This is a genomic window from Streptomyces sp. NPDC006923, from assembly GCF_040635655.1.
In the GTDB taxonomy this organism is placed as follows: Bacteria; Actinomycetota; Actinomycetes; order Streptomycetales; family Streptomycetaceae; genus Streptomyces.
The window spans coordinates 159,908-215,497 of the sequence record NZ_JBEYIF010000008.1; the positions used below are offsets into that span (position 1 = coordinate 159,908).

Here is a 55,590-nt window from a genome sequence, read left to right on the forward strand (position 1 = left end):
GAGCAGCCGTACCGTTCTGGCGGAGAAGTTCCGATGCGGCATCAAGGTATTTGCAGAAACTCGCGAGAGTTTTGCATGTTGGCAACGGCGCCTTAATTTGTCAAGGCCGTGTCAAAATTGCCGGGGCCCCTCTCCGGACTCGTGCATGAGGCAACGAGACGGGCGCATCGGGAGCCGGCGGTGACGGCTTCAGAAGTTATTGCGACCGCACACGGAGCAGACGGCTCCGCCCGCCGGAGGCGTGGTCGCGGCGAGGGCTCTCGCCCTGCCCGCACCGCCCGGCCTGGGGCTCCGAGGGTGACCCGCGAGCAGGGCGGAGCGCGGGGCCGACGGTCATGTCCGGCCGGAACCGGCCCAGGACGAGCCGGGACGGCGCCACGGCGGACCTGCCCGGCGGACCGGCCGCCCGCGCCCTGGCGCCCGCCTCCCGGTTGCAGACGCACAGGAGGCCGGTGCGTCCGCAAACGGCCTCTGTCCCGGTCCACGCTCTCCGGGCCGCCCCGGCGCCGAGGTCTCCGGGTCCCGGAGGCGGCTTCGACGAGCACCGGGCATACGGCCCCGCGCGCCACCGTCCGGTGTCCGGCGCGGCGGGCGGACCGGTCGGCGCGGCAGGGACCGGGACCCCTGAATGCCGTCTGCACGTATACGACTTCACGGCGCGGGCGCGGTGCCGGGCCGCCGCCGTGGGGCGGGCCTCAGTTCGGCCGGGGACCTGGCCGGGTCGCCAGCACACCGCCGTCCACGACCAGCGTCGTGCCGTGCACATAAGCCGCCTCGTCACTCGCCAGATAGGCCGCCGCGTGGGCGATGTCCTCGACCCTCCCGGCGTGCCCGGCCGGCGAGTTCTCCACCATCCGGTGCCGCCGGGCGGCTTCCGGCGCCTCGGGATCGGAGACGATGACCCCGGGCGCGATGGCGTTGACGCGGATCCCCCGGCTGCCGAACTCGGAGGCCCAGCCGCGAGTGAGCTGTTCGAGCGTCGCCTTGCTCGCCGAGTAGAGCGCTCCGCCTATGAACCCCACCTGGGCGACCCAGGAGCCCATATTGATGATGACGCCGTCGCCGCGGTCGAGCATCGAGGGCAGCAGGGCCTGGGTCAGGAAGACGGGACCCCGGACATTGACATCCATCACATGGGCGTATGTCGCCTCGTCGAGGCCCAGGGTCGACGTCGCGGGAAAGACGCCGGCGTTGTTCACCAGGATGTCCACGCGCCCGTCGGCGAGGCCGAGCGCGGCGTCCGCCAGCGCCCGCGCGTCGTGTGCCGTGGCCAGATCGGCCGCCGCGAAGTCGGCCCGGCCGCCCGCGTCACGGATCGTGCGGACCACGGCCTGTCCCCGGCCGGAGTCGCGGCCGCTCACGATGACATGTGCGCCCTCGGCCGCGAGCCGCACCGCGACGGCGCGCCCGATCCCGCTGGTGGAGCCGGTCACCAGCGCCGTCCTGCCGTCCAGTTTTCCCATGGTCACGGACCTTCTCTGATTTTATGGACTGACGGGTTCAATGTAAGCCTCCTGGACCCGCCAGTCCACTCGCTGGCCGCGCCCTGGACCTTACGGTCCAGTAGGCTTGCCCCATGGAGCAGAGAGCGGCCGAGCGGAAGCTGACGGAGAAGGGGCTCGCGACCCGTGGCCGGATCATCGAGGGCGCCGTCCGCGAGGTACGCGCCCGCGGGGTGGCGGCCACCACGCTCGACGACGTCCGGAACGCGACCAGGACGAGCAAGAGCCAGCTCTTCCACTACTTCCCGGAGGGCAAGGCCGGGCTGCTGCTCGCGGTCGCCCACTGGGAGGCCGACCGCGTCCTGGCCGACCAGCAGCCGTACCTCGACGAACTCACCTCGTGGGAGGCGTGGGAGGCGTGGCGCGATGTGGTGGTGCGGCGCTACCGGGAGCAGGGTCAGCAGTGTCCACTGAGCACGCTGCTGTCAGGGATCGGCCGGAGTGAGCCGGAGAGCCGCGACATCGTCGTCGGTCTGCTGTCGAGCTGGCAGAACCGGCTCGCGGCGGGCATCCGCAGTATGCGCGACCAGGGTGAGATCGGGGCCGGTGTCGACGTCGACCGGTCGGCGGCCGCGCTGCTGGCCGGACTTCAGGGCGGCGTGGTAGTCATGCTCGCGACGGGCAGCGTGACCCATCTCGAAATAGCACTCGATTCGGCGATCGAACAACTGCGCGCGAGCGCGGCGTAACCGGTCCACCGTCCCACCGCCCCACTGCGGAAATCGCCGGAATCCGTGGTGCGATCGGACATCACTGCCCGTGCCGCGCCTGCCTCCTCCTCCAAGGCGGTGCCCTGCGTGACCACCCGCATAGCGCAGCTTGCGCGAGCATACGATAATCCACTTTGGCGGTGTCGTGGGGCTTTGATTGGGTTTTCATCAGCACATTGCTCCAGCAGCACCTCGCTGCGGAGAGGGCGATGTCGCCGGTCGCTTCATGGCACCGCGCCTTGGCCCTAATGAAGTGTGCACTGCGCGGGAGAAAGGCTCAGACCATGTCCAAGACGCGTTCTCCGAAGAGCTTGGACGTCAACGTATTCAACTCACCTCGCAGGCGTGCCGTCGGCGAGCGGCCGTTCGAGATGGGGCCGCCGTTCGGCTGGGATCCGACCACAGCCACGCTGATCTACGGTGAACGTGACGCTGTGCTGGTCGATGCACTCACCACCGCAGCGGAGGGCGAGGCCCTGGCGAGCTGGATCGCTCTGCATGAGAAGAACCTCACGACGATCTACATCACTCACGGACACCCCGATCACTTTTTCGGGCTGTCGGCTGTGCTCGAACAGTTCCCGGACGCCAAAGCGATCGCCACGCCCGGCACGATGGAACTCATCGCCCAGACCCCACCGGAGCTGATCGAGTTCAGCCGGAAGATGTGGCCCGGCTTGCCCACGACCATGGCCCTGCCCGAGCTGTACGAGTCAGACACCTTCGCGCTCGAAGGCGAGGAAATCCGCATCATCGAGCAAGGGCGTACCGACGGGCTGCACAGTACCTCGCTGCACGTGCCCTCCATCGACCTGGTCGTCGCCGGCGACGTGCTGTACAACCAGTGCCACATGTTCGTCGGCGAGACGACACCGGCGAGCCGGGAGAACTGGATCGCCGCGCTTGACCGGCTGGCGGCGCTCAACCCGAAGATCGCGGTCGCCGGTCACAAGAAGACCGGCGCCCCCGACACCCCCGAGTGCATCGAAGCCTCCAAGCGCTACTTGCGTGACTTCGGCCGACTCAAGGAGTCCACCACCTCTGAGCAGGAGCTGTTCGAGGAGATGGACAAGCTCTATCCGGACTGGGACAGTCACCAGTCCTGGCTGATGTTCGGGCTGCCCCTCAAGACGATCCCCGAAGGAGCGGAGTGATGCTCGCGGACCAGGTCGTCGGAACGTGGCAGCTAACATCGTTCACGGCCGAATACACCGAACGCCCAGGAATCACCTATCCCCTCGGCCAAGATGCCACCGGCATCATCATGTACACCTCGGACGGCTACATGTCGGCTCAGATCATGCGGCCGGGCCGCCCCGACTACCACCTGCTCGACAGCGACGGCGGTGACCTCGAACCAGCAGCGGCCGCCGCAACCGGGTACCTGGCCTACAGCGGCAAGTACACCGTGGACGAGTCGAACCACACGCTCCACCACGATGTCGAGGTGTCTCTGCTGCCGGCCTGGCTGGGCACCACCCTGATCCGCGAGGCCACGTTCGACGGCAATCAACTGACGCTGGTAGCGAACGACGCCTTCCCGCGCGGCACGGTGCACTCCGTCCTGGTCTGGAAGCGGGCGGCGCCCCACCCCCAGTGAGCCGGCCGCCAGAAGCGCTACTCGTGCGGTCGGCCCCAGACACCGGCCCTGGACCAGATCACGAACCGCCGGGGGGGCCGTCGGCTTCGAGATCCTGAAGCACAGCGGCAGCGCACGCCAGGCGCACCCGCTCACCAGCACGTGGATCATCGCGGCGAACAGCGTCTCATCAGGCGTGTCCTGCGTACCGCCACCCTGCGGCCAGACTCTCCACGCGGGGATCAGCGGCTCCGCGATCTCCCACAGCCCGTCCGGGACAATCCCACTCCACGTACCCCGCCCCAGGCAGGACCCAGCGAGCCATCCCCACACAGGACACGGTCTAAGCCTTTTGAGAGGAAGACCTGGGCCTTTGGGAGGAAGACCTGGGTGTCTTCACACCGCCTTTCCCGAGCTCACGCGTGGCTGCGCTTGGATGAAGTCAATGGACCACATGACCTTTCTTGTGGGAGTGGTGATCGTAACCGCTCTGGCATTCGACTTCACCAACGGATTCCATGACACCGCGAATGCGATGGCGACATCGATCGCCACCGGGGCGCTCCGCCCCAGGATCGCCGTACTCATCAGCGGCGTACTCAATGTGGCGGGCGCTTTCCTGTCCACCGCGGTCGCGAAGACCATTTCCGGCGGGATCGTGGACGACAAACTGGTCACGCCGGGCATGATCTTCGCCGGTCTCGTCGGTGCCATCCTCTGGAATCTGACGACATGGCTGCTGGGTCTGCCGTCCAGCTCTTCACACGCCCTGTTCGGCGGGCTGATCGGGGCCGTATGGGTGGGCGCGGGACAGCACGGGGTGGATTTCGCCAAGGTGGTCGAGAAGGTCATCATCCCGGCGTTCGCTTCCCCGGCGGTGGCGGGGATCGCCGCGCTGGCCGCGACGTATCTCGCCTACCGGCTGACCGCGGGCGGCCGGAAGTCCTCGGTCGACCGGAGTTTCCGGCTGGGACAGATCGCCTCCGCCTCGCTGGTCTCCCTGGCGCACGGCACCAATGACGCCCAGAAGACCATGGGCGTCATCACCCTCACCCTGGTGTCCGTGGGCGCGCTCGGACAGGACACGGGACCGCCGCTGTGGGTCATCGGATCCTCCGGCCTCGCCATCGGTCTCGGCACCTATCTGGGCGGCTGGCGGATCATCAGGACCATGGGCAGGGGCCTCACCGACATCCGTCCGCCGCAGGGTTTCGCCGCGGAATCCGCTGCCGCGACCGTCATCCTGACCTCCGCGCATCTCGGCTTCGCGCTCTCCACCACGCAGGTCTGCTCCGGCAGCATCATCGGCGCGGGCCTCGGCCGGAAGCCGGCCCGAGTGCGCTGGCGCACCGCGGGGCGGATGACCGTCGCCTGGTGCGTCACCCTTCCCGCCGCCGGGTGCGTCGGCGCTCTCGCCTCGGTCGTGGTCGTGTACGGGGGAACGATCGGCACCGCCGCCATCGCCGTGGCGGCCGCCGCCACCGCTGGCTTCATCATCTTTCTCTCCCGCCGGAATCCGGTCACCTCCCGCAATGTCAACAACGACCGATCCGTGACGATCCGCACCACCACGGTCAAGGCGAACGTCTGAAGGGAGCGGGCGGGATGGGGCTGAACTGGAGCTCCCTGGGCGAGGTGATCGTCGTCAGTATCGGCGCCACCCTGGGCATCGTGATCGTCTTCGCGCTGGGCGTGCGCGCCCTGGCGGCGACCAGGGCGACGAGATACCACGCGCTCGGCGGCGCCGCCTGGCGGGCCGCGCTCACCGGGACCTTCGCCGGACTGTGTTTTCTCGCGTGCTCGGCCGCCGTCGGCTATGGGCTGTATCTGATCGTCTCGCAGGTCCGCTGAGCGCCGTACAGCTCTGAACCGCCGGCCCGGGCCGCGCCGGCGCCTCCGGAACACGGTTCATAGGACCACCCCGCACTTACCGCACGCGTCCGGGTCGGATATCCAGGTAGAGAAGCTCCTCATACGTGTGCGTACTCCTCCCAGGAGGGCTCGCCGCAATCCTCGACGAGGAGGGGACGATGGACACCGCTGCACCAGTCTCCGAAGGAAGCCCGGCTCCCGGCGGACAGAGCGAGGACGACACCCCCACGGTCCATATCCTCTGGATCAACGCGGGCCTGAGCTGTGACGGCGATTCGGTCTCACTCACCGCCGCCACCCAGCCGAGCATCGAGGAGATCGCCCTGGGCGCTCTGCCTGGGCTCCCCAAAGTGGCCGTTCACTGGCCTCTGATCGACTTCGAATGCGGTCCCGTGCAGGGCGCCGACAATTTCATCGAATGGTTCTTCAAGGCCGACCGCGGGGAGATCGAGCCCTTCGTTCTGGTCATCGAGGGATCCATCCCGAACGAGTCGATCAAGAACGAGGGCTACTGGTCGGGATTCGGGGACAATCCCGAGACCGGTCAGCCGATCACCACCAGCGAGTGGATCGACCGCCTCGCGCCCAAGGCACTGGCCGTCGTGGCGATCGGCACCTGCGCGGCGTACGGCGGAATCCACGCCATGGCGGGCAATCCCACCGGAGCGATGGGCGTGCCCGACTATCTGGGCTGGGACTGGAAGTCCGGGGCAGGCATCCCGATCGTCTGCATCCCCGGCTGCCCGGTCCATCCGGACAACGCGTCGGAGACCCTGCTGTATCTGCTCTACCAGGCCGCCGGATCGGCGCCGATGATCCCGCTCGACGAACAGCTCCGTCCCACCTGGCTGTTCGGCGCGACCGTGCACGAGGGCTGCGACCGGGCCGGCTACTACGAGCAGGGCCAGTTCGCGACCGAGTACGACTCACCGCAGTGTCTGGTGAAGCTGGGCTGCTGGGGCCCCGTGGTCAAGTGCAATGTCCCCAAACGGGGCTGGCTCAACGGCGTCGGCGGCTGCCCCAACGTCGGCGGCATCTGCATCGCCTGCACGATGCCGGGCTTCCCGGACAAGTTCATGCCGTTCATGGACGAGCCGCCGGGCGGCCATGTCTCGGCCGCGGCCAGCGGCGCGTACGGCAAGGTCATCCGGGGACTGCGCGCCGTCACGGCCAGGACCGTCGACAAGGAGCCGAAGTGGCGGCGCAAGGGCGACAAGGTCCTGACCGGCTACCACCCTCCGTGGTGAGCCACGGTGCACCGCGGCCGGCGCGGTGATGATCCGCCGCGGAACCTCCGGCCGGCGCGGCGCGGGACACGACGGCAGAGCACGACGGCAGAGCAGGCCCCCCATACCGTTGAGGAAGGTGCGCACGCCATGGCGCCGACGACGAGGCAAACCGAGGACGGCAGCGGTCTGATGGAGATGTCCTGGGATCCGATCACCCGGATCGTGGGCAGTCTCGGCATCCACACGAAGATCGACTTCAAGCAGAAGCGGGTGGCCGAGTGCTACAGCACATCGTCCGTCTTCCGCGGCTACAGCGTCTTCATGCGCGGCAAGGACCCGCGCGACGCGCACTTCATCACCAGCCGCATCTGCGGTATCTGCGGTGACAACCACGCGACGTGCTCGGTGTACGCGCAGAACATGGCGTACGGCGTGAAGCCGCCGCACCTCGGCGAGTGGATCATCAACCTCGGCGAGGCCGCGGAGTTCATGTTCGACCACAACATCTTCCAGGAGAACCTGGTCGGAGTGGACTACTGCGAGAAGATGGTCCGCGAGACCAACCCCGGCGTGCTGGAGCTGGCCGAACGCACCGCGGCGCCGCACGCGGGCGACCACGGCTACCGCACCATCGCCGACATCATGCGCTCGCTCAACCCGCTGGAGGGCGAGTTCTACCGGGAGGCGCTCCAGGTCAGCCGCAGCACCCGGGAGATGTTCTGCCTGATGGAGGGGCGCCACGTGCACCCCTCCACGCTCTACCCGGGCGGGGTCGGGACCGTGGCCAGCGTCCAGCTCTTCACGGACTATCTGACGCGGCTCATGCGCTACGTCGAGTTCATGAAGCGCGTCGTGCCGCTCCACGACGACCTGTTCGACTTCTTCTACGAGGCGCAGCCCGGGTACGAGGAGGTCGGCAGGCGCCGCATCCTGCTCGGCTGCTGGGGCGCGCTCAACGACCCGGAGTACTGCGACTTCACGTACCGGAACATGTCGGAGTGGGGCCGGCGGATGTTCGTCACGCCCGGCATCGTCGTCGACGGCAAACTGATCACCAACGATCTCGTCGACATCAACCTCGGCATCCGGATCCTGCTCGGCAGCTCGTACTACGACGACTGGGCGGGCCAGGAGATGTTCGTCGAGCGTGACCCGCTGGGCAATCCGATCGACCCGCGCCACCCGTGGAACCAGCACACCATCCCCGCCCCGCAGAAGCGCGACTTCGCGGACAAGTACAGCTGGGTGATGTCCCCGCGCTGGTTCGACGGTACGGACCACCTGGCGCTGGACACCGGCGGCGGCCCGCTCGCCCGGCTGTGGTCCACCGCCCTGTCCGGGCTGGTCGACATCGGCTATGTGCAGGCCACCGGGCACAGCGTCAAGATCAATCTCCCGCGCACCATGACCAAGCCGGAGGCCACCTTCGAGTGGCGGATCCCGCGGTGGAGCAACACCCTGGAGCGCAATCGCGCACGCACCTACTTCCAGGCGTATGTGGCCGCCGCCGCCCTGCACTTCGCGGAGCGCGCGATGGAGGAGATCCGCTCCGGGAACACCAGGACCTGGGAGAGCTTCGAGGTGCCCGACGAGGGTCTCGGGGTCGGCTTCACCGAGGCGGTGCGGGGCGTGCTGTCCCACCACATGGTGATCAGGGACGGCAAGATCGCCAACTACCATCCGTACCCGCCCACTCCGTGGAACGCGAGCGTGCGCGACTCCTACGGCACGCCGGGGCCGTACGAGGACGCGGTGCAGAACACGCCGATCTTCGAGGAGAACTCCCCGGACGACTTCAAGGGCATCGACATCATGCGCACGGTGCGCAGCTTCGACCCGTGTCTGCCCTGCGGCGTCCACATGTACGTCGGCGGCGGCCGGACCGTCCAGGAGACCCATCTGCCCACCGGGCTCAGCGGACTGGCGGGCTGAGCCGCGGCGACGTCCGCGAAGGTCCCACCGAGGAGAGGGACGGCCGGCGTGCCCGGGCCGTCCCCACGGAGGAAGGGCATCCCGACATGGCGGCAACGGCCACGGAGCGACAGACCGGTGAGCACATCGCCGCGCTCCTCGACGAACTCGGCAGATCGATGGGACCGGCGGGACGCGATCTCGCGGACGAACTCGTGCGCGGCATCGTCGAGTTCTACGGGGCCGGGCTGGCCCGTGTTGTCGAGCTGCTGGACGGCGCGCCGGAGGGCAGCGACCCGCTGGAGCTGCTCGGCGCCGATGAACTCGTCGGCGGGCTGCTGGTGCTGCACGATCTCCATCCCGAGGACACCATGACCCGGGTGGGCCGGGCACTGGACGAGGTCCGGCCCTATCTGGGGTCGCACGCGGGCGATGTGGAGGCCGCCGGAGTCGAGCCCGACGGCGCCGACGGGTGGATCCTGCGGCTGCGGCTGCGCGGTAGCTGCGACGGCTGTCCTTCCTCCGCGCAGACCGTGCGGTGGACGATCGAAGAGGCGGTGGCGCGACGCGCTCCCGAGATCTCGCGTGTGGAGGTCGAGGGCGTGGCGGAGGAGAAACCGCAGCCGAAGCTGCTGCAGATCATGTCCCGGCCGCCGGACGACGCCCCGGGTCCGCGGGCCCCGGCACCGGCCGCCGTCCCGTCCGGGGACGCTCCGGCCGAGTGGCATCCGCTGCCGGCGCTCCCCTCCCTGGCCGACGGCGAGAGCACGGTGTACGAGGTGGCGGGCGCGCCCCTGGTGCTGGTCCGCCTGCCCGGCAATCTCTACGCGTACCACGACCACTGCCCGGCCTGCGCGGGGCGGATGGGCGCGGCGGCGGTGGACGGCGGCCGGCTGCGCTGCCCGTCCTGTGCGGCGGAGTACGACATCCGAGGGGCCGGGCGGGGTGACCGGGGGCGTCTGACGCCCGTACCTCTGCTGGAGGAGAACGGCTCCGTACGGGTGGCGCTGCCGGGCGTCCTGCTGGCGGCGCGGCCGTGAACGCCGGCCCCGCCCGGGTCCCGGGCGCCTCCGCCCCGCTGCCGGGGCTGCGCGGATTCACCCGCCGTCCGCCGCCCGCGCGGGAACGGTGTGAGCTGTGCGCCGAGCCGCTGGCCGGAGAACACCGGCATCTCGTGGACACCGGGAAGCGGTCGCTGATGTGCGCGTGCACCGGCTGCTATCTGCTCTTCACCCGTCCCGGCGCGGACTCCGGCCGCTTCCGCGCGGTGCCCGACCGGTATCTGGCGGATCCCGGCTTCACGCTGGGCGAGGAGAGCTGGAACCGGCTCCAGATCCCCGTCGGGCTCGCGTTCTTCTTCCGCAACTCCGAACTGGACCGGCTGGCCGCGTTCTACCCCAGCCCGGCGGGGGCCACCGAGAGCGAGCTCGATCCGGAGACCTGGCGCGACGTACTCGGCCCCAGCCGGCTGGCCGGTCTGCTGCGCCCCGACACCGAGGCGCTGCTGGTGCGGCGGGAACGCGGCGAAGGATCCGGCGGCGGGACCGGCCCCGGTGAGTGCTATCTGGTGCCGGTGGACGCCTGTTACGAACTGGTGGGCCGGATGCGGCTGCACTGGCAGGGATTCGACGGCGGCGCGGAGGCCCGCGCCGATCTGACGGAGTTCTTCGCGCGGGTCCGGGCGGCGGCCCGGCCGCCGGCGGACGAGGACCTCGCGGAGGCCGCCGACGCCCGGGGCGCGGATCGGGGCACGGACCGGGACTCCGGGCGGTCCGGGAACAGCGGCGGAACGGAGGGGTCATGACCGATCTGACGTTCTCCTGCGCCGCCGTACGGCCGGAGCCGTACGGCGCGGGCCCGACGCTGCTGTTCCGGCTGCGGATCGAGGCGGCCGACGGCGCCCGGATCCACGCGGTCGCGCTGCGCTGCCAGATCCGGATCGAGCCTGTCCAGCGCCGCTACGCACCGGCCGAGGTGGAGATGCTCGGTGACCTCTTCGGCGAGCCCGACCGCTGGAGCACCACCCTCAAGCCCCTGCAGTTCGCCCATGCTTCGGTGACCCTGCCCGGTTTCACCGGGTCGACGGAGATCGAGCTGCCGGTGACCTGCACGTACGACACGGAGGTGGCCTCGGCCACGTACTTCCGCGCGCTCGCCGACGGCGAGGTCCCACTGCTCATGCTGTTCTCCGGCACCGTCTTCTCCGGCGACCGCGGCTTTGTGGCGGAGCCGGTCCCCTGGCACAAGGAGACCGCCTTCCGGATGCCGGTCAAGATCTGGCAGGACATGATCGATCAGTACTTTCCCGGCACCGGCTGGCTCCGGATCAGTGACGACTGCCTGGACTCCCTGCGCCGTTACCGCTCGGAGCGGGCCCTGCCGTCCTGGGAACGGACCTTCGAGGAACTGCTGCGTACCGCCGGGCCCGCTCAGGACGGCGCCCGCCGTCCCGCCGCCCCGGCCGGCGGCCGGGACCCGGGCGGACACCCCGGCCGGGGAGGGCAGCGATGAACGAGGACTCCATGGACCGCGTGACCGCGGGCTTCAACGAGGCCCGCCGGGTCGCCGACGCCCTGCTGTTCGAGGGCTATGTGCTGTATCCCTACCGTGCCTCCGCGCGGAAGAACCAACTGCGCTGGCAGTTCGGGGTGTTGGTGCCACCCGCCTGGCAGGAGGCGCACGGCGAGCACGCCGGGCAGCGTACGGAGTGTCTGCTGGAACCTCGCCGCGCCGACCTGATCATGGCCGAACTGCGTTTTCTTCAGGTGCGCCGCCGGACGGTCGAGTGCCCCTCCCCGGACGGTGAGGGCTGGACGCAGGTGCCGGAACTCGACCTCGCGGACCGGGTGCTGGTCCCCTGGGACGAGGGCGAGGAGGAGCGGATCGAGTTCCAGGTGCCGCTCCGCCGGCTCGCCGGCGAAGGGCACACCCTGCGGTTCGACCGTCCGGGCGGAGTCGGGCGCGAGCCGGTGCACGACGACGCGGGCCGCCTGGTGGGGCGTCTGGTGCGGCGCAGCCGGCCGCTGGCGGGTGAGATCCTGCTGGCCACCGAGCCGCTGCCCGGCCCGTTCGGGGCACTGCGGCTGACCGCGACGGTGCGGAATGTGTCGGGCTGGGCGCCGGACCGGCGGGAGAGCGGCGACCGTGAAGCCGCCCTGCCGCACAGCCTGATCGGGGCGCATCTGCTGCTCGGGCTGCCCGGTGGCCGGTTCCTGTCGATGACGGACCCGCCGGAGTGGGCGAAACCCGCCGCGCGCCTCTGCCGCAACGAGCACACCTGGCCGGTGCTGGCCTGTGGCGAGGGCCGCGAGGACGTACTGCTGTCGTCGCCGATCATTCTCGACGACCATCCGGCGGTCGCCGCCGAGAGCCCCGGCCCGCTCTACGACGCCACCGAGATCGACGAGATCCTGTCGCTGCGGACGGCCGCGCTCACCGAGCGGGAGAAACGTGAGGCGCGTGGTACGGACGCCCGCGCCGCCGAGGTGATCGATCTGGTGGACGGGATGCCGGCCGAGGTCATGGAGCGCCTGCACGGAGCCATTCGCGGTCTGCGCGAGGTGACGGGCGAGAGCACCCGGCGGCCGGGCCCTGACCCGGCGGCCGTGACACCGTCCGCCGGTCTCACGCTGCCGACCGGCCCCGGGCTGCCGTGGTGGGACCCGGCCCAGGACGGCGTCGACGGTCCCGGCGAGGACACCGTGACCGTCGACGGGCAGCGGCTCGGGGTGGGCAGCAGGGTTGTACTGCGGCCGGGACCGCGCAGGTCCGACGCCCAGGACATCTTTCTGGCGGGGTGTGGGGCCACGGTCGAGGCGGTGCTCCAGGACTTCGACGGCGAGACCCATATCGCGGTGACCGTCGACGGTGACCCCGGCATCGATGTGCGGCGCCAGCAGGGCCGGTTCCTCTACTTCCGTCCCGACGAGGTCGAACCCGCGGAGATCTCCGCGCACGATCCGGGGGCGCGCGATCCGGGGGCGCGCGATCCGGAAGGAAGGAGCTGACATGGCCGCCGTACCCCTGCCCGGGACCGCGCCCGGCCGGACCCTGATCGCGGGCATCGGCAATATCTTCCTCGGCGACGACGGATTCGGGGTGGAGGCCGTGCGGCTGCTGACCGGACGGCCACTGCCGTCCGGCGTGGACCTGATGGACGCGGGCATCCGGGGGGTCCATCTCGCCTACCGGCTCCTCGACGGCTACCGCAGGCTCGTCCTGGTCGACACCGTCGACCGCGGCGTTCCGCCGGGCACGATCTGCCTGATCGACGTCGATCCCGTCCAGCGGGGACCGGCGTCGACCGCCCGGCTGGACGGGCACGGCATGGATCCGGCGGCGATGCTGTGCCTCGTCCGGGAGTTGCACGCCCAGGCCGGCGGCACGCTCCCGGAACAGGTCCTGGTCGTCGGCTGCCAGCCGCTCACCGCGGAGGAGGGCATCGGGCTGAGCGAGCCGGTGGCCGCCGCCGTCGGACCGGCGGTGGACCTGGTCCTCGATCTGGTACGGCGTCCGCCGGGCACGCTCCCCACGGACGGGGGCGCGCCCGCGCGGGCCGGAGACGAAGGAGATGAGCTGAATGAACTGGATGAAGACGGCACATCCCGCCAAGGAGCCGGACCTGACGTGGCTGTGGGTCTGCGCCGGAGTGGCCGCGGCCGGGATGGCGTACGGAACGGCGAAATCCGTCCCGGATCTGCGCCGCTATCTGCGGATGCGCCGGATGTGACGGTGGAGCCCGGTGACGGGGCCCGGCGGACCGGCCGATGACCTCGGCCCTCCGGCGTACGCGGGTGGCGCCGGCCGGCCCCTGGACCGGACGGCTCGCCGAGCGCGCCCTGTCAGCCCGTGGCCGGCGGATGCCCGGACAGGGGCCGCGGTACCTCACGGGAGTGCGTCCCGGTGAGCTGGATATAGCGCTCCAGGAAGAGATGGAGGGTGCTGTGCAGCTCACCCAGCCGGACGAACGACAGCGCGAGGCTCATGGAGCCGGCCGGGGTGATCCGGTACTCGCGGCGAGCCGGCCCGGAGGCCGAGGCGCGCCACTGGGAGGCGATCTGACCGCATTTCTCCATGCCGCGCAGCAGCCGGTACACATGCGCGGACTCCGCCTCGGCCCAGCCGAAGGCCCCCAGGCGCTGGGTCAGTTCGTAGCCGTGGCCGGGGCGCTCGGCGAGCAGCAGCAGGATGACGGGGGTCAGCAGCGCGCGTCGTTCGCTGTCGTGCGTCGTCATGGCTGCGCTCTCCTGACGTGGCCGTGCGACCGGGCCGTTCATCCGTCCCACGCTCCACGCTAACCACCCCCGACCGGGCGGGCCAGCCGTCGGGCGCCGTCCGCGCCGGACACGGCCGGCGCCGCGTACCCACCGCAGCGAGGTGAGATCCATGCACGAACTGTCCATCGCCACGGCCGTGGTGACCCAGGTGGAGGAGGCCGTCCGGGCCCAGGGCGGCGGTCGGGTCGTGTCCGTGCGGCTGAGGATCGGCGAACTCGCCGGTGTGGTGCCGGAGGCGCTGCGCTTCTCCTTCGGTCTGGCGAGCGAGGGCACCGTCCTCGCCGGTGCCCGCCTGGACATCGACACCGTCCCCGGGCGGGCCCGCTGCACCGGCTGCGGCCGGGAGAGTGATGTCGGCATGCCGCCACTCCTGTGGTGCGACGGCTGCGCACGGCCGCTGGAGGAACTGCTGTCGGGGCGGGAACTGGAGATCGCCGGGGTCGTCCTGCACGGTCCCTCGGATGCGCCTCACGCGGTCAACGGAGACGATCGGGATACGCCCGAGGAGGCAACTCATGTGCCGAGTCGTTGATCTGCACCAGGCGGTACTGGCCAAGAACGACGCGAGTGCCCTGGAACTGCGCGAGTCTCTCGCCGCCCAGGGCACAGCGGAGGTGAATCTGCTGTCCAGTCCGGGCAGCGGCAAGACGGCCCTGCTGGAGCTGCTGCTCGCCGCGGCGGTCACGGCCGGTGTCCCGGTGGCGGCGGTGACCGCCGACCTGGCCACCGAGAACGACGCGCGGCGCCTGGCGCGCGCCGGAGCGCCCGTCAAGCAGGTGCTCACCGACGGGCTCTGCCATCTGGAGGCCGGGATGCTCAGCGGCCATCTGGAGGGCTGGCTCCCGGCGGACACCCAGGTGCTCTTCGTGGAGAACGTCGGCAATCTGGTCTGTCCCGCCTCCTACGACCTCGGGGAGAGCCTGCGGATCGTGCTGTGCTCGGTGACCGAGGGCGAGGACAAGCCGCTGAAGTACCCGACGGCGTTCGGTTCCGCCCAGCTCGTGGTGGTCACCAAGACCGATATCGCCGAGGCGGTCGACTTCGACGGAGCGGCGTTCCGCCGCCATGTGCGTCAGGTGAATCCGGGGGTCCCGGTGGTGGAGACCTCCGCGCGCACCGGTGCCGGCGTCGGTGAACTGCTGGCCCTCGTCCTCGGATGCGCCGACGGTGTTCCCGTCCACCAGCCGGTGCTGGCCGCTCAGCACGGGTGGTCCGCGCACCACCGGCACGGTGACGACGACGGCCAGGGGTCCGAAGGTCCCGGCGGTCACGAGCACCCCGCCGCCGCCGAGCGGGGAGCGCCCGAGGCACGATGAGCCGACCTGTCGCGGCGCCCGCGTCCCGCCCCGCTCCCGCCGCCCGCCCCGCTTCGTCCGGGGCCGGGTGCGAACGCCGTCGCGTCGAGGTGCGCGGCGTGGTCCAGGGCGTCGGCTTCCGTCCGTTCGTGTACGCGCTCGCCGGCGAACTCGGCCTGACGGGCTGGGTCACCAACAATGCCGACGGTGTGGAGACGGAGGTGGAGGGACCCGGGCGGCAGGTGGCGGCGTTCTGCGCACGGGTGGCCACCGACGCGCCGCCGCTCGCCGTGGTGGAATCCGTACGGCACCGGACCGTCCCGGCCACCGGGGGCAGCGGATTCACCATCCGGCCGTCCGCCGGGGGCCCCGGGCGGACCCTGGTCGCTGCCGACACGGCGACCTGCGACGCCTGTCTGAGCGAGCTGGCCGACCCCGCGGACCGGCGCCACCGGCATCCCTTCATCACCTGCACCCACTGCGGCCCCCGGTTCACCGTGGTCACGGGACTGCCGTACGACCGGGCGCTGACCACCATGGCCGGGTTCCCGCTCTGCGCCGACTGCGCCCGGGAGTACGGGGATCCGGCCGACCGGCGCTTCCACGCCCAGCCGATCGCCTGCCATGCCTGTGGTCCCCGGCTGAGCCTGGTCACGGGCCCGCCGGGACCCGCTCGCGCCCGGCGGACGGGCGAGGACGCGCTGGCCGAGGCCCGCCGGCTGCTCGCCGCCGGCGCGGTGGTCGCCGTCAAGGGACTGGGCGGCTACCACCTCGCCTGCGACGCCTCCGATCCCACCGCCGTGCGGACCCTGCGCGCGCGCAAGAACCGGGGCGCGAAACCGTTCGCCGTGATGGCGGGCTCGCCGGAGACGGTGGAACGCCTCGTCCACACGGACGCCGAGGAGCGCGATCTGCTGCTCGGCCGGCGCCGGCCGGTCGTCCTGCTCCGGCGCCGCGACGGCGGTGAGCGGTTTGTCTCGGACGGCGTGGCGCCCGGCAGTCCCGACCTCGGCGTCGTGCTGCCGTACACCCCGCTGCATCACCTGCTGCTGGGTCTGCCCGGCGATCCGGCCGGTCCGCCCGTCCTCGTGATGACCAGTGGCAATCGCGCGGGAGAGCCCATCGTCACCGACGACGAGGAGGCTCTGAGCAGGCTCGCGGGTCTCGCGGACGCGTGGCTGGCGCACGACCGGCCGGTGCGGGTGCCGTGCGACGACTCCGTGGTCCGGATCTGCGCCGGTCTGGAGCTTCCCGTGCGCCGCTCGCGCGGTTACGCCCCGCTGCCGGTCGCGCTGCCGCTGCCGGTGGAGCCGGCGCTCGCCGTCGGCGGGGATCTGAAGAACACCTTCTGCCTCGCAGAGGGCCGCTACGCGTGGCTGTCCGCGCATATCGGTGACATGGACGACCTGGCGACGCTCACCGCCTTCGAGGCGGCCGTCGGCCACCTCTCGGAGCTGACCTCCGTCACTCCCCGGCTGCTGGTCGCGGACCGGCATCCCGGCTACCGCTCCGGCCAGTGGGCCGAACGCCACGCGGAGGGCCGGCCGGTGCGCCGCGTACAGCACCATCACGCGCATGTCGCTGCCGCGATGGCCGAGCACGGTCTGGACGGCTCGGCGCCGGTGATCGGTGTGGCCTTCGACGGCACGGGCTACGGGGACGACGGCGCGGTGTGGGGCGGCGAGGTGCTGCTCGCGGACTATGACGGCTTCCGCAGGTTCGCCCACCTCGCTTACGTGCCGCTGCCCGGTGGTGACGCCGCCGTGCGCAATCCGTGTCGGATGGCGCTGTCGCATCTGCGGGCGGCCGGTCTGCCCTGGTCCCGGGACCTGCCGTGCGTCGCCGCGTGCGAGCCCGGCGAACTGCGGCTGCTGGAGCGGCAGCTCGACCGGGGCGTGAACTGTGTGCCCACATCCAGCATGGGACGGCTGTTCGACGCCGTCGCGTCGCTCGCCGGGGTGTGTCATCGCGTCGATTACGAGGCGCGGGCGGCGTCCGAGCTGGAGAACGCGGCGACGGCGGCGGGGAGGAAACGGCCCGGCGAGCTTTGGGAGGGGTACCGCTTCGCCCTGGTGCCCGCCGGATCCGCCGGAGACGCCTCGGGCAACGACGGCGCTCCGGACCGCCCCGCCGCGGACGGTGGCCCAGGGGTCGCTCTGGTGGCCGACCCGGCCCCGGTACTGGCGGCCGTCGTCGACGACCTGCGGGCCGGCGTAGACGCCTCGACGGTGGCCGCCCGCTTCCACGGCGCGGTCGTCGGGCTGGTGCACGACATGTGCCGGGCGGCCCGCGACCGTACGGGGCTCGGCACGGTCGCTCTGACCGGCGGGGTGTTCTGCAACGCGCTGCTGACCACCGGTTGTGCGGCGCGGCTCGCGGACGACGGATTCACCGTGCTGCGGCATCACAGGGTGCCGCCCAACGACGGCGGGCTGGCCCTGGGGCAGTTGATGATCGGGGCCCGGGCGGTGCCCGGAGCCGGGCCGGCGGCCGGCCGATGACACGCGGGACGACCAGCTCGATCGAGGAGGAGCCATGTGCCTTGCTGTGCCCGGCAGAGTGCTGGACATCGAGGAGCGCGACGGGACCCGGATGGCACACGTCGACTTCGGCGGCGTCGTCAAGGACGTCTGTCTGGAGTACGTGCCTGAGATGGAGGTCGGGGACTACGCGATCGTGCATGTCGGCTTCGCGCTGCAGCGCCTGGACGAGGAGTCCGCGAAGCAGACGCTGGAACTGTTCGAGAATCTGGGCGTCCTGGAGGAGGAGTTCGGGGACGCCTGGGGCCGGGCCGCGAAGGAGGCGGGCGCCGACCGTCCCGACGGCACCGGTCCCGGTGCCGAGCCGGTGGCCGGTCCCCCGCCGGCCGCGTCGCCCGGCGCCGAAGCCACAAAGACCGGCACCGGGAAGAAGCCCGGCACTCCGAAGGAGGCCCAACGATGAAGTATCTCGACGAATTCAGCGATCCCGCCCTGGCCGCCCGGCTGCTCGACGACATCCGGACGACGGTCACCCGTCCCTGGGCGCTGATGGAGGTCTGCGGCGGGCAGACCCACTCGATCATCCGCCATGGCATCGACCAACTGCTCCCGGAGGCCGTCGAACTCATCCACGGCCCCGGCTGCCCGGTCTGTGTGACGCCGCTGGAGACCATCGACAAGGCGCTGGAGATCGCGTCCCGCCCGGACGTGATCTTCTGTTCGTTCGGTGACATGCTCCGGGTGCCGGGCAGCGGCCGGGATCTGTTCAAGGTCAAGAGCGACGGCGCGGATGTACGGGTGGTCTACTCGCCGCTCGACGCGCTCAAGATCGCGCGGGAGAATCCGGACCGTCATGTGGTGTTCTTCGGCATCGGATTCGAGACGACGGCTCCGCCGAACGCCATGACCGTGTACCAGGCCAGGAAGCTCGGCATCGAGAACTTCAGCCTGCTGGTGTCGCACGTACGCGTACCACCGGCGATCGACGCCATCATGAACTCGCCCGACTGCCGGGTCCAGGCGTTCCTCGCGGCCGGCCATGTCTGCACCGTGATGGGCATCAGCGAGTATCCCGAACTCGCCGAACGCCACCGGGTCCCCATCGTGGTCACCGGCTTCGAACCCCTGGACATCCTGGAGGGGATCCGCCGCGCCGTGCGTCAACTGGAGGCCGGTGAGTACATCGTGGAGAACGCCTACCCGAGGGCGGTCCAGGCGGAGGGCAGCCCGGCCGCGATGGCCATGCTGGACGACGTCTTCGAGGTCACCGACCGCGCCTGGCGCGGAATCGGCATGATCCCGGCGAGCGGCTGGCGGCTCTCCCCCGCGTACCGGCAGTACGACGCCGAGTACCGCTTCTCGGTGACCGGCATCCGTACGGAGGAGTCCACGGTCTGCCGCAGCGGCGAGGTGCTGCAGGGGCTGATCAAGCCGCACGAGTGCGAGGCGTTCGGTACGGCCTGCACACCGCGCAATCCGCTCGGCGCCACCATGGTGTCGAGCGAGGGTGCCTGCGCCGCGTACTACCTGTACCGCAGGCTGGCCGCACCGGAGCCGGCCGGCCCCGCCGGCGGCCGGGAGGAGGTGACCTCCGTTGGCTGAGCCGACCGGCATCCGGGTCGCGGACGGCGACCCGCGGGATCCGGGGCCCGCCGCGCCGGACTTCTCCGGGTGGACCTGCCCCGCCCCGCTCCGTGACCATCTGAAGGTCGTCATGGGCCACGGCGGCGGCGGTCAGCTCTCCGCCGAACTCGTCGAGCATCTCTTCGCCCCGGCCTTCGGCGGCGAGATCCTCGCGGAACTCGGCGACTCCGCGACGGTCACCCTCGGCGGGACGAGGCTGGCCTTCTCCACCGACTCGTACGTCGTGCGTCCGCTGTTCTTTCCCGGCGGCAGCATCGGCGATCTCGCGGTCAACGGAACGGTCAACGACCTGGCGATGGCGGGTGCCCGCCCCGCCTATCTGTCCTGCGGTTTCATTCTGGAGGAGGGCGTCGAGATCGCCACGGTCGGACGGGTGGCACAAGCCCTCGGCGCCGCCGCGAGAGCGGCGGACGTGATCGTCGCGACCGGCGACACCAAGGTCGTGGACGCCGGCCACGGCGACGGCATCTTCATCAACACGGCCGGCATCGGGCTGATCCCCAAGGGTGTCGACATCCGGCCGCGCCGCGCCGTGCCGGGCGACGTGGTCATCGTGAGCGGTCCGATCGGCGAGCACGGCGTGGCCATCATGAGTGTCCGCGAGGGCCTGGAGTTCGGCGTCGAGATCGTCAGCGACACCGCGCCGCTGGCCTCGCTCGTCCAGACGATGCTGGCCGCCTGCGCCGACCTGCATGTGCTGCGGGATCCGACCCGCGGCGGCCTGGCGACCTCGCTCAACGAGATCGCGTCGGCGGCCCGGGTCGGCATCGCCCTGCGGGAGCGGGCGCTGCCGGTGCCGGAAGCGGTCGCCAACGCGTGCGCCTTCCTCGGTCTCGATCCGCTGTATGTGGCCAACGAGGGCAAGCTGGTGGCGTTCGTGCCTCCGGCGCACGCCGACGCGGTGCTGGCGGCGATGCGCGCGCACCCACGCGGCGCCGGGGCGGTGGCGATCGGCACCTGTACGGCGGACCATCCGGGCATGGTGGTGGCGAGTACGGCGCTGGGCGGCACCCGCGTGGTGGACGTCCCGCTGGGTGAGCAACTGCCGCGTATCTGCTGATCGGGGCGCCGGGGGTTGTTGGTGCGGCCGGCCGTCGTGCTCCACCACCGTCTCGGCCTCTCTCCTTGACGAAGATCGCCAAAACCGCCGGCCGCGACATCGGCAACCCCCGTTACCCACTGAATTCCTGGTCCAGCGCCTAACAGGCCGTCAACAACACACATCAGCCGCGAGAGGGCGTGATGTCAGTGGTCCCACGTACGGTCTGCCCATGGATGATCAGTGGTCGCCTCTTTCTCCGATGACCGACACGACCTGGAAGCCCGTTCCGCGGTTCCTGGGAGCCGGCAACGCGGGTGTACGTGTCTCGTTCGTCGGAGATCGGGCATGAGCGAAATGCCAACGCACGAGGCAGAGGAAGTAAGACAGGCGTGGGGCCGGGTCACCAGATGGCTCGAACAGCATGACCCCAGCGTTTTCGCCGGTCTTGGCGGCCCGGGCCGCCCGGCAGCCATCAGTGATGCTGAAGAGCGCATGGGCCTGAAACTGCCGAGGGAGATGTGGCAGTGGCTTCTGGCAAACGACATCGGTGGTGGGCGGCGACCTGCCGTCGGCTCGTGCCTGGTGGCGCTGGGGTGCGGGGGAGTCATATCCAGCGGCGGTCTCCTTCTGGGGCTGCTGGACATCGAGCGTGTCTACCTCCACAAGATGGGGATGGAGGAGATGGAACCGTCCGGTGACCCTGACTATCCGTCCTGGCGCCGAGAGTGGGTACCGATCGCCGCGGAGAGCGATGGCTTCTACGGCAGGTTCCTGAACACGCGCACCGGCAGCATCGGATCTTGGGGCGAGGGCTCTGCCCCTGAAGAAGGAACGTTCGCCTCGCTGTCCGCCTTCTTCCAGAATGCGGCGAATCACCTGGAAGGTGTTTCCTCGGGCAACGCGAGGGAGAATGCTGTGGGCCCTCTGCGCGATCGCGGCCCGGAGGGCGAGGCGATACGCCTCTGGGCCCGCGCGAACGGCTACCTCGTCAATGACAGGGGCCGCGTTCCCGCCTCCATCCGCGAGGCGTACAAGGCATCGCTGTGAGCGTCGTGTGACCGGCTCCCTGCTGGTCGGCTGCCGGCGCTGTCAGTCCGCGCCGTTCTCGTCATCAAGCACGGTGGCGTCCGGGTCGCGCAGAGGGCGTAGGGCGTCGGCGGCAGGGGGAGGCTCTGAAGCCGTCGCGTCCGAGCACATTGAGATTGCGGTGCTTGAGCGGGGAGAGTCGGGCGATGCCCTCGTCGCGGCTCTCGTGGCCCTCAGCCCTGAGCTGTGCGACGGCCGCGTCGATGTACTTTGCCGTCCAGGGCACGATGGCGTTGAGGATCAGGCCGCGCCGGTCGCCAAGGTCGTCGGGGCGATCTTCGCGTCATGCTGGGTGGTCTCTGGCGAGCCGTGGCCAAGCCAGGCTTGCAGCTCACACCGGCCAGTCCGCGAGCATGGGCCCGACGGACTCCGGCGGCCTGCCCTTCCCGCGCGACGTCCCGACCGGTGACCCCGCCGCCGTCCGGCTGAGTGAGGGCCGGGCGGCAGCGGGGCGGTTCTCCTCCGACGGTGGCAGGCGGGAACGCATCGCGCAGTGCGGGAGGGTTACGGCCCGTCAGATCCAGGGGCCGGTGCGCAGCGTCTCGTACCAGCGGTCCGCCATCTTGGCGTAGCCGCCGGCGTTGGGGTGGACGCCGTCGGCGAGGTCACCGGCGCCGAGCGCGCTGTGCATGTCGATGAAGTGGACCTTGCGTCCCTGATCCGCCCACTGGTCGACGACTCCGGGTACGGCCGCGTTGTACGGCCGGGCCCGCGCCTCCAGGGTGGCGTCGCCGAACGGGATGATGTTCGTGACGAAGACATCGGCGTTGGGCGCGGCGGCGGTGATGTGGCCGATCAGTGTGGACAGGCGCCCTGGCGCGCCGGCCACGTCGTAGTTCTGCGAGATGTCGTTGGTGCCGATGTGCAGCAGCACGGTGCGCGGGTCGGTGGCCCGGACCCAGCCGGTGACCTGCGCGTCGATCTGCTCGATGCGCCAGCCGGAGTGTCCTTCGTGGTCGTGGTCGCCCAGTTCGGCCGGTCCGTTGGACTGCGAGCCCACGAAGTCGTCCACTCTCTGGTCGGCCACGGCCCGCTGCCACAGCCGGACACGGTAGCCGCCGGGAACGTTGAAGCCGTCGGTGATCGAGTCGCCGAGCGGCATGATCCGCAGGCCGCCGTTGGAATCGGCCGACGCGGAGGGGGGTGACAGCAGCGTCAGAAGAAAGGCCGCGACGGCCATGGCGCACACGAGGGCGGGCCTGAACCGGCGCGCCGCCGGTCCGGCCGGGTGGGAGATTCGCATCCGGGCTCCTCTTGCTCAAGGGGAGGTGGGGGGACGGAACGCGGAATTAACCACGCGGAAATGCTTGGCATGCGCAGAACAGCACAGCGCCGGTGCGCTGTCCACCCCCTCCGCAACCGCTTTCTGTCGTCGGGCGCCCTCGTGAGGCATAGGGGGGGATCACGAGTCTCCCGGGTCTCACGGGCCTCCCGCGTCTCACGTGGCGTAAAAACGCGCCCCGGGCACGCCACGGCCCCCGAGGCACGCTCGGGGGCCGTGGCCACTGCCAGGGCGTGTCGTGAAAGTCCCGCCTGGCCTGCGACGCCTGGCACGCACGCTCGCCGCGTTGTCGGAGTCGTCGCAGTACATCCCGTATGTCCAGTACGCGAACGATCCTCCGCCTTGCGATCGCACGCACCAGACGCCGCGAGCCCCGCCCCAGGGGGCGGACGGCGCTCCTTTCACAACGCGCCCCCGTCCCGTCGGTCAGTCCGCCGCGGGCAACCCTCCCTCGCGGATCAGCCGTGCGTACCACTTGGCGCTGGACTTGGGGATCCGGCGCTGGGTGGCGTAGTCCACGTACACCATGCCGAAGCGCCTGCCATAGCCGTAGGACCACTCGAAGTTGTCGAGCAGCGACCACAGGAAGTAGCCCCGGACGTCCACGCCCGACTCGATGGCCCGGTGCACGGCCGCGAGGTGGCCGCGCAGATAGGCGATCCGCTCGGGGTCGCGGACCTCGCCGTCGGGTGCGGCGTAGTCGTCGAAGGCCGCGCCGTTCTCGGTGATCATCAGGGGCAGGTCCGGGTGGTCCCGCCGTACGCGGGTCAGCAGCTCGTACAGACCGCTCGGGTCGATGGTCCAGCCCATGGCCGTCCGGTCACCGGGCGTCTGGTGGAAGGCCACGTTGTCCGCCCCCGGCCAGGGGCTGTGGTCGCTGGCGCCATGGCCGTCCGAGCCGTGGACGGCGGGACCCGAGTGGTGGGAGACGAGGGTCGGCGAGTAGTAGTTGACACCGAGGAAGTCGAGCGGCTGGTGGATCAGCGCGGTGTCACCGTCCTGGACGAACGACCAGTCCGTGACCCCCGAGGTGTCCTCGATGACGTCGGCCGGGTAGGCGCCGTCCAGCATCGGCCCGGTGAAGACCCGGTTCGCGACGCCGTCGATCCGGCGGACCGCGTCGATGTCCGCCGGGTCCTCGGTCAGCGGCCGCACATGGTGCAGATTGAGGGTGACGGACACCTTCGCGTCGGCGGGCAGGCGGTCGCGCAGCTCCCGCACGGCGAGGCCGTGACCGAGGTTGAGGTGGTGCGCCGCCCGCAGGGAGTCCGCCGGGTCGGTACGGCCGGGAGCGTGCACACCGGAGCCGTAGCCGAGAAACGCGCTGCACCACGGCTCGTTGAGGGTGGTCCAGGTCTTCACCCGGTCACCCAGGGCGTCGGCGACGATGCCCGCGTACTCGGCGAAGCGGTAGCTGGTGTCGCGCTCGGGCCAGCCGCCGGCGTCCTCCAGTTCCTGGGGCAGGTCCCAGTGGTACAGGGTGACGACCGGCTGGATCCCCTTCTCCAGCAGTCCGTCCGTCAGCCGCCGGTAGAAGTCCAGCCCCTTCTCCGACACGGGGCCGCTGCCGGTGGGCTGGACGCGGGGCCAGGACACCGAGAAGCGGTACGCCCCGACGCCCAGGTCGGACATGATCGCGATGTCCTCGGGCCAGCGGTGGAAGTGGTCCGTGGCGATGTCACCGGTGTCGCCGTTGCGTACCCTGCCCGGGGTGTGGGAGTAGACGTCCCAGATGGACGGCGTGCGCCCGTCCTCCCTGGCGGCGCCTTCGATCTGGTACGCGGCGGTCGCCGTGCCCCAGAGGAAGCCGGGCGGGAAGCTCAGGGCCGCCGCGGGCGCCGGGTCCTGACCGGTGTTGGGTGCTGAGGTGGCCACAAGGGTCCTTCCGCGAGTGTCGAACTGTGTGCGTGGAGAGAGGAAGCCGGCGTGCGCCGTGAAGGGCCGTCAGCCCTTGACGGCGCCCTGCATGATGCCGCCGACTATCTGCCGGCCGAAGACGATGAACATCGCCAGCAGCGGCAGCGTGCCGAGCAGCGCCCCGGCCATGATCACCGACTGGTCCCTGACATAGCCCGCGCTGAGCTGGGTGAGGGCCACCGGCACCGTGGGATTCGTCATGTCCAGGGCGATGAAGGGCCAGAAGAAGTCGTTCCAGGCGTGCACAAAGGTGATCATGAAGAGCACGGCCATCGGCGGCCGGGCGATCGGCAGGACGATGCTCCAGAAGATCCGCAGGGAGTGCGCCCCGTCCAGCCGGCCCGCCTCGATGAGTTCGTCGGGGAGAGCCTCCGCCAGGTACTGGCGCATGAAGAACACGCCGACCGCGCTGACGAGCGTCGGGAAGATGACGGAGGGCAGCGACTGACCCCAGCCGAGGTCGGCCATCATCATGAACAACGGGACGACTCCGAGCTGCGGCGGCACCAGCATCGTGCCGATGACCAGCAGCAGCAGGATGTTACGGCCCTTGAAGCGGAGTTTGGCGAAGGCGAAGCCGGCCAGGGTCGCGAAGAAGACCGTGGAGAGCGCGATCACCCCCGCGACGATCAGGCTGTTGACCATCGCCTGGCCCATCGCGGCGTCCTGCCACGCCTTGGCGAGGTTCTTGAACAGGTTGGGACCCGGCAGGAACGGCGGCGGGGTCTGGGACACCCGGGTGTTGTCCGTCGAGGCCGCCACCATCGTCCAGTACAGCGGGAAGAGGGACACCAGCGCGGCGAGGCCGAGCAGGATGTAGGCAAGGGGTCCCGCGTGGTGCTGACGGCCCGCGCCCGGACGCAGTACGCGGCCGAACCGGCGCTGAACGGGCGGCGTGGCGCGGGGAGTCCGGTCGACCGCGTCCGCCCGGACCTGTGCGATATCGGTGGTCATGGGGCTGCTGCTCCCTGTCAGGACTTACGGGACGTGAGGCGCGCGACGAGGCGCTGGAGGACGAAGACGAGGATGAGGATGAGGAACATGGCCCAGGCGATCGCCGAGGCCCGGCCCATCTGGTAGTTCTTCCAGCCCTCCTCGTAGAGCAGCAGCCCCAGCGTCTGGTACTGGTTGTCGGCGCCGCCGCTGATGCCGTTGGGCCCCTGGCCGAAGATCAGCGGCTCACCGAAGAGCTGGGTCGCGCCGATCGTGGAGAGCACGATGGTGAAGACGATCGTCGCGCTGATGCCCGGGACGGTGACGGTGCGGAACTGCTGCCAGCGGGAGGCGCCGTCGATGGCCGCGGCCTCGTAGAGATCCCTGGGAATGGCCTGCATGGCGGCCAGGTAGAGCAGGGCGTTGTAGCCGGTCCAGCGCCAGATCACGATGGTGGAGATGGCGAACTGGGCCGGCCACTTCTGGCTCTCCCAGTCGAGGTTGTCGACGCCGAAGAAGCCGAGCACCCAGTTGATCATGCCGAAGTCACGCTCGAAGAGCATGGTGAAGACCAGGGCGGCGGCCGCGATGGAGGTCGCGTACGGAGTCAGGACGGCGACCCGGAAGAAGACCGAGCCGCGGAGCCGGTAGTTCAGCAGATGCGCCAGCCCCAGTGCCATCAGGAGCTGCGGGACGGTGGAGATGACACCGATGGTGAAGGTGTTGCTGAGCGCGTTCCAGAACCGGTCGTCCTCGACGAGTTCCGTGAAGTTGGCGAGCCCCCGCCACTCCATCATGTCCATCGAGGAGAGCTCGACGCGGTGCAGCGAGATCCAGAAGGTGTAGAGCAGCGGATAGAAACCGAAGGCGCCGAAGATCAGGAAGAACGGGGCGATGAAGGCGTACGGCACCGCTCCCAGGTCCAGGCGGTGGAGGATGTTGCGCCGCGACTGCCGGGGGTCTCCGCCGCGGCCGGCGCCGCCCTTCCCGGGGAGTCCGGCTGAAGCAGGGTGCGGCTGCCCGCCCGTGGGGGCTGCCGGGGTGGAGGTGGCCACGCGGGCTTCCTTCCGTGGAGTGGTCGTGAGGCGGTGAAGGTGGGCTGGTCGCAGGACCGCCCGGGCGGCCGGGCCGGGTCGGGGCGCCGGCCGCCGGTGCGGCCGCGGCCGACCGGCCCGGCGGGGCCGGCCGGTCCTGCGAGCCGGGCCGTGATCGGAGAAGCGAGCCGGTCGGATCAGCGAGCGAGCTTCTGGATGCGCTCGTCCGTCGTCTTCCACGCCTCCTCCGGGCTCTTGCCCTGCGTCTCGATGAGCTGCAGGCCGGCCGAGAAGGTGTCCTTGATGGTGCCGTCCTTGCGCCCCAGGACCTGCTCGTCCGGGATCTCCTTCGCCGCGTCGCCGAAGATCTGGCCGATCGGCGCGTCACTGAAGTACGCGGACGTGCCGTTGGCGACCTCCGGCATGTCGAGCGCCGTCTTCGAGGAGGGGAAGTTGCCGAGCTTCTCGAAGATGTACGCCTGCTGTTCGGGCGCGCTCAGCCAGGCGATGAGCTTCTCGGCCTCCTTCTTGACCGGGCTGTTGTCCATCACACCGAGGAACGAGCCGCCCCAGTTGGCGCCCTTCGGAGCCTTGGCGACGTCCCACTTGCCCTTGTTCGCCGGGCCGGCCTTCTCGCTGATGTGCGCGAGCATCCAGGCCGGACAGACGGTGGTGGCGAAGGTGCTGTTGGACAGTCCCGGGTCCCAGCCCGGCTGGAACTGGCGGAGCTTGGCGGTCAGTCCGGACTTCGCGGCGTCCGACGCCAGGGCCCAGGCGTCCTTGACGACCGGGTTGTCCTGGTAGATGAGCTTGCCGTCCTTGTCGTAGAACTGCTTCTCGTCGCCGTAGATCATGGCGTTGAACAGCCCGCTGGAGCTGTCCATGTAGGACACCTTGCTGTCCTTGGACTGCTGCTTGAAGGTCCGGCCGACCTCGACGTACTTCGACCAGTCGCCCTCCCACAGCTTCGCCACCTCGGCGCGGTCGGTGGGCAGGCCGGCCTGCTCGAAGAGGTCCTTGCGATAGCAGACCGCCATCGGGCCGATGTCCGTGCCCAGGCCGATGAGCTTGCCGTCCTTGGTGGTGACCTGATTCGACTTCCAGGGCAGGAAGTGGTCGAGGTTCGCGGTCTTGGACAGGTCCGCGAACTTGTCGGCCTGGGTGTCGACGAGTTCCTTGGCCCGGCCGATCTCTATGCCCTGGATGTCCTTCAGACCGCTGCCGGCGGCGAGATGCGTCTGCAGCGCGGTGTAGTAGGTCTGTTCGTCACCGGCCACGTCGGCCTCGATCAGGATGTCCGGGTTCTCCTTCATGTAACGGTCCAGGAGGTCCGTCTCCTTGAAGCCCATGACCCCGAACAGGCCCATGCTGATGACGGTCTTGCCGTCCTTGGTACGCGCCTTGCCCGCGTCGTCGCCGCTTCCGCAGCCGGCGACGAGAACGAGGGACACTGCAGCCGCGGTAACGGATGCGAGGGTGGAACCGAAGCGATTACGGGCAGTGCCCATGTGCTTCCTCCTAGCAGCGGCGCTCAGGCGCGCGCCTGCTGCGGCTCACGATCGACTGGATGAGACCCGTTCAAACCAAACTGGGAGCGCTCCCAACGGGTTGTGGAAGACTCTCCGGGGACACAGGGTCGTGTCAAGAGCCGAAGTCGGTTCCGTTGCGTGAATGTGTCCGGCCGCCGGTCCCCGCACAGCCACGCACACCGGCCACCCAGCAGAATCTGCCTGGTGGGCACTTGGGGTCAGCACCGGGGACCGGAAGTCAGGAGAAACAATGAGCAGCCGCAGACGGCCGGGGCAGAGGCCAACTCTTGAAGCCGTGGCGCGACTCGCGGGCGTCGGAAGGGGTACGGTCTCCCGGGTCGTCAATGGCGCCCCCGGGGTGAGCGCGAAGGCCCGGGCCGCCGTCGAGGCGGCCGTCGCCGAGCTCAACTACGTGCCCAATCCGGCCGCCCGCAGTCTGGTCACCAGCCGGACCGACAGCATCGCGCTGGTGATTCCGGAGTCGGAGAGCCGGCTCGCCGCGGAGCCGTACTTCTCCGCCGTCATCCGCGGCGTGAGTACGGAACTCGCCGGGACCGACATGCAGTTGCTGCTCATCCTGGTACGGAATCAGCGCGAACTGGACCGGCTGACCCGGTTCGTGGAGGCGCAGCGCGTCGACGGCGTCCTGCTGGTCTCGGTCCACCGCGAGGACCCGCTGCCCGCGTTCCTGGAGAAGGCGCAGATACCGACCGTCCTCGCGGGACGGCGCTCGGCCGACGAGCCGCTCAGCCATGTCCACTCCGACAACCTCGGCGGGGCGGCGCTGGCCGTACGGCATCTCCTGGAGCAGGGTCGTACGACGGTCGCCACCATCACGGGACCGCTGGACATGGATGTCGGCCACAGCCGTCTTCAGGGGTGGCGCGACGCGCACAGGAAGCACGGCGGCGAGCCGCCCGAATCACTGGTCGCGCCGGCCGACTTCACCGAGGAGGGCGGCCGCGCGGCCATGCGCGAACTCCTCGTCCGGCACCCGGACATCGACGCCGTCTTCGCCGCGTCGGACGTCATGGCGGCGGGCGCGATGACCGAGTTGCGCGAACGCGGACGGCGTGTCCCCGAGGACGTGGCGGTGATCGGATTCGACGACTCGATCATCGCGCGCCATACTGTGCCTCCTCTGACCAGCGTCAGCCAGCCCTCCGAGGACATCGGGCGCACCATCACGCGTCTGCTGCTCGACGAGATCAACGACCCCGGCCGGGCCCGCCGTCGTCTTATGCTTCCCACGACCCTGACTCACCGTCAGACCACCTGACCCGCTGCCCGCGCTCCGCCACGACGGGCGGGCGCCGCCGCACCGGCGGGGCGGTGCGGCGGCGGCGTCGCACACCCGCCGGGGAGTTACGGGACAGCCCGCCGATGCCGTCCAGCGCCTCCTCGGCGGTCCGCGCGCCGCCGGGCGCGCACCACGAATGGGAGCCCGCGCGACGTCAGGCGCACCCGATCACCCCTTCGCATGTTCACTCCGCCGAGGGGTTTGTCCAGTGAACGGCGGGTGAGGGCGCTGAGGGCGGCCCTACGGTGCGGGGCATGGTGACTGCCGATGACATGGCCCGACAAGTCGGTGACCAACTGGCCGGGGAGTTTCGGACGAGAATGCGGACCGTACTCCTCCAGCAACCGAAGGAGTGGCTGGCCGAGCAGTTGCTCGCCCGGCTCCCCAGTCCGTACGCGCCGCCCGGCGAGGCGGCGCCCGGCCGCGCCGCCGACGCGGTCACGGAGAACGGACGGGCGGCGGACACCGAGAGCGACGCCGACCGAGCGCGGCGCCGGGAGCGCGTCAGGGCCTGGAAGCTCTGCCAGGACGGTCTCCATGAGCGGGTCCCGCGCCTGGGCTCCTGGACCAGGGGGCGGCTGGAGGCCGAGGGCCTGCTGCTGGACCCGCCGCCCAAGGGCGGTGCGCTGATCGGGCCGGGGCACCGCTCCCCCGCCGGCGAGGCGCTGCTCACCGAGGCGAAGGACCTGCTGTACGCGCTGCTCTTCGGGGACGCCGACGACGCGGTGGATCTGCTCCGCGTGGAGCGTGAACTCCTCACGCTGACGTTGCCCCGCGCCAAGTCCCACGCGGTCGGCTTCATCCTGCGGGCGGCCACGGAGATCGGTGCGGTCGGGACCTGGCAGGACCCCGCGGGCCGCGCGCATGACGAACGCGCGGCGAATCTGCTGGTGCAGGTGGAGTACGGCGAGACGGGCGAAGAACTCGTGGGCGGCGGCATCGCGGCCTCGCTCAAGCTGATCAATGACCTCGAAGTCAATGAGCAGGTGCTCTACGCCCGGATGGAGAACATCGAGGAGAGCACCCTCGACTGAGCGACGGGTGACGGGGCGGACGGCGAAGGAGCCTCGCACCTCGCAGAGGGGGACGGCCGGCGCGGCACGGCGTGAAGGGGACCCGCCGGTTCGGCCGCGCCGTCCCGCGGTGACGGGAATCCGCCGTCCCGTTGAGCGACTGTCGAATCCACCAGCGGATCGCGGGCCGCGAACCGCCCACGATCGGGTAAGCGATGCCGGGCCGCGCCGCGCGGGCTGCTAGGCAGGGACGTTGCTGTCCGTTCCAGAGCCTGGAGTCATCCATGTCCCTCGACACCGTCCTCGCCCAGGACCAGGGACCGCCCGGCGCGGGCCCGGCGATCCCCGGCCAGACGACCGACAACAGCGAGAGCGGTGGGGCCCGCCGGGTCGAGGAACGGGACCTCACGTTCGACGGTTTCCGCTACACCTGCCGCGTCGTCCACCACGGCGCTCCGCTGACCGAGCCGATTCTGGTGCTGGGCGGCTCCTCGCAGGACCGCAACTCCTGGGTCCGGCACGAGAAATGGCTGAGCCCGCTGGGGCAGGTGATCACGGTGGACCTGCCGGGCTACGGCACCGCGGACTTCCTGCCCGCGGCCCATGGAGTGGACTTCCTCGCCGCCGCCGTCCGGCACCTGCTCACCGAACTCGCGGTGCAGCGGATCAATCTGGTCGCCGCCTGCTACGGCGGCGCCGTCGGCCTCCGCTTCGCCCAGCACTACCCGGGGATGATCGCGCGGCTGATGCTGGTCGGCATGACCCCCCGGATCCCGGCGGACTACGCAGCGGCGATGCGGCGCTGGTCGGGCATGATCGACCGGGGCGAGACGGAGCCCATCGCCCGGGAACTGGCCGACCGTTTCATGTCACCGCCCGGCACGGGACATGTCCGGAAGCACGCCGCCGTGTCCCGGCTGGTCTATCAGCAGATCGCCGGTCAGGACCCGGAGCAGTTGAGGAAGTCGGCGGAGCACAACACCCGGCTGATGCGCCACGAGTGGTACCGGCCCGAGCCGGTCCCGGCCGTGCCGAGTCTGGTGGTCACCGGCGAGCACGACACCCTGTGCACTCCGGAGATGGGACGCGAGGTGGCCGCGCTCCTGCCCGAGGCGCGGTTTCTGACCATCGACGAGACCGACCATCTCGCGCCGGTGGAGCGGATCGCCGATTTCTCGGACCTGGTCGCGCGCTTCTGCACGGACCGCCCGCTGTCCGGGCTGTCGTACTGCGGCAGCCCGGAGACCCTGGGATTCGCCGTCGCGCCCCCGGCACCGTGACGCGTCGGCCTCCGGGCCCCGGTGCGATTCCGCCCGGGTGAGCCGCTCCCGGTCCCCGGGCGGGGCGGGGGGATGTCCGGCCCGGGACCGGGAGCGGCGCTTCGGCGCGGCCACCGCGGGGCTCGGCGGTGAGCGCCTGCGGGGGCCTCTCTCAGCCGCCCAGCCGCCGCAGTTCTTCGAGCTGACGGCCACGCCGTTTCTCCAGCTCCGCGGCGAGACCCGTCGCGGTCGGCTCGGCGCCCGAGTTCTCCTCGCCGCGTGACACCACGATGGTCTGTTCCAGGTGTTCGCGGAGATATGTCATGGATATGTCGTCGAAGGCGGCGCCCCGGGTCGCTGCGACGGTCCGCAGCTCCGCGTCGGTGACCATTCCCTTCATGTCGTGACCCTCGTGAGGGTTGGTCCCCTCCGCTCCCGACTTCTTCAGGACCGCGCGCAGCCGGGTCAGTTCGTCCCGGTGGGTCACCGTCGTACGCCGGGCGAGATCGGACAGCCCGGAGTCGCTCGCGCGCTCGGAGATCAGGTCGAGCAGCAGCAGGGTCCGTTCGTTCATGGGCACCATGAGCTGGGCCCATCCCCGGTCGGTGGCGTTGAAGCCGCCCGTCGTGGTGGCCGGTGCCGACGGCACCGGACCGGCTGCCGGGTCTTCCGTCGGTGCCGCGGCGGCCGTCCTCGCCGGCGCGTCACCCGTGGTCGCCGAGGAGCCGGCGCAGCCTCCTGCGCCGAGGACGGCCAGCGCCATCAGCAGCGCGGGCAGTGCCGTCCTGCCGCGCCCGTCCCGCCGGAAGCGGGAACGGGGCGACGGCCCACCGTTGTGCGGCCGACCGCCGCCCCACGCCATCACGGACGCCCGTTGGCGCCGCATTTGATGATCGGGTTGATGCAGTCGCGGACGCGCCGCTCCATCTCACCGACCGGCCAGGCGTTGAAGAAGTCACCGTGCATGGTGTATCCGGGTCCCGAGGCGAGCCTGAATCCGGCCGGGTTCCCGTTGACCGGGTACCGCAGGACCTGGCGCAGCTTGGGCACCGGAACCGGGTGGGACGCCGGGCAGGCGTTGTTCACCGGGTAGGACATGTGGCTCTTGTGGTCCGCCGAGTCGAGGTCCCTGCCGTTCCAGCACTGCGGGAAGTCGAGGTACGACTCCAGCATCGTGCCGGCCGGACAGTTGACGAAGTCCTTCGACGGGTTGACCTGGCCGGCGTGCAGGCACGACCAGCGCGCCCGGGTGTCGCCGTCGTTCGGCCCGGTCGCCTTGGCGTTGCCCGCGACGATCTTCAGACCCTCGGGTATCGGCTGGGTACGGGCGATGACATCGTCCGACACACCCTCACCCAGGTAGTAGAACGTCGTCCCGGTGGGCTCGACCGGCTGGTCGTTCACGAAGAGGGTGGGCACCCAGTACGAGGAAAGGTCGACCACCGGGTCGCAGGTGGTTTCGGCTCCCTTCAGGTCTCCGAGGTTGGTGTACGCGTTGGTCGCGTGGCTGCCGAAGAAGCTGTGCATGTGCGAGGCACCGGGCATACCGGGCAGGACGATCGGGTCGTCCGGCAGTCGGTGGCTGAACTTGCACTCGGCCAGGAACTCGGCCACACGTACCACATCGGCTGCCGCGCCCGCCTTCGCCGGCGCGGCCTGCTTGGTGGTCGCGCTGTCCGGCTGGGCGACGGCTCCCGTGGAGCCTAGGACGAGCTGGGCGGCGACGGCACACACCGCCACCAGCCCGGCGAGAAATGCCCGCCTGCGTCCCTTGTGGACGCGGCGGCCGTTCTCGGACCGCGATGATCTCATGGGCGCTCCATGGGGATCGAGGATCCGCGCACGGCTCGTCCCTGCCAGGGGCAGGGGCGCGGACGGTACGAAGGATCCGTTGGTGGGGGGTCAGGGAGTTCCGTCTGGGGCTCCCCTGAGTGCCGGACGTTAGAGGGGGGTCAAGAGGTCGTCAAGGTGTCGCGTCAAGTTCCGGAACTGACGCCCCGTCAGATCACCTTCGGAAACAGGGCGTTAACCGACCTGGTGAGGTGTATGGGAGCCGCGCGCGACGGCCGGAAAACCTCGGCCGGAAATCGCCGTACGGGCTTCACAGCAGGTGAGCGCCGTGGCACGGGGCCGTCGCGGTCCGGTGGAGCGGCCGCCGGCCGTCGCCGGGCGGTCCTCGCGGCGCGACGGAACGCGCCGAACGGTCCCACCTCAGCCTTCAGTTGATGAACGTTTCCCGCCATCACCGCGTACAGGTTCTTCGACAAGCGAATCGCACCGGCCCGCCAGTGCCCACGGACGGGGTCATTCCGTTTTCGACCGGGCGATTCCGGTTTCCTGCGGAGAGGGGTGTTCCCGTGTCACGAGGCGGGTGGGACGCGGACGGCGATCAGGGTGATGTCGTCACGCGTGTCGCCGAGTGTCCCGGCCAGGTCGACGCAGAGCCGGTCCAGCGGATCGGTGTGGTGGGCGGCGGCGTACCGGCGCAATCTGGTCAGGCCGGTGTCGATGTCCTGGGTGCGGGACTCGATCAGCCCGTCCGTGTAGAGCAGGAGGGTCGCCCCCGGCGGCAGTTCGGTGGTGGCCGTGGGCCGGGAGACGCGCGGGCGCAGCCCTATCAGCATCGCGTGCGCCTCGGTGAGATAGCGTGCCCTGCCGTCGGCGGTGATCAGCAGCGGCGGCGGATGGCCGGCCGTGGACCAGGTCAGCCGCCGGACACCGTTCTCCGACGTGTGCAGCCGCGCCAGTACGGCGGTCGCCGAATCGGCGAGCTCAAGATGCGCCTGGGCGCGGTCCAGCCGTTCCAGGATGCCGCCCGGATCCTCTTCGGGACGGTCGACGGCCAACGCCCGCAGCATATTGCGCAATTCGCTCATCCGGGCCGCGGCCTGAATGTCGTGACCGGTGACATCGCCGACCACCAGGGCCAGGTCGCCGCCGGGCAGCCGGAACGCGTCGTACCAGTCGCCGCCCACTTCGGCGGCGCGCTCCGCCGGCCGGTAGTGGGCCGCCAGCTCCACCGCCGGGACCAGCGGCAGATCGGTGAGCAGGGCACGTTGCAGGGTGGCCGCGATGTCCGACTGCTGGGCGTGCAGCCTCGCGTTGTCGAGTCCGAGCGCGGTGCGGCGGGCGACCTCTTCCGCCAGGACCCGGTCGGCGTCGCTGAACGGCGGGCCTGCCGCGCCTCGGGTCAGGGTGAGCGCCCCGAGGGTGCTGCTCCGCAGCCGGAGCGGCACGATCAGCGCCCGCACGGCGTCCAGGCCGGTCAGCATCGCCGTCGTGGCGAGCCCGAGCGCGTCGGCCGTCTCCGGCCGGGCCCCGGGCGCGTGCCGGGCCTGTACCCCGCCGAACGGCGCGGAGAGCTGCTGGGTGGGGCCGCCCCGCAGCACCTGCGCCAGGGCGGCGGCCGAGGTGTCGCCGTACACCGGCGGGTCGGCCTCCAGCACCCCGGCGGGGACACGGTCCGGGTCGCGGTGGGTCCAGGCGGTGCGCCGGACGCGGCCGCGGTCGACGATCAGATCGATCACCGCGGCGTCGGCGAGCCGGGGCACCAGGAGCCGCACCAGGCGTGCCAGCCCTTCCTCCGCCTCCAGCGTGCTCACCAGGGCGAGCGTCAACTCGCTGAGCCAGGTGGCCTCGGCAAGGCCGAATTCGGCCTGTTCGCGGGCGATCTCGCTGTGCGCGTAGCGGTCGGAACGCCGCTCGTCGCGTGCCCGCTCCGCACCGGTGTCGTGGAAGACCACCACCACCCCCGGGGCCCGGTGCTCGCCCCGGGGCAGTGGCGCCGCCGCCCACCAGACGGACAGCGGAACGCCGTCGGCGCGCAGCAGCACATCCTGGTCGCCGTCCGCCCCGCGTCCCGGCACCACACCGTGCTGGAGCGATTGCCGGGCCGACCGGTCGTGGCCCCCGGCGGGGTGCAGTACGACGCGTGCGTCCAGCCCCGTCAGGCCGCCGGGCTGATAACCGAGCACGCGCTCCGCCCAGGGGTTGCAGGCGATCACCAGTCCCGCGCCGTCGACGGCGTACATGCCCGCGGCGGCATGGCCGAAAAGCGCCGACAGCAGGTCACCGTCCGCTTCCCCCGTCAGTGCCGCTCCCTCTTCAGACATGTCTCCACCCGCCCGGTGCCGGTATGCGTCACGCCACCGCGTCCGGCCGCCCCACGGGCCCGCCGGCGTCCCGCTCCCGTCTCGCCCGCCGGGGACGGCGGTGGCTGCCTCACCGTACGCGATCACGCGCGCGCCACGCCCGTGACCGCCGGCCCGCGAAGGACCGTGACAACCGGGCGGCCCGGGGCCGGTGGGTCAGCGGGCCGGGCGCCCGCCGTACCGGGCCGGGCGCCCGAAGCGGACCGGCACACCCGGCGAGTACAGCACGCTCACCGGATCTCCGGCCCGCGCCGGCAGTCCCGCCGCGGCGACCAGATCCTCGGTGCAGTCGATCAGTTCGGCACGCCGCAGCGGCCAGCGCGGGTGGGTGTTCGGCAGATACACGCCGCGTCCGAGAATCGTGTGGTGCATACCCCAGCGCGCGGTCACGAAATGTTCCAGCGCGCTGGGCTCCGCGATCCGCTCCCCGACCCGCACCCTGATCCGGCTGTGCGCGCCCCGGGGCCCCGGCAGCCGTCGCCGGCCGGAGTAGGTGAGGATCTCGCCGTCGCGTTCGACGGTCATCCGGGACCAGGCGTACGGCAGCCGGAAGGCCGCCCGGCCGACCGCCACCGGGATCAGGCGCGAGGCGTCCAGTGACCGGAAGACGACCCCTCGGCGTCCCTGCCCGTCGACCGAGTAGAGGCGGACATTGGTCTCGGGGAAGGTACCGAGGAAAGGAAGGCCGGGGAGTCGGAACCAGCCGATCCGGTGCATACGGAAGGCGACCAGTCCCACGTGGGCCGTGCCGTCGAGGGTGTCGGGGACGGTGCCCGGCGGCAGCAGCGGCGCCACCGCCGCCGGATCGACCCGCCAGTGCAGAAAGGTCACATCCAGCCATGACTGGGTGAGCAACGGCTTCGGCTCGTCCCGGGGCGGGCCGGGCGTGACCGGCTCCGGGAACGCGGCGGTGGGCGGCACCCCGCCAGCATCGCAGAGTGCCGCCCGGCCGTTGCCTCTCCCGGTCACTCTCCCGTGTGCGGAGGGAGGCGTACGGGCGTGGCGAACGCGCCGTCGTGATGGACCAGCGCGTCGCCCGCACCGTGGCCACCCCCGGACTCGACCTCGCCGACCACCAGGACATGGTCACCGACGCGCTGACGCAGGGTCACCCGGGCGGTGAGCCACGCCGGTACGCCGTCCAGCACGGGCAGACCGTCCTGGCTCTCCGTCCACGGGATCCCGGCGAAGCGGTCGATGCCGCTGCGCGCGAACTGCCGGGCGAGCGTGGTGTGCCCCGCGCCCAGCACATGGACGGCGAAGCGGTCGGTGCTCCGCACGGCCGTGAGCGTCGAAGCCGTCAGGCCGAGGCAGAAGGAGACCAGGGCGGGTTCCAGCGAGACCGAGGTGAACGAGGTCGCGGTGAAACCGGCCGGGCCCGGGACCGTGATCACGGTGACCCCGGCCGCGTGCCGCCGCAAGGTGCGGCGGAGTATCTCGGCGCTGCCGGCGGGGGTGTCGCCGGAAGTGGTGACAGCGGTGCGTTCGGTGGACACGGTCATGCCGCTTCCCTTCGTCTGGAGTGATGGGTCTCGTCCGGGGGCGTGCCGGACGTTTCTCAGGGCCGCGGGACGGGCGCGGGGTGTCTCACAGGGCCGCGCCCCGCTCGACCGTGAGCAGCGGGCTCAGTCCCGGGTCGGCGCGCAGCCGTTCCAGCCACAGCACGATCACCGCGGCCGTGGTGCGGTGCGAGGCGTCGTTGAGCACGTCGTGCAGTCCGTCGTGCACAACCGCGAGAGTGGCGCGCGGCAGCCGTGCGGCCAGGTCCCGGGCCTGGTCCACGGGGGTGACGGGGTCGGCCTCGCCGTGCAGGATCAGGGCGGGGCAGCCGGGGCGCGCGTCGTGGAGGAGCCCGGCGGGCACGGGTCCGGTGAGCCGGCCCCGCTCGAAGTCCGCGTCCTCGGAGAGCCGTCTGCGGTGCGCCGGGCACGCGGTACGGGCCGCCAGTTCGTCGTCCCAGGCGCTGGTTCCGCTTTCCGTTGGCGCGCCGGCGGCGTCGCCGGTCGGTGCGGCCCCCGCGACGATGATCCCCTCCACGGGCAGCCGGAGGTCGGCGGACGCGGCGGTGCCCAGGGCCTGGAGGGCTCCCGTGTCGCTGCCGACCAGGACGACGGGCACGGCGGGGTCGGGGCCCGCCGCGTCGGCCGCCCGTGCCAGCACCTCCTCGGCCGGGTCGTCAGGGGCCGTGCCGAGCGCCCTGACGACATATCCGTCGGCGGCCAGCCGGCGCCCGAACCGCTCGTACACCAGCGGGTGTTCGCCCCGGCCCGGCAGAAGAATCAGGGTGCCGCGCGGCGCGACACCGGACGGCGGCCACCAGTCGTGCACGGGGGCGGGCGCGCCGACGACGGGCGCGCCGGACGGGCCGGTCATCGCGCGCTCCCGGTGGTGGTGAGGGCCTGGCCGGCGACGGAGGTGGCCGCGCGATGGGCACGTTCCCGGGCCAGTTCCTCGGTGGCGCCGAGGATGGGGCGGAAGGACACGCTGATCCCGGGCGGTGCTGTGCGGCCCGCCGCCTTGGCGGCGGCGATACCGATGAACTCGATGGCCATGGTGGTGGTTCTCCTCTTCAGGCGGGACGGCCGCGCCAGGTGGCGGCGTGATGGCAGGCGGCGGTGTGCGACTGCCCGGCGCGCTCCGGCACGACGGCGGCCGGGCGGGGTTCGTCCCGGCACTCCGGTCCCGCGAACCGGCAGCGCGGCACGAAGACGCAGCCCTCGGGACAGGGACAGAACACGGACGGACACGGCGACGGAGCGCCCACGAGGGGTACGCCGGCGGCGCCGCGGGCGCGGGCTCGCCGGACGGCCGGGCCGGTGCGTGGGGTCGTGGACGGCGCCGGGGAGCGCGACGGCGCCCGGCGCCGTCCGCCGCGGCACTGGGGCGGGGCACCGGAACCGCCCGGGGCGGATACGGCGGACGAGGGGAAATCGCCGGGGCCGGAGGCCCGGACGCGAGGCGGATGACGCGGTGGGCGCCGATCGGCCGGGACCCGGCGCGGGTCCCCGGATCACCGCTGTCGCGGCGGGGTCCGGGCGGAGCCGGAGTGCCATGAGGCAACGGGATTCCTGGGTCCTGCCGGCCGATCTCGGCGGATCAGCCCGGGGCGTCCGGGGCGGAGCGTCGCACGGTGGAAGGGCGTCCTCGCACTGGACGTATATGAACGACCCCGGCAACGCGGCGAGATGCCGTGCGGACGCACCGGTCCCGCGAAGACCGACCGGACAGGACCTGGCCGGCGGGCCGCTGCGGCGGTCGGGTCAGCGACAGAGGGCGCTGGAGGTGCGCCGGTAATCCACGTAGCGGCAGACCACACCGGGATGCGTCGAATGCATGTCCGTCATCCTCACGGCCCGGCGCCGGACTGTCAATGGACACCTCTTGGTGTCCCATTGGCCGAGACCCTGACGACCTGCGCTTTCGCTCCCCGCATTCACCTCACGCCGGGGGCGGGCTCGTCCGGGTGCCGCCACAGCGGGCCATTCCCCGTGTCGGTCCGCACGGCTCCCGGAGGCGGTTCCTTCTCCTCGGTGAGCAGGGCGAGTTCGGGCCCGGTCAGGCTCCGCCAGCGTTCCAGCGCCGCCGCGGCGGACGGCCGTACGGATGTGAGGGGCAAGGGACCGCCCGCCGCCGTACGGGCCGCGTCGAGGCAGGTCTCGACGGACCGCCAGCCCGGTACGCACACCCGGCCGCCAGGACCGTCGAACAGCAGGGTCGGCAGGGCGTACCGCCGGCAGTCGCCGACGTCCTTCGCCCGGCCCGGGTGCGGTCCCGGCTCGTCCAGATCCAGCACAGCGGCGACCGGGCGCCGGGTCTCCGCCCAGTCGGCACGGACGGCCTCCCGGGTCTCCGGAGCGGCCAGTTCCGTCAGCAGCCGCCCGGTGTCGAGGCCGGGCACCCCGCGCACGGCGTCCAGGACGCCGTCCACCGTGTCGGCGGGGGTGCCGAGTACGAAGGTGCTCTCGCGCAGGCGCCGCAGGACCCGTTCCCCGATCTCGGGGCCCTGCGACTCGGCCGCCTTCGCGGCGAGGGACGCGGGCCAGCTACTGCGCGTCAGCCAGCGCAGCCGGTGCGCGTAGGGAGCCCCCGTGTGCTCCGTCACCTCGCGGATGAACTGCTCGTACCACCGGGCCTCGGCATCGGGATCCGGGGCGGGGTCGTCGTCCTCGTCGAAGAGGATGCCGAAGACCCGCCGCCATCGCGCGCTCGGCCCGAGCGTGTGCCGGAGCAGCCGGAAGGCGGGCTCGGAGCCCCAGGCCCAGGGGCAGGCCGGATCGGTGAACTCGGTGACGCTGAGCAGCGCCCGCGCGTCGGCCGGCCCGGAGGCGTCCCCGGCCGCGCCCTCCCCCGGCACGCCCTCTCCGGCCGTACGCTCGCCGGTCACGCGCTCGCCGGTCACGCGTGAACGGCCGGGGCTGAGCCGTGTGCCGCCACCCCGCCCGGCTCGGGCCGCGCGCCGCCGTCGTCGCTCCGGCCGCCCTCCGCGGCCAGCGCGGCGATGGTGGTACGGCCCAGTACGGCCTGCGCCGCCGCCTCGACGGCGCGCCACAGGTCCGGCAGGCCCTGGGCCGCGCCCGGGTACCGGAGTGTGTCCGGCCGCTCGCCGCGCAGGGTCAGAAACTCGCCGTCGACCGCCGTCATCACATCGGCCACACTGATCGCGGTCGCGTCACGGCCGATCCAGTAGCCGCCCTCGCAGCCCCGCTGACTGCGGACGAGGCCGGCCTGCCGCAGATCGCGGAAGACCGATTTGAGGAAGCGGAACGGAATGTCCTGGGACGACGCGATGCCCTCACACGTCAGGGGCCGGCCGCTGTCGGCGGCGAGTTCGACCAGCGCCCGCACCGCGTAGTCCGCCTTCGCCGAGATCTGCATCTGCACCGTCTCCCCGGGGTTTCCGTGTCCGTCCCATGCCCGCCGGGAGCCCGGAACGACCAGCTCGGCGGTAATGGATACATCTTGACATCCATTTGCCGCGCTCTCTACGGTCGATGACAGGACCTCGCGCCCGCAGTCCGCGCGGGCAGCCCCGACGAGCAGGATTCCCATGGCCACGCACACTCCGTCAGCGCCCAGGCCCGACGAAGCCGGCTCCGCCCCGTCCTGTCCGCCCGCCGAGCGCGACGCGTTCCACCCCGACCTCCCGGACCACGATCACGCCCGTGCGGCCGAGGACAGCACCCTGCCGCTGCGGGCCCGCCTCCATCACATCCGCGCCGACGCGCTGAATGGCGACACCGCCCAGACCGGCGGAATGCGGCGCTTCGCCGCGATCAGCGGGAGCAGCGTCGGTTCCGAGCGCATCTGGATGGGGCAGACGCATGTCGCGCCCAGCACCGCGTCCTCCAACCATCACCACGGTGCGTCGGAGACCGCGATCCATGTGGTGAAGGGGCATCCGGAGTTCGTCTTCCTCGACGACTCCGGCGGCACGCCCGAGGAGATCCGGATCCGCACCTCCCCCGGCGACTACATCTTCGTGCCGCCCTATGTCCCGCACCGCGAGGAGAATCCCAGCCCGGACGACGAGGCGGTCGTGGTGATCGCCCGCAGCACCCAGGAGGCGATCGTGGTCAACCTCGCCGAGCTGTATGTCCTCGGCGAGGGCGACGCCGGCTGACGCGCGTCCGCGCCGCCCGGGGCCGCCGCCCTCTCGTCAGACAGCGGCGTCCTGCCCGGCGAGTTCACGGACCGTCGCCATGTCGCTGAACGGCCGCAGTTCCTCGCCGACGATCTGGTACGGCTCGCTGCCCTTGCCCGCGATCAGCACGATGTCGTCGGGCCCCGCCGCCGACAGGGCGAAGCCGATCGCCCGACGGCGGTCGGGCTGCCGCTCGAAGGGAGTGCCGGTGGCCGTGATGCCCGGGGTGATCTGGTCGAGGATCGCCCCGGGATCCTCAGTGCGCGGGTTGTCCGAGGTGAGGACGCACAGATCGGAGTACGTCCCCGCGATCTCGCCCATCCTGGCGCGCTTGGTGATGTCCCGGTCGCCGCCGCAGCCGAAGACCGTGATGATCCGGCCCCGGGCGAAGCCCCGGATGGCGGAGAGCACCTTGTCCAGTGAGTCGGGAGAGTGCGCGTAGTCCACGATGACGGATGTCCCCAGCGGGGTCCTGAAACGCTCGAACCGGCCCGGGACGGGCGGCATCCGGTCGAGCGCGCCGACCAGTCCGGGCAGATCGTGCCCCAGCAGATGACAGGCGGCCACCGTGGCAAGGGCGTTGGCCACCGAGAACCGGCCGGGCACCGGAATGGCCGCCGGGTATTTGCGGCCTTCGTGGTGAAGGGTGAAGCGGGTACCGAAGGCGTCCATGGTGAGGTCCGTCGCCCGGTAGTCCGCCTGGGCGTCGAGGGCGTATGTCGTCACGGCCCCGGGCATCAGCGCGCCGATCCCGGCGCCCACTGGATCGTCCGCGTTGACCACCGCGCGCCGGCAGAGCCCCTGGAACAGCCGGAGTTTGGCGTCCCGGTAGTTCTCCATGGTGCCGTGGTCATCCAGATGATCCTGCGTCAGATTGGTGAAGACACCGACGTCGATGTACGCGTGGTCCACCCGGTGCGTCAACAGACCCATCGAGGTGGCCTCCAGGACCACGGTGCCCACGTCGCGGTCGCGCATGTACCCGAGCAGATACTGGAAGTCCGGCGACTCGGGCGTGGTCAGTACCGAGCGCGGCATGGGGATCAGTTCGTCGCCGATCCGGCTGCCGGCCGTCCCGATGACTCCGACCGTGGCCCCCTCGGCGATCCGCAGCACGGACTCGGCCATGTACGACACAGAGGTCTTCCCGTTGGTGCCGGTGATGGCGACCATGTCCATGCCCCGCCCCGGTTCACCGTGGTAGCGGGAGGCGACGACCGCCGCCGTCGTACGGGTGTCCCCGACCCGGACCAGACACACATCCGTGTCGGTCCCCACCGACGGGGGAAGGTCCGGCGCGCCGGCGTCGACCAGCACCGCCACCGCCCCGCGCGCGAGCGCCGGCCCCACAGCCTCGGGACCGCCCTCGCGGTGGCCGGGCACCGCGATGAACAGCGAGCCCGGTGCGACCCGGTGGGCGTCGAAGCAGATGCCCGCGGTGATCGCCGTCTCCGGATCGCCCCGCAGGATCTCGTGGTCGTGCCCGGCGAGCAACTCACTCAGTTTCACAGGGATCCTCTCAAGGACGCGACGGCGGCCGGTCTCCCGACGGTTGCCGGAAGGCGCGGGCCGCGCGCTGTGGCGTCACGGGACATGATGGGGTGCTGGGGCACGGGCAGCCGCGGACCGGTGTGGTGGCGGGCGAACCAGGGCGTACCGCGCGGTGTGACGGGAAGGAACGGGCGGGAGAAGGCCGCAGGAGGCCGGCAGGGCCCCGTCTTCGGCAACGAGAACGGGGCGGCGTCAGGGCCCCGTCTTCGACAACGAGAGGCGTCAGCCGTGGCCGTGCAGAGCGCGGCAGCAGGTCCCCAAAGCGGCTGCCGGTCCCGGGTACGCGGTGGCCGCGGCGACCGTGCACGGCGCGGCGGAGACTTCTCGCGGGAACTGCCTCGTCGCACGGGTGCGGGCCATAAGGGGAGTGTACGGGCCGCCGGGCACTCCGGGCTCCGTACCGGAGCCGGTGAGAATCCGGGCGCGAAGGCGCGGAGCGGGCGGGCGGCGCCGGTACCGGCCGCCGGAACGCGCTCGCCGGGCGGGCCGCGCAGGGCGGCCCGCCCGGCGGGCGGCGGTGGATCGGCCGGTGTCAGACGCCCTGGCCGGAGCCGGAGTCCTCGGCGGCCTTGATGCCGCGGGTGATCTCGTCCATCACGGACAGCTTGGGCGCCTTGTCGTTGACGTCGAATCCGGAGCGCACGATGACCAGCAGGTCCGGGGACGTGGGCGAGGGGAAGGCGAGCGACTGCACATAGCCGTCGTCGCCCTTGCTCGTGACGACCTTCCAGCGCACCAGGTAGCCCTTCTGCCCGGCGACGGTGACCGCCTCGGACTTGAGCTGCTCGTGCGAGGAGATGTCGCCGTAGATCGTGCCGCCGTAGGACTCCTTGGCGTTGGCTTCGATGTCCTTCTCGGCGGACGCCTTGGCCGAGTCGCCCCCGGTCCTGAGCTGGGCGGCGGGAGAGGAGAAGACCCCGCCGCGCACACAGGTCTCGGACGGGTCCCCGGGGCAGGGGTAGTTCCCGGTCGTCACCCCGGCGCCGATGGGGCCGGACTCACCGGTCCAGCCGTCCGGTACCGGGATGCTGATCCCGCTCGCCGCGTCGGTGGCGTAGCCGTCCTCGGTCCCCTCCCGGCGGGGCGCGCCGCTCTCGCCGTCGCCGGGGCGCCGGGGGCCGTCGGGGTCCAGGTTCTGCGGACCGGAGCGGGAGGGAGCCGACGAGGGCGTCGTGGCGCGGCCGGCCGCGCTGTCGTCGCCGCTGCCGCGTCCGAGCAGATAGAAGCCCCCCGCGATGGCCAGCACGACGACCACGGCGGTGACACCGAGGACCGCCCGCCTGCCCCGGCCGCGCGCGCCGGGCGGCGGGGTCGTGGGGTAGGGCGGCGCGCCCACGGGAAGGGGCGGCGTGGCCGGCTGCCCCCAGACCGGCGCGGATCCGGCACGGACCTCATCGGTCCAGGCCGAGCCGTCCCACCATCGTTCCTGAGGGGGACCGTCACCTGAGTGCCCTGGATCGGGATACCAGCCGGGCGGAGTCGTATACGTCACGGCTCTCACCTTAAGCACATTGTCTGAACGGCCGCTGAGAGCCCCATGAGAATCAGCGCGACGGCCGGTCCGGCGGAGCCGGGCGGGACCGCTCGGCCCCGCCCTCCTGTGCCGGACCGGGCACGATCCCGCGTACGACACCGAGGGACACCAGATCCTGTGGGCGCAGCCGGAGCTGTCCGGCCGTCGCGTGAGTCTGGTCCGGGGGGCGCTTGAGGATGGCCGTGGCCAGCTCGGGTGCGATGACGGAGAAGTAACTGTCGTTCGTGGCCCAGGTGTTGCCGGGCGCCGACAGGGCGAGCGCGCCGCCCGAACCGCCCTCTCCGATCAGCAGCGAGGTGATCGGCACCCGTGCGGTGGCCACCGCGGCGAAGAGGTCCGCGATGGCGCTGCCCGCTCCCGCGCGCTCCGCCTCGGCGTCATTGGCCGCGCCGGGTGTGTCCACCAGGGTCAGCACGGGGACCCCCAGCCGGTCGGCGAGACGGATCAGCCGGGCGGCGGTGCGGTAACCGGCCGGGAGGGTGGCGGTGCCGAGCTGGGCCGCGTACGCGACGGTACGGCCTCTGTGCAGGCCGAAGCCGCACAGCAGGCCGGGATCCGTGCCGCCGCAGCGGTCGCCGCTGATCGCCTCGCGCAGGCTGAAGAACGCGTCCAAATAAGCTCCGGCGTGCGGCCGTTCGGGCGAACGCGCCCGGCGGACCGCGTCCCAGCCGGTGGCGGGCAGCCCGGTGCCGCCGAGGCCGTCGGGAGGTGACACCGGGTCCGCGCCGTCCCGTACGCCTCCGGTCAGCAGGCTCAGCCAGCGGGCGGCGGTGGCGCGCAGCTCGTCCTGGTGCACCACCGCGTCGATATGGCCCGCGGCGAGCTGCGCCTCGGCTGTGTAGGCGTACGGATCGGCGTCCGGCGGGCGCACCCGTGACCCGGCGAAGCCGATCTGGGCGCCGGGCAGCGCCAGCACGATGTCCGCGCCCGCGCCCAGCGTGGCCCAGCCGCCACCGGCGGTCGGATCGCGCACCAGCGCGACCTGGGGCAGCCCGGCCGCCCGCGTCAGCGCGGACTGCCGTGCCACCCGTTGGAGTTGGAGCAGCGCGCGCATGCCCTCCTGCATCCGGCTGCCGCCGGTGGCGATCAATGAGACGACCGGCAGGCGCCGCTCGCGCGCGTGGGTGTACGCGGCCTCCAGCCGGTCCCCCGTACGCTCCCCCAGCGATCCGCCGAGAAAGCCGAACTCGAACGAGATCAGCACCACGTCCGTGGCGCCGATCCGCCCGGTGCCGCAGACCACGGACTCGCTCTCGCCGGTGCGCTCGACGGCCCGTGCGCGCAGGGCGTCATAGCCCTCCCAGCCGAGAGGCCCGTCCGGTCCCGGGGATCGGCCCGGCGGGTCCTCCGGCGCGGGCAGTTCACTGAACCCCCCGGGCCCGGTCACGGCGGCGATCGCGGCACGCGCGCTCATCCGCTCAGGCATGGAGCGCCCGCTTCATGATCTTGCCCATGTCATTGCGGGGCAGCGCGTCCAGATAGCGCACGGTGCGGGGCCGTTTGTGCGCGGCGAGCTGCGCCGCCACATGGTCGGCCAACTCCTGGGCGGACGGCGGACTGCCGGGATGTGCCGGGACGATCCAGGCGATGATCCGCTCGCCCAGGTCCGGGTCCGGTTCGCCGGTCACGGCTGCCTCCCGTACCCCGGGATGGTCCAGCAGTACGTTCTCGATCTCGCCGGCGCCGATCTTGTATCCGCCGCTCTTGATCAGGTCGGTGGCCTTGCGGCCGACGATACGGACATAGCCGTCGGGGTCGCGGATCGCCATGTCGCCCGTACGGAACCAGCCCTCGGTGAAGGCCGCCTCGGTCGCGTCGGGCCGGTTCAGATACTCCGTGAACAGGTTGGGGCCGCGGACCTGGATCTCGCCGGCCGTCTCCCCGTCGTACGCCTCGATCGGATCGCCCGACTCGTCGACCAGACGCAGTTCGACGCCGCGGAGCGGCAGGCCGACCGTACCGGCGCGTGGTTCCCCGTCCGCGCGGACGCTGGTGTTCATCAGGGTCTCCGTCATGCCGTAGCGCTCGATGACCCGGCGGCCGGTGGCGGCGGCGATCCGCCGGTGGTCGCGCACGGGCAGCGCGGCGGATCCGGAGACCAGCAGCCGCGCACCGGCCAGGGCCCCGGCGAGCCCGGGGTCGTCGGTGACCGCCTCGGCGATCCGGTGGTACATCGTCGGCACGCCGAAGAACATGGTGGCGCCCGAGGAGAGTTCACGGGCGACGCCCTCGATGTCGAACAGGCCGAGGTGGCGCACCGATCCGCCGCGGCGCAGCGGACCGAGGATGCCCAGGATCAGGCCGTGGACATGGAAGAGCGGCAGGGCGTGGACGAGGACGTCGTCGGCCGTCCACTGCCAGGCGTCCTCCAGTGCGTCCAGGGTGGCGGCGACGGCGCGGCGCGGCAGGACCGCGCCCTTGGGCGGGCCGGTGGTGCCGGAGGTGTAGACGATCAGCGCGGGAGACTCCGGGGAGGGCTCGGGCGGCAGGCCGGCCCCCGGCCCGGCGGGCGGCAGGGCCGGAAGCGGCGACGGACCGAGCGCGTCCAGGCGTTCCAGCGCGGCCAGCGCCGGCGGCAGTACGGCGTCCTGTCCCGCCACGACGCGTGTGGGCGCGCTGTCGGCCACGACATGGGCCAGTTCCCGCTCACCGCTTCGGGGATTGACCGGTACGACGGGCACACCGGCCAGCAGCGCGGCCACCACACCGACGGCCGTGTCGAGGGTCGGCGTGGCCCAGACCGCGACGCGACGCGCGCCGGCGATCCTGGCGGCCAGAGAACCGGCGGCAGCCGCCAGTTCGGCGTGGGTGAGAGCCCGGTCGCCGAACCGGAGGGCGGGCCGGTCCGAACGCGCGGCGAGGGCCGGGAAGAAGGGGGACACGCGTCGTTCTCCTTGCTGTCGACGAGTCAGGCCGGTCAACCCGAAGCCTGGCACGGCCGGTGCCGGCCCGGCGGCGGCGGGTACCGACGCCACCACGATGCCTCCGGGACGTGGGACCGGGGGTCTTGGGGACTCCCTGGGCGCACAAGAGAGCCCCGGCTGGTTCGGGGGATGCCAGCCGGGGCCGATCAGGTGTGGTCGCGAAGGGCGGTCGCCTCGCGGCGAAAGGCTCCACAGGGCTTCAGCCGGACGATCGTCCCCATGGGCCAGGAGTGAGGCCCGGGGACACTGTCCCCTCCGCGACCATGTAGGGAGGAACGCTCAGCCAGGGGGCGCTGTTCCACATCTTCGCGGACCCGCCATGTGAACCGCGCCACTGCCGGTGCGTGCGCCCCCGGACCGGATTCGGTTGCTTCTCCGGCCCGTACGCGCGAAAAGGGCCGGGCAGCACCCTCCTGGGGTCCTGCCCGGCCCTCTGGCTCGGAGACTGCCGCTCAGTCGTCGGCCGCGCCAGTCAGCTCTGTGTGTCCGTACGACGTGTGCCGTAGCGGCGCTCGAAGCGCTCCACCCGGCCGGCGGTGTCCACCACACGGGTGTTGCCGGTGTAGAAGGGGTGGCTCGCGGAGGAGATCTCCACGTCGATGACCGGATACGTGTGGCCGTCCTCCCACTCGACGCTCCGCGTCGAGTCCGCGGTGGAGCGGGTCAGGAAGGCGGTTCCCGCGGCGCGGTCCCTGAAGACGACCGGACGGGAGACGGGGTGGATACGAGGCTTCATGCGAGTTTCCTTCCTCGGTGCGGAGCGGGGCGGCCGGGCCGCTGCGATCGGCGGGACTCCGGTCAGCGTTCCTCGCGGAACAGGACGTGCTGCCCGAGCGTGGGGTCGTACTTGCGCAGCACCATGCGGTCGGGGTCGTTCCTGCGGCTCTTGCGGGTCACATAGGCGTGACCGGTACCCGCGGTGGAACGGAGTGTGATGACCGGGCGGGCCTCACTGCGTGCCATGAGGTTCTCCAGACGTTCTATCCGGACAGGGCCTTCGAACCGGAGGCGATGTCGTTACCGTCAAGCTGTACGAGGGGGTAACGCGCGAGTCCCCGGTGGCATTCCCGCCAGGTCTCGCCTCCGGGAACAAGGGACACTGGCCTTGTCGCGACCCTCGCGGTCCGCCGCGGAATGAGTTCGGCGCTCCGCGAGTTCTTCCTTCGGACCCGGCGGGACGCGGGCCCGAAGGCCACCGGGAACGTCCTCGTCGGCAGGGCGCAGAGAGCAGGAAGCAGGCGGCACTCATGGGTGAGTTGATCCTGGTACGGCACGGAGAGACCGCCTGGTCCCGGTCCGGCCGGCACACCAGTTACACCGACCTTCCCCTGACGGAGGACGGCGAACGCGAGGCACGCTCGGTGGCGCCCCTGCTGGCCGATCGGCGGATAGGGCTCGTCCTGGTCAGTCCGCTGGCCCGCGCGCGCCGTACGGCCGGGCTGGCCGGCCTGGGCGATCTCCGTATCACCCCGGACCTGCACGAATGGGACTACGGCGGCTACGAGGGCATCACCACCGACGAGATCAGGCGCACGCGCCCGGACTGGGACCTCTGGACCGACGGAACCGTCCCGGGGCCCGACGGCCACGCCGGCGAGAGCCCCGCGGAGGTCGGTGAGCGCGCGGACCGGGTCCTGGCCGAGGCCACCGACGCTCTTCGTACGAGCGACGACGATGTCGCCCTTGTCGCGCACGCCCACTTCCTCCGCGTGCTCACCGCGCGCTATCTCGGGCTGTCCCCCGCCGCCGGGTCCCTGTTCCAGCTCGCCACCGGCACCGTCTCGCGCCTTGGCACCGAGCACGAACGCCCCGTGGTCTCCGCATGGAATGTGGCGATCCCGGAGAGTGTCCTGCGCGCGGCGGCACGGGAGAGTCAGACCGCGGTCTGAGCCCGAGGGGCCGCCCGGCTCCGGCCTCCCCGGGTGGCGCCCGACACCATGGCCCCGCGCGCGGGACCCGGTCGCCTCAGAGCCGTCCGAGGTCGGACGAGTACCAGTGCTCGGGCCGCATATGGATGATGACCTGCTCGCCGTGCTCGCGCCAGGCCACATCGACATAGGCGTCGACCTTGCCGGCCGGGAGGTAGCGCGCCGAGATCTCGTGGAGCTGCTCGCGGGTGGCGTCGTCCGTGGCGGCGACGGAGCCCTCGACGGACACATACCGGACGGTGGGCTCGACACGGTCGACCAGCAGGGAGAAGCGGCCGGCCTCGCCGATCAGCCGGCTCTTGCGCGAATGCCGTCCGGTGAGGATCCAGACGCCTCCGCCGGGCTCGTACTGGTACCAGATGGGGACCGTGAGCGGAGCCCGTCCGTCCGGCGCGTTCACCGCCAGTGCGGCGACATGCGGTTCGGCCAGGAACTGTTCGCGCTCTTCTCTGGTCAGGGCCACCCTGATCTCCTCCGTCGATCCGATCTGTCTCGTCCGCCCCGTCCGTCCCCCCGGAGGCGGCTCCTCCAGCATGGCCAGCCGTTCTTGTCCGGGCGCCGCGACGCGCCCGTCAACAGGCGCGGAAGCGCCGTTTATCCAGTTTGATCATGGGTAACCGCAGCCAGCGCCACGGCGCCGATCGGGCCGTTGTCAGGCAGGAGGCAGAGACCATGAGCCACTCGGGAGATACGGGCACCGGGACCATCACCACGAAGGTCCCGGCGAGACTCGACCGTCTTCCCTGGTCACGATGGCATTGGATGATCGTGATCGGTCTGGGGACGGTATGGATCCTCGACGGTCTGGAAGTGACCGTCGTCGGCAATATCGCGAGCCGCCTCTCGGAGGACGGCAGTGGGCTGCCCATCTCGGACGCCCAGGTCACGGGCATGGCCGCGGCCCTCTATGTGGCCGGGGCCTGCTCCGGCGCGCTGTTCTTCGGCTGGCTCACCGACCGGTACGGCCGTAAGAAGCTCTTCCTCATCACCCTCGCCGTCTATCTGGCGGCGACCGCCGCGACCGCGCTGTCCTTCTCGGTCTGGTGGTTCTTCCTCTTCCGCTTCCTCACCGGTTTCGGCATCGGGGGCGAGTACGCGGCCATCAACTCGGCCATCGACGAACTGATTCCCAGCAAGTACCGGGGCCGCGTCGATCTCATCATCAACGGCAGCTACTGGCTGGGCGCCATGGGCGGCGCGCTGCTGTCGGTCCTCGCCCTCAACACCGACATCTTCCCCAAGGATCTCGGCTGGCGGCTCACCTTCGCCCTGGGCGTCGTCCTCGGTCTGGTCATCCTGCTGGTCCGCCGTCATGTGCCGGAGAGTCCGCGGTGGATGTTCATCCACGGCCGTTCGGAGGGCGCGGACAAGCTCGTCGGCGAGGTGGAGCGGGAGATCGAGGCGGAGACCGGCAGGGCGCTGCCCGAGCCGAAGAGCGCCATCACCATTGAGCAGCGGCGCTCCATCGGGTTTGTCGAGATCGGCAAGACGCTGTTCCACGCCTATCCCAAACGGGCGGTCCTGGGGCTCTCGCTCTTTGTTGGCCAGGCGTTCCTCTACAACGCCATCACCTTCGGCTTCGGTTCGATCCTGGTGAAGTTCTTCGACGTCTCCAGCGGCTCCACCGGCTACTTCTTCGCCGCCATCGCGTTCGGCAACTTCCTCGGCCCGCTGCTGCTCGGCCGCCTGTTCGACACGGTGGGCCGCAAGCCGATGATCGCGGGCACCTATATCGTCTCCGGGCTGCTGCTTTTCCTCACCGCGTGGTTCTTCAACAACGGCTGGCTCAACGCGACGACCATGACCATCTGCTGGGGCGTGGTCCTCTTCTTCGCCTCGGCCGGTGCCAGCTCCGCGTATCTCACGGTCAGCGAGATCTTCCCGATGGAGACCCGTGCCATGGCGATCGCGTTCTTCTACGCGATCGGCACCGCGGCGGGCGGTATTTCCGGGCCGCTGCTCTTCGCCGGTCTCACCGAGAGCGGAGTCGTCGGCGACGCGGTGATCGCGTTCTGCGTCGGCGCCTCGCTGATGGTGCTCGCCGGCCTGGTGGCGGTCTTCTTCGCCGTCGCCGCCGAGGGCAAATCCCTTGAGGACATCGCCAGGCCGCTCTCCGCCAGGCCCGCGGCAGACGGGGACAAACCGAGCACGCGGGCGGTCTGACCCGTCCGTCCGGACAGGCCGTCGAGCCGGCCGGGCCGCACAGCCCGAACAACCCCGAACAAACCCGAACAACCCCAGACAACCCCAGGCAACACGGACAGCCCAGTCGGCCCGGACAACACGGCGGACGCCGGTCCGGTGGAAGGGAATTCCACCGGACCGGCGCCCTGTTGTCCGCGCTTCGCGGGACGGCCCTGTCCGCAGGACGGACAGGGCCTGTCGCGAAAGTCCCGCCCGACCTGCGACGCCCGGCACCCCGGGCCCCGCCCTCCGGGCGGACGGCGCTACTTTCGGAACACGCCTCAGGCGGGGAGGATGTTCTCCGCCTGCGGGCCCTTCTGGCCCTGCGTGACGTCGAAGGTGACCTTCTGGCCCTCCTGCAGCTCACGGAAGCCGGACGTCGCGATGTTCGAGTAGTGCGCGAACACGTCGGGGCCGCCGCCGTCCTGCGCGATAAAGCCGAAGCCCTTTTCCGAGTTGAACCACTTCACTGTTCCACTGGCCATGACAAGTCTCCGTTTCAAGGGACGCGTAGTTCCCGCACGGTGCGGGAACCGGAGGTGATCGCCCTGGTCCGCAGAGACGCTGAACAGCACAAACGCCCGTGACGGCACGTCACGGGCGAGCGGTACTTCGGAACCACGACAGCTGATCAAGACGCTACATGGCCCGAAGCGATACAGCCACAGGAACGGCCAACTCTTGCGTCTGTGCCGCGTATCGGACCGCGATGGGCGCACTGTCGGCCGTTCTTATCTTCAGGCTACCTGTTGAATGGGGCTGTATGATGGCCGCCGTGCCCCCGGAACCCGCATCAGAGCCGGCGACGGCCCCGGACGGGGCCCACGCGTCCGCTCCGGCGGTCGATCTCGCCCTCGCCGTCGACCGGCTGCGCGGCCGGCTGCGCCAGGAGTCCGGGCCCGCCCCCTCCCCGTGGAGCCGGAGCCAGTTGGCCGCCCTCAGGCGTGTGGTGTCCGGCCCGCCGTGCACCACGAGCGGTCTGGCCGCCGCGGCGTATATGCGGCCGCAGTCGATGGCCCAGATCGTTGCGGCGCTGGAGGAGGGCGCCCTGGTGACACGCCACCAGGACCCGGCGGACGGCCGCAGAATACTGATCTCCGCGACGGACAGCGGCCGCGAGGCCGTACGGTCCGCGCCGGCGAGCCGGGAGGCGTGGCTGGCCCGGGCCGTCGCGGAGGGCCTGGACGACCTGGACCGGGACGCGCTCCCCGAGGTCGTACGGATCCTTGAACGCCTGGCCGACTGGGCCGTACCGGGCACGGCCCGCCGAGCGCCCGCCGCGCCCCGCTGACCGGCCTCCACGCGCACGGGCCCGTGGCCACGGTGCGTACCGTGACCACGGGCCCGGGTGCGGCAGGTGTCCGCCGCTTCCTACCAGCGGTGGTGGACCGAGGCGCGAAGGCGGCGGTCGTACAGCTCCTGCACGGCGTCCAGCGTCGGCTGCGGCAGCGGCGCGAGACCGGCGGCCGCCGCGTTGGCACGCGCCTGCTCCACGGAGCGGGCACCGGGGATGACACTGCTGACGCCGGGCTGCTGGATGATCCAGCGCAGCGCGGTCTGGGCCGGAGTGGCTCCTTCGGGAGCCAGCTCGGCGAACTCGACGGCCGCCGCCAGCCCCGTCTCGTAGTCGATGCCGGAGAAGGTCTCGCCCTGGTCGAAAGCCTCACCGTGCCGGTTGTACGAACGGTGGTCGTCGGCAGCGAAGACCGTGTCCTTGGTGTACTTGCCCGACAGCAGACCGGAGGCGAGCGGAACCCGCGCGATGATGCCGACGCCCGCCTCATCGGCGGCGGGCAGTACCTCTTCGAGCGGCTTCAGCCGGAACGGATTGAGGATGATCTGCACACTGGCGACACCGGGACGCGCGATGGCGGCGAGCGCCTCGGCGCAGGTCTCGACGCTCACCGCGTAGGCCGCGATCCGCTGCTCCGCCACCAGGGTGTCGAGGGCGTCGAAGACGGCGTCGGACGAGTACACACTCGTCGGCGGGCAGTGAAGCTGTACCAGATCCAGGGTGTCCACGCCCAGATTGGCCCGTGAACGGTCGTTCCAGGCGCGGAAGTTGTCCAGCACGTAGTTCTCCGGCACCTGGTCGGCGCGCCGGCCCATCTTTGTCGCGACAAACACACCGGCGTCCGGGCGGTCCTTCAGATACCGGCCGATGAGCTGTTCGCTGCGGCCGTCCCCGTACACGTCCGCCGTGTCGAAGAAGGTGACACCCGACTCGACCGCCGCGTCCAGGACGGCGAACGCGTCCGACTCGGCCACATCGCCCCAGTCGGCCCCGAGCTGCCATGTCCCCAGTCCGACGACGGAGACTTCTTGTCCTGTCCTGCCCAATACACGCTGTTCCATAGGGGTGATATTACGTCGGCAGCCGCGCCTATTAATTTTGCAGATCCTGCACTTTTGCATAGTCTGCAAGATGTGACGAATGAAGGTGCTGCACCCGGCCTCCGGGAGCGCAAGAAGCAGGCCACGCGCGCGGCGCTGGCCGAGGCGGCGGTCCGGCTGGCCGCCGAGCACGGGGCCGAGCACGTCACCGTCGAGGCGATCAGCGAGGCGGCCGGGGTGTCGCCGCGCACGTTCTTCAACTACTTCGAGAGCCATGACGACGCCTTTGTCATGATCGACCGCGACGCGGGCGAGCGAGTGCGGCGCGCCGTGCGCGAGGCGCCGGCCGGTCTGCCGCCGCTCGACGCTGTGCGCGAGGCGCTCGCCACCGAACTCGCCGACGTGGAGGAGCGCCAGGAGCTCTGGAGCCTGCGCGCCAAGGTGCTCCAGCGCTCCCCGCATCTGCTGGTCCGCGGCCTGGGCGCGCACATGGCCGAGGAACTCGAACTGGCCGAGGCCCTCGCCGACCGGCTCGGGCCGGGCGCCGGGCGGGGTTCCGGGCCCGGGGATCCCGGTCTCTATCCGCGGCTGCTCGCCGCCGTGGCCGGAACCGCCACCCGGGTCGCCATCGAGCACTGGTGCGCCCAGGCTCCGGGCGCCGCCTTCCCTGATGTGTTCCGGCGGGTCTTCACCCATCTCGCGGCGGGGCTTCCCGAACCGCCGGCCGACCGCTGACCTCTGTTTCCCACGCAGCCATCCCACGGATTCCCAAGAAGGACACCTTGAGTGCAATCGAGGCGCCTGAACAGGCGCCGACCTCCATGTCCAACCGGCAGATACTCCAAGCCATGTCCGGGCTGATGGCGGGGATGTTCGTCGCCATCCTGGCCGGCACGGTGGTGGCCAACGCCCTCCCGCGCATCATCGCCGACCTCGGCGCCAGCCAGTCCTCGTACACCTGGGTCGTCACCGCCGAACTGCTCGCCATGACGGCGACCGTGCCGCTCTGGGGCAAGCTGTCCGACCTCTACAACAAGAAGCTGCTGCTCCAGCTCTCGCTGGCGATGTTCGTGGTCGGATCCCTGCTCGCGGGCTTCTCGCAGGGGGTCGGTCTGCTCATCTTCAGCCGCGTCGTCCAGGGCATCGGCGCGGGCGGTCTGACCGCGCTCGCCCAGGTCGTCATGGCGGCGGTCATCCCGCCCCGGCGGCTGGGCAAGTACGCCGGTATCTTCGGCGCCGTCTTCGCCGTCGGCACCGTCGCCGGTCCGCTGGTCGGAGGTGTGCTGGTGGACACCTCCTGGCTGGGCTGGCGCTGGTGCTTCTTCATCGGGGTGCCGTTCGCGCTGGCCGCGATCCTGCTGTTGCAGCGCACCCTCAGGCTGCCGACGATCCGCCGCGAGGTGAAGATCGACTTCCTGGGCGCCTTCCTGCTGGTCGCGGGCGTCTGCGC

Annotated in this window: 53 protein-coding genes and 3 pseudogenes (1 of these 56 running past the window's edge); 29 read left to right on the plus strand and 27 right to left on the minus strand. The window is 71.2% G+C overall.

Translation table 11 applies throughout. The features are described from left to right. Window positions 1–695 precede the first annotated feature (695 nt). The gene (locus ABZ707_RS18185) at window positions 696–1,463 is read right to left on the minus strand and encodes an SDR family oxidoreductase (protein WP_360175304.1); all 768 of its coding nucleotides are present in this window, start codon (window positions 1,461–1,463) and stop codon (window positions 696–698) included. 113 nt (window positions 1,464–1,576) lie between these two features. Between ABZ707_RS18185 and ABZ707_RS18190 the strand changes: the two genes are divergently transcribed. From ABZ707_RS18190 to ABZ707_RS18200, 3 genes are all read left to right on the plus strand, one after another. Next, window positions 1,577–2,191 carry a TetR family transcriptional regulator gene (locus tag ABZ707_RS18190; protein ID WP_360175307.1) on the plus strand — a complete coding sequence of 205 codons (615 nt, stop codon included), beginning with the start codon at window positions 1,577–1,579 and terminating at the stop codon, window positions 2,189–2,191. A 305-nt stretch (window positions 2,192–2,496) separates the two neighbouring features. Continuing rightward, window positions 2,497–3,366 (plus strand): MBL fold metallo-hydrolase, encoded by an 870-nt coding sequence (locus tag ABZ707_RS18195; RefSeq protein WP_360175310.1) that lies wholly within the window; start codon window positions 2,497–2,499, stop codon window positions 3,364–3,366. Continuing rightward, window positions 3,366–3,812 (plus strand): lipocalin-like domain-containing protein, encoded by a 447-nt coding sequence (locus ABZ707_RS18200; protein ID WP_360175313.1) that lies wholly within the window; start codon window positions 3,366–3,368, stop codon window positions 3,810–3,812. The genes ABZ707_RS18195 and ABZ707_RS18200 overlap by 1 nt, the downstream gene beginning before the upstream one ends. A 20-nt stretch (window positions 3,813–3,832) precedes the next feature. Here the strand turns inward: ABZ707_RS18200 and ABZ707_RS18205 are convergent. After that, window positions 3,833–4,097 (minus strand): annotated as a pseudogene (locus tag ABZ707_RS18205) (transposase); the annotation flags it as partial. Window positions 4,098–4,236: 139 nt separating this feature from the next. Between ABZ707_RS18205 and ABZ707_RS18210 the strand changes: the two are divergent. The 9 genes from ABZ707_RS18210 (at window position 4,237) to ABZ707_RS18250 (ending at window position 13,573) form a co-directional block, all read left to right on the plus strand. Then, a complete protein-coding gene (locus ABZ707_RS18210; RefSeq protein ID WP_360175316.1) occupies window positions 4,237–5,382 on the plus strand; it encodes an inorganic phosphate transporter in 1,146 nt (381 codons plus the stop codon). Window positions 5,383–5,396: 14 nt separating this feature from the next. Further along, entirely contained in the window at window positions 5,397–5,642 is a 246-nt protein-coding gene (locus tag ABZ707_RS18215) for a hypothetical protein (protein WP_360175318.1), read from the plus strand. 179 nt (window positions 5,643–5,821) lie between these two features. Further along, window positions 5,822–6,910 (plus strand): hydrogenase expression protein HypE, encoded by a 1,089-nt coding sequence (locus tag ABZ707_RS18220; RefSeq protein ID WP_360175321.1) that lies wholly within the window; start codon window positions 5,822–5,824, stop codon window positions 6,908–6,910. 129 nt (window positions 6,911–7,039) lie between these two features. Next, window positions 7,040–8,824 carry a nickel-dependent hydrogenase large subunit gene (locus tag ABZ707_RS18225; protein ID WP_360175324.1) on the plus strand — a complete coding sequence of 595 codons (1,785 nt, stop codon included), beginning with the start codon at window positions 7,040–7,042 and terminating at the stop codon, window positions 8,822–8,824. An 86-nt stretch (window positions 8,825–8,910) separates the two neighbouring features. Further along, window positions 8,911–9,843, plus strand: a complete 933-nt coding sequence (locus ABZ707_RS18230; RefSeq protein WP_360175327.1) for a NifU family protein — start codon at window positions 8,911–8,913, stop codon at window positions 9,841–9,843. A gap of 38 nt (window positions 9,844–9,881) precedes the next feature. After that, window positions 9,882–10,607 (plus strand): DUF5947 family protein, encoded by a 726-nt coding sequence (locus ABZ707_RS18235; RefSeq protein ID WP_360176001.1) that lies wholly within the window; start codon window positions 9,882–9,884, stop codon window positions 10,605–10,607. Then, the gene (locus tag ABZ707_RS18240) at window positions 10,604–11,314 is read left to right on the plus strand and encodes a DUF6084 family protein (protein WP_360175330.1); all 711 of its coding nucleotides are present in this window, start codon (window positions 10,604–10,606) and stop codon (window positions 11,312–11,314) included. Before ABZ707_RS18235 ends, ABZ707_RS18240 begins: the two co-directional genes overlap by 4 nt. Then, window positions 11,311–12,810 (plus strand): hypothetical protein, encoded by a 1,500-nt coding sequence (locus tag ABZ707_RS18245; RefSeq protein ID WP_360175333.1) that lies wholly within the window; start codon window positions 11,311–11,313, stop codon window positions 12,808–12,810. Before ABZ707_RS18240 ends, ABZ707_RS18245 begins: the two co-directional genes overlap by 4 nt. A 1-nt stretch (window position 12,811) precedes the next feature. Then, complete coding sequence (locus tag ABZ707_RS18250) at window positions 12,812–13,573, plus strand: hydrogenase maturation protease (protein WP_360175336.1); 762 nt, start codon at window positions 12,812–12,814, stop codon at window positions 13,571–13,573. Window positions 13,574–13,644: 71 nt separating this feature from the next. Here ABZ707_RS18250 and ABZ707_RS18255 read toward each other — a convergent pair whose 3' ends face one another. Continuing rightward, window positions 13,645–14,037, minus strand: coding sequence for a helix-turn-helix transcriptional regulator (locus ABZ707_RS18255; protein ID WP_360175339.1), 393 nt, complete (start codon window positions 14,035–14,037; stop codon window positions 13,645–13,647). A 151-nt stretch (window positions 14,038–14,188) separates the two neighbouring features. On the opposite strand from ABZ707_RS18255, the gene ABZ707_RS18260 reads away from it, so the two are divergent. The 8 genes and pseudogenes from ABZ707_RS18260 (at window position 14,189) to ABZ707_RS18295 (ending at window position 21,587) form a co-directional block, all read left to right on the plus strand. After that, window positions 14,189–14,611 carry a hydrogenase maturation nickel metallochaperone HypA gene (locus ABZ707_RS18260; protein WP_360175342.1) on the plus strand — a complete coding sequence of 141 codons (423 nt, stop codon included), beginning with the start codon at window positions 14,189–14,191 and terminating at the stop codon, window positions 14,609–14,611. Continuing rightward, window positions 14,595–15,395 carry a hydrogenase nickel incorporation protein HypB gene (hypB, locus tag ABZ707_RS18265; protein WP_360175345.1) on the plus strand — a complete coding sequence of 267 codons (801 nt, stop codon included), beginning with the start codon at window positions 14,595–14,597 and terminating at the stop codon, window positions 15,393–15,395. The genes ABZ707_RS18260 and hypB overlap by 17 nt, the downstream gene beginning before the upstream one ends. After that, entirely contained in the window at window positions 15,392–17,875 is a 2,484-nt protein-coding gene (gene hypF, locus ABZ707_RS18270) for a carbamoyltransferase HypF (protein ID WP_360175348.1), read from the plus strand. The genes hypB and hypF overlap by 4 nt, the downstream gene beginning before the upstream one ends. Window positions 17,876–17,909: 34 nt before the next feature. After that, on the plus strand, window positions 17,910–18,317 hold the full coding sequence (hypC, locus tag ABZ707_RS18275) for a HypC/HybG/HupF family hydrogenase formation chaperone (RefSeq protein ID WP_360175350.1): 408 nt from the start codon (window positions 17,910–17,912) through the stop codon (window positions 18,315–18,317). Beyond that, on the plus strand, window positions 18,314–19,456 hold the full coding sequence (gene hypD / locus ABZ707_RS18280) for a hydrogenase formation protein HypD (protein WP_360175353.1): 1,143 nt from the start codon (window positions 18,314–18,316) through the stop codon (window positions 19,454–19,456). Before hypC ends, hypD begins: the two co-directional genes overlap by 4 nt. 10 nt (window positions 19,457–19,466) lie before the next feature. Beyond that, window positions 19,467–20,558, plus strand: coding sequence for a hydrogenase expression/formation protein HypE (gene hypE, locus ABZ707_RS18285; RefSeq protein WP_360176004.1), 1,092 nt, complete (start codon window positions 19,467–19,469; stop codon window positions 20,556–20,558). Between the two features lie 336 nt (window positions 20,559–20,894). After that, a pseudogene (locus tag ABZ707_RS18290) lies at window positions 20,895–21,389 on the plus strand (SMI1/KNR4 family protein); the annotation flags it as partial. Between the two features lie 27 nt (window positions 21,390–21,416). Continuing rightward, window positions 21,417–21,587, plus strand: a complete 171-nt coding sequence (locus ABZ707_RS18295; protein ID WP_360176007.1) for a histone-like nucleoid-structuring protein Lsr2 — start codon at window positions 21,417–21,419, stop codon at window positions 21,585–21,587. 42 nt (window positions 21,588–21,629) lie between these two features. Here the strand turns inward: ABZ707_RS18295 and ABZ707_RS18300 are convergent. From ABZ707_RS18300 to ABZ707_RS18325, 6 genes and pseudogenes are all read right to left on the minus strand, one after another. Beyond that, window positions 21,630–21,873, minus strand: a pseudogene (locus ABZ707_RS18300) (Tn3 family transposase); the annotation flags it as partial. Between the two features lie 267 nt (window positions 21,874–22,140). Then, window positions 22,141–22,869: an SGNH/GDSL hydrolase family protein gene (locus ABZ707_RS18305; RefSeq protein WP_360175356.1), complete on the minus strand. Its 729-nt coding sequence runs from the start codon at window positions 22,867–22,869 to the stop codon at window positions 22,141–22,143. Window positions 22,870–23,334: 465 nt separating this feature from the next. Beyond that, window positions 23,335–24,783, minus strand: coding sequence for a GH1 family beta-glucosidase (locus ABZ707_RS18310; protein ID WP_360175359.1), 1,449 nt, complete (start codon window positions 24,781–24,783; stop codon window positions 23,335–23,337). Window positions 24,784–24,852: 69 nt separating this feature from the next. Next, window positions 24,853–25,779, minus strand: a complete 927-nt coding sequence (locus tag ABZ707_RS18315) for a carbohydrate ABC transporter permease (RefSeq protein ID WP_360175362.1) — start codon at window positions 25,777–25,779, stop codon at window positions 24,853–24,855. A 17-nt stretch (window positions 25,780–25,796) separates the two neighbouring features. Continuing rightward, complete coding sequence (locus tag ABZ707_RS18320; RefSeq protein ID WP_360175365.1) at window positions 25,797–26,813, minus strand: sugar ABC transporter permease; 1,017 nt, start codon at window positions 26,811–26,813, stop codon at window positions 25,797–25,799. A gap of 176 nt (window positions 26,814–26,989) precedes the next feature. Beyond that, the gene (locus tag ABZ707_RS18325) at window positions 26,990–28,300 is read right to left on the minus strand and encodes an extracellular solute-binding protein (protein WP_360175368.1); all 1,311 of its coding nucleotides are present in this window, start codon (window positions 28,298–28,300) and stop codon (window positions 26,990–26,992) included. Between the two features lie 271 nt (window positions 28,301–28,571). Between ABZ707_RS18325 and ABZ707_RS18330 the strand changes: the two genes are divergently transcribed. From ABZ707_RS18330 to ABZ707_RS18340, 3 genes are all read left to right on the plus strand, one after another. After that, window positions 28,572–29,600 (plus strand): LacI family DNA-binding transcriptional regulator, encoded by a 1,029-nt coding sequence (locus ABZ707_RS18330; RefSeq protein WP_360175371.1) that lies wholly within the window; start codon window positions 28,572–28,574, stop codon window positions 29,598–29,600. 275 nt (window positions 29,601–29,875) lie between these two features. Continuing rightward, window positions 29,876–30,655: a hypothetical protein gene (locus tag ABZ707_RS18335; protein WP_360175374.1), complete on the plus strand. Its 780-nt coding sequence runs from the start codon at window positions 29,876–29,878 to the stop codon at window positions 30,653–30,655. Between the two features lie 263 nt (window positions 30,656–30,918). Further along, window positions 30,919–31,914 (plus strand): alpha/beta hydrolase, encoded by a 996-nt coding sequence (locus ABZ707_RS18340; RefSeq protein ID WP_360175377.1) that lies wholly within the window; start codon window positions 30,919–30,921, stop codon window positions 31,912–31,914. 151 nt (window positions 31,915–32,065) lie between these two features. On the opposite strand, the gene ABZ707_RS18345 is transcribed toward ABZ707_RS18340, so the two are convergent. The 9 genes from ABZ707_RS18345 to ABZ707_RS18385 form a co-directional block, all read right to left on the minus strand. Continuing rightward, window positions 32,066–32,779, minus strand: a complete 714-nt coding sequence (locus ABZ707_RS18345) for a DUF305 domain-containing protein (protein ID WP_360175380.1) — start codon at window positions 32,777–32,779, stop codon at window positions 32,066–32,068. Continuing rightward, complete coding sequence (locus ABZ707_RS18350) at window positions 32,755–33,705, minus strand: DUF1996 domain-containing protein (RefSeq protein ID WP_360175383.1); 951 nt, start codon at window positions 33,703–33,705, stop codon at window positions 32,755–32,757. Before ABZ707_RS18350 ends, ABZ707_RS18345 begins: the two co-directional genes overlap by 25 nt. Window positions 33,706–34,253: 548 nt before the next feature. Continuing rightward, window positions 34,254–36,005 carry a SpoIIE family protein phosphatase gene (locus ABZ707_RS18355; RefSeq protein WP_360175386.1) on the minus strand — a complete coding sequence of 584 codons (1,752 nt, stop codon included), beginning with the start codon at window positions 36,003–36,005 and terminating at the stop codon, window positions 34,254–34,256. A gap of 195 nt (window positions 36,006–36,200) precedes the next feature. Next, window positions 36,201–36,965 (minus strand): DUF2071 domain-containing protein, encoded by a 765-nt coding sequence (locus ABZ707_RS18360; protein WP_360175389.1) that lies wholly within the window; start codon window positions 36,963–36,965, stop codon window positions 36,201–36,203. Between the two features lie 44 nt (window positions 36,966–37,009). Continuing rightward, window positions 37,010–37,546: a flavin reductase family protein gene (locus ABZ707_RS18365; RefSeq protein ID WP_360175392.1), complete on the minus strand. Its 537-nt coding sequence runs from the start codon at window positions 37,544–37,546 to the stop codon at window positions 37,010–37,012. Window positions 37,547–37,631: 85 nt separating this feature from the next. Next, window positions 37,632–38,417 carry an alpha/beta hydrolase gene (locus tag ABZ707_RS18370; protein ID WP_360175395.1) on the minus strand — a complete coding sequence of 262 codons (786 nt, stop codon included), beginning with the start codon at window positions 38,415–38,417 and terminating at the stop codon, window positions 37,632–37,634. Continuing rightward, window positions 38,414–38,596, minus strand: a complete 183-nt coding sequence (locus ABZ707_RS18375; RefSeq protein ID WP_360176027.1) for a hypothetical protein — start codon at window positions 38,594–38,596, stop codon at window positions 38,414–38,416. The genes ABZ707_RS18370 and ABZ707_RS18375 overlap by 4 nt, the downstream gene beginning before the upstream one ends. Window positions 38,597–39,477: 881 nt before the next feature. Next, on the minus strand, window positions 39,478–40,443 hold the full coding sequence (locus tag ABZ707_RS18380) for a DsbA family protein (protein ID WP_360175398.1): 966 nt from the start codon (window positions 40,441–40,443) through the stop codon (window positions 39,478–39,480). Then, entirely contained in the window at window positions 40,440–40,919 is a 480-nt protein-coding gene (locus ABZ707_RS18385; RefSeq protein WP_360175401.1) for an Rrf2 family transcriptional regulator, read from the minus strand. Before ABZ707_RS18385 ends, ABZ707_RS18380 begins: the two co-directional genes overlap by 4 nt. A gap of 172 nt (window positions 40,920–41,091) precedes the next feature. Here ABZ707_RS18385 and ABZ707_RS18390 point away from each other — a divergent pair, with 172 nt between their 5' ends. Further along, window positions 41,092–41,664, plus strand: coding sequence for a cupin domain-containing protein (locus tag ABZ707_RS18390; protein WP_360175404.1), 573 nt, complete (start codon window positions 41,092–41,094; stop codon window positions 41,662–41,664). Window positions 41,665–41,700: 36 nt separating this feature from the next. Here ABZ707_RS18390 and ABZ707_RS18395 read toward each other — a convergent pair whose 3' ends face one another. From ABZ707_RS18395 to rpmG, 6 genes are all read right to left on the minus strand, one after another. Continuing rightward, complete coding sequence (locus ABZ707_RS18395; protein WP_360175407.1) at window positions 41,701–43,194, minus strand: UDP-N-acetylmuramoyl-L-alanyl-D-glutamate--2,6-diaminopimelate ligase; 1,494 nt, start codon at window positions 43,192–43,194, stop codon at window positions 41,701–41,703. 574 nt (window positions 43,195–43,768) lie between these two features. Next, complete coding sequence (locus ABZ707_RS18400; protein ID WP_360175410.1) at window positions 43,769–44,728, minus strand: DUF2510 domain-containing protein; 960 nt, start codon at window positions 44,726–44,728, stop codon at window positions 43,769–43,771. A gap of 52 nt (window positions 44,729–44,780) precedes the next feature. Next, a complete protein-coding gene (locus tag ABZ707_RS18405) occupies window positions 44,781–46,196 on the minus strand; it encodes a carboxyl transferase domain-containing protein (RefSeq protein WP_360175413.1) in 1,416 nt (471 codons plus the stop codon). Beyond that, the gene (locus tag ABZ707_RS18410) at window positions 46,189–47,652 is read right to left on the minus strand and encodes an acyl-CoA synthetase (RefSeq protein ID WP_360175416.1); all 1,464 of its coding nucleotides are present in this window, start codon (window positions 47,650–47,652) and stop codon (window positions 46,189–46,191) included. Before ABZ707_RS18410 ends, ABZ707_RS18405 begins: the two co-directional genes overlap by 8 nt. A gap of 514 nt (window positions 47,653–48,166) precedes the next feature. Further along, window positions 48,167–48,430 carry a type B 50S ribosomal protein L31 gene (locus ABZ707_RS18415; protein ID WP_360175419.1) on the minus strand — a complete coding sequence of 88 codons (264 nt, stop codon included), beginning with the start codon at window positions 48,428–48,430 and terminating at the stop codon, window positions 48,167–48,169. A 62-nt stretch (window positions 48,431–48,492) separates the two neighbouring features. Beyond that, window positions 48,493–48,657 (minus strand): 50S ribosomal protein L33, encoded by a 165-nt coding sequence (rpmG, locus tag ABZ707_RS18420; RefSeq protein ID WP_360175422.1) that lies wholly within the window; start codon window positions 48,655–48,657, stop codon window positions 48,493–48,495. Window positions 48,658–48,941: 284 nt separating this feature from the next. Between rpmG and ABZ707_RS18425 the strand changes: the two genes are divergently transcribed. Further along, window positions 48,942–49,583 carry a histidine phosphatase family protein gene (locus ABZ707_RS18425; RefSeq protein WP_360175425.1) on the plus strand — a complete coding sequence of 214 codons (642 nt, stop codon included), beginning with the start codon at window positions 48,942–48,944 and terminating at the stop codon, window positions 49,581–49,583. Window positions 49,584–49,659: 76 nt separating this feature from the next. Here ABZ707_RS18425 and ABZ707_RS18430 read toward each other — a convergent pair whose 3' ends face one another. Next, entirely contained in the window at window positions 49,660–50,085 is a 426-nt protein-coding gene (locus tag ABZ707_RS18430; protein ID WP_360175428.1) for a pyridoxamine 5'-phosphate oxidase family protein, read from the minus strand. A gap of 209 nt (window positions 50,086–50,294) precedes the next feature. Here ABZ707_RS18430 and ABZ707_RS18435 point away from each other — a divergent pair, with 209 nt between their 5' ends. After that, entirely contained in the window at window positions 50,295–51,785 is a 1,491-nt protein-coding gene (locus ABZ707_RS18435; protein WP_360175431.1) for an MFS transporter, read from the plus strand. A 302-nt stretch (window positions 51,786–52,087) separates the two neighbouring features. On the opposite strand, the gene ABZ707_RS18440 is transcribed toward ABZ707_RS18435, so the two are convergent. Next, the gene (locus tag ABZ707_RS18440; protein WP_167022364.1) at window positions 52,088–52,291 is read right to left on the minus strand and encodes a cold-shock protein; all 204 of its coding nucleotides are present in this window, start codon (window positions 52,289–52,291) and stop codon (window positions 52,088–52,090) included. A gap of 290 nt (window positions 52,292–52,581) precedes the next feature. Between ABZ707_RS18440 and ABZ707_RS18445 the strand changes: the two genes are divergently transcribed. Next, window positions 52,582–53,097 (plus strand): MarR family transcriptional regulator, encoded by a 516-nt coding sequence (locus ABZ707_RS18445; RefSeq protein WP_360175435.1) that lies wholly within the window; start codon window positions 52,582–52,584, stop codon window positions 53,095–53,097. A gap of 80 nt (window positions 53,098–53,177) precedes the next feature. On the opposite strand, the gene ABZ707_RS18450 is transcribed toward ABZ707_RS18445, so the two are convergent. Further along, window positions 53,178–54,161 (minus strand): aldo/keto reductase, encoded by a 984-nt coding sequence (locus ABZ707_RS18450; RefSeq protein WP_360175438.1) that lies wholly within the window; start codon window positions 54,159–54,161, stop codon window positions 53,178–53,180. A 63-nt stretch (window positions 54,162–54,224) separates the two neighbouring features. Here ABZ707_RS18450 and ABZ707_RS18455 point away from each other — a divergent pair, with 63 nt between their 5' ends. Further along, window positions 54,225–54,875, plus strand: coding sequence for a TetR/AcrR family transcriptional regulator (locus ABZ707_RS18455; protein WP_360176010.1), 651 nt, complete (start codon window positions 54,225–54,227; stop codon window positions 54,873–54,875). A 47-nt stretch (window positions 54,876–54,922) separates the two neighbouring features. Further along, window positions 54,923–55,590, plus strand: the 5' portion of a protein-coding gene (locus tag ABZ707_RS18460; protein ID WP_360175441.1) for an MDR family MFS transporter. Its footprint extends 946 nt past the window's final position; only the first 668 of its 1,614 coding nucleotides appear in the window; its start codon is at window positions 54,923–54,925; its stop codon lies beyond the right edge, outside the window.

Bases quoted from the DNA above. Each gene is read 5' to 3' on its own strand.
- ABZ707_RS18185 (WP_360175304.1), bottom strand. From the start codon at position 1,463: ATGGGAAAACTGGACGGCAGGACGGCGCTGGTGACCGGCTCCACCAGC.
- ABZ707_RS18190 (WP_360175307.1), top strand. From the start codon at position 1,577: ATGGAGCAGAGAGCGGCCGAGCGGAAGCTGACGGAGAAGGGGCTCGCG.
- ABZ707_RS18195 (WP_360175310.1), top strand. From the start codon at position 2,497: ATGTCCAAGACGCGTTCTCCGAAGAGCTTGGACGTCAACGTATTCAAC.
- ABZ707_RS18200 (WP_360175313.1), top strand. From the start codon at position 3,366: ATGCTCGCGGACCAGGTCGTCGGAACGTGGCAGCTAACATCGTTCACG.
- ABZ707_RS18210 (WP_360175316.1), top strand. From the start codon at position 4,237: ATGGACCACATGACCTTTCTTGTGGGAGTGGTGATCGTAACCGCTCTG.
- ABZ707_RS18215 (WP_360175318.1), top strand. From the start codon at position 5,397: ATGGGGCTGAACTGGAGCTCCCTGGGCGAGGTGATCGTCGTCAGTATC.
- ABZ707_RS18220 (WP_360175321.1), top strand. From the start codon at position 5,822: ATGGACACCGCTGCACCAGTCTCCGAAGGAAGCCCGGCTCCCGGCGGA.
- ABZ707_RS18225 (WP_360175324.1), top strand. From the start codon at position 7,040: ATGGCGCCGACGACGAGGCAAACCGAGGACGGCAGCGGTCTGATGGAG.
- ABZ707_RS18230 (WP_360175327.1), top strand. From the start codon at position 8,911: ATGGCGGCAACGGCCACGGAGCGACAGACCGGTGAGCACATCGCCGCG.
- ABZ707_RS18240 (WP_360175330.1), top strand. From the start codon at position 10,604: ATGACCGATCTGACGTTCTCCTGCGCCGCCGTACGGCCGGAGCCGTAC.
- ABZ707_RS18245 (WP_360175333.1), top strand. From the start codon at position 11,311: ATGAACGAGGACTCCATGGACCGCGTGACCGCGGGCTTCAACGAGGCC.
- ABZ707_RS18250 (WP_360175336.1), top strand. From the start codon at position 12,812: ATGGCCGCCGTACCCCTGCCCGGGACCGCGCCCGGCCGGACCCTGATC.
- ABZ707_RS18255 (WP_360175339.1), bottom strand. From the start codon at position 14,037: ATGACGACGCACGACAGCGAACGACGCGCGCTGCTGACCCCCGTCATC.
- ABZ707_RS18260 (WP_360175342.1), top strand. From the start codon at position 14,189: ATGCACGAACTGTCCATCGCCACGGCCGTGGTGACCCAGGTGGAGGAG.
- hypB (WP_360175345.1), top strand. From the start codon at position 14,595: ATGTGCCGAGTCGTTGATCTGCACCAGGCGGTACTGGCCAAGAACGAC.
- hypF (WP_360175348.1), top strand. From the start codon at position 15,392: ATGAGCCGACCTGTCGCGGCGCCCGCGTCCCGCCCCGCTCCCGCCGCC.
- hypC (WP_360175350.1), top strand. From the start codon at position 17,910: ATGTGCCTTGCTGTGCCCGGCAGAGTGCTGGACATCGAGGAGCGCGAC.
- hypD (WP_360175353.1), top strand. From the start codon at position 18,314: ATGAAGTATCTCGACGAATTCAGCGATCCCGCCCTGGCCGCCCGGCTG.
- ABZ707_RS18305 (WP_360175356.1), bottom strand. From the start codon at position 22,869: ATGCGAATCTCCCACCCGGCCGGACCGGCGGCGCGCCGGTTCAGGCCC.
- ABZ707_RS18315 (WP_360175362.1), bottom strand. From the start codon at position 25,779: ATGACCACCGATATCGCACAGGTCCGGGCGGACGCGGTCGACCGGACT.
- ABZ707_RS18325 (WP_360175368.1), bottom strand. From the start codon at position 28,300: ATGGGCACTGCCCGTAATCGCTTCGGTTCCACCCTCGCATCCGTTACC.
- ABZ707_RS18330 (WP_360175371.1), top strand. From the start codon at position 28,572: ATGAGCAGCCGCAGACGGCCGGGGCAGAGGCCAACTCTTGAAGCCGTG.
- ABZ707_RS18335 (WP_360175374.1), top strand. From the start codon at position 29,876: ATGGTGACTGCCGATGACATGGCCCGACAAGTCGGTGACCAACTGGCC.
- ABZ707_RS18340 (WP_360175377.1), top strand. From the start codon at position 30,919: ATGTCCCTCGACACCGTCCTCGCCCAGGACCAGGGACCGCCCGGCGCG.
- ABZ707_RS18345 (WP_360175380.1), bottom strand. From the start codon at position 32,779: ATGCGGCGCCAACGGGCGTCCGTGATGGCGTGGGGCGGCGGTCGGCCG.
- ABZ707_RS18350 (WP_360175383.1), bottom strand. From the start codon at position 33,705: ATGAGATCATCGCGGTCCGAGAACGGCCGCCGCGTCCACAAGGGACGC.
- ABZ707_RS18355 (WP_360175386.1), bottom strand. From the start codon at position 36,005: ATGTCTGAAGAGGGAGCGGCACTGACGGGGGAAGCGGACGGTGACCTG.
- ABZ707_RS18365 (WP_360175392.1), bottom strand. From the start codon at position 37,546: ATGACCGTGTCCACCGAACGCACCGCTGTCACCACTTCCGGCGACACC.
- ABZ707_RS18370 (WP_360175395.1), bottom strand. From the start codon at position 38,417: ATGACCGGCCCGTCCGGCGCGCCCGTCGTCGGCGCGCCCGCCCCCGTG.
- ABZ707_RS18375 (WP_360176027.1), bottom strand. From the start codon at position 38,596: ATGGCCATCGAGTTCATCGGTATCGCCGCCGCCAAGGCGGCGGGCCGC.
- ABZ707_RS18385 (WP_360175401.1), bottom strand. From the start codon at position 40,919: ATGCAGATCTCGGCGAAGGCGGACTACGCGGTGCGGGCGCTGGTCGAA.
- ABZ707_RS18390 (WP_360175404.1), top strand. From the start codon at position 41,092: ATGGCCACGCACACTCCGTCAGCGCCCAGGCCCGACGAAGCCGGCTCC.
- ABZ707_RS18405 (WP_360175413.1), bottom strand. From the start codon at position 46,196: ATGCCTGAGCGGATGAGCGCGCGTGCCGCGATCGCCGCCGTGACCGGG.
- ABZ707_RS18415 (WP_360175419.1), bottom strand. From the start codon at position 48,430: ATGAAGCCTCGTATCCACCCCGTCTCCCGTCCGGTCGTCTTCAGGGAC.
- rpmG (WP_360175422.1), bottom strand. From the start codon at position 48,657: ATGGCACGCAGTGAGGCCCGCCCGGTCATCACACTCCGTTCCACCGCG.
- ABZ707_RS18425 (WP_360175425.1), top strand. From the start codon at position 48,942: ATGGGTGAGTTGATCCTGGTACGGCACGGAGAGACCGCCTGGTCCCGG.
- ABZ707_RS18435 (WP_360175431.1), top strand. From the start codon at position 50,295: ATGAGCCACTCGGGAGATACGGGCACCGGGACCATCACCACGAAGGTC.
- ABZ707_RS18440 (WP_167022364.1), bottom strand. From the start codon at position 52,291: ATGGCCAGTGGAACAGTGAAGTGGTTCAACTCGGAAAAGGGCTTCGGC.
- ABZ707_RS18450 (WP_360175438.1), bottom strand. From the start codon at position 54,161: ATGGAACAGCGTGTATTGGGCAGGACAGGACAAGAAGTCTCCGTCGTC.